Origin of the sequence: Microcoleus sp. bin48.metabat.b7b8b9.023 (genome assembly GCF_013299185.1) — a bacterium.
Taxonomy (GTDB): domain Bacteria; phylum Cyanobacteriota; class Cyanobacteriia; order Cyanobacteriales; family Microcoleaceae; genus Microcoleus.
Map to the genome: position 1 here is coordinate 1 of NZ_JAAFKG010000043.1, position 57671 is coordinate 57671.

Annotated in this window: 50 protein-coding genes and 3 pseudogenes; 23 read left to right on the forward strand and 30 right to left on the reverse strand. The window is 44.5% G+C overall.

From position 1 onward, the window contains the following. Window positions 1–170 precede the first annotated feature (170 nt). From QZW82_RS21925 to QZW82_RS21940, 4 genes and pseudogenes are all read right to left on the reverse strand, one after another. A complete protein-coding gene (locus QZW82_RS21925; protein ID WP_366665072.1) occupies window positions 171–656 on the reverse strand; it encodes an IS1634 family transposase in 486 nt (161 codons plus the stop codon). After that, a pseudogene (locus QZW82_RS21930) lies at window positions 607–711 on the reverse strand (IS630 family transposase); the annotation flags it as partial. The pseudogene QZW82_RS21930 and the gene QZW82_RS21925, both read right to left, overlap by 50 nt. Before the next feature lie 117 nt (window positions 712–828). Next, a complete protein-coding gene (locus tag QZW82_RS21935) occupies window positions 829–1266 on the reverse strand; it encodes a transposase (RefSeq protein WP_293152789.1) in 438 nt (145 codons plus the stop codon). Window positions 1267–1269: 3 nt separating this feature from the next. Then, complete coding sequence (locus QZW82_RS21940) at window positions 1270–1698, reverse strand: IS630 transposase-related protein (RefSeq protein WP_293152792.1); 429 nt, start codon at window positions 1696–1698, stop codon at window positions 1270–1272. A gap of 523 nt (window positions 1699–2221) precedes the next feature. On the opposite strand from QZW82_RS21940, the gene QZW82_RS21945 reads away from it, so the two are divergent. From QZW82_RS21945 to QZW82_RS21955, 3 genes are all read left to right on the forward strand, one after another. Then, the gene (locus tag QZW82_RS21945) at window positions 2222–2914 is read left to right on the forward strand and encodes a pentapeptide repeat-containing protein (RefSeq protein WP_293152795.1); all 693 of its coding nucleotides are present in this window, start codon (window positions 2222–2224) and stop codon (window positions 2912–2914) included. Window positions 2915–2966: 52 nt separating this feature from the next. After that, the gene (locus tag QZW82_RS21950; RefSeq protein WP_293152798.1) at window positions 2967–4040 is read left to right on the forward strand and encodes a pentapeptide repeat-containing protein; all 1074 of its coding nucleotides are present in this window, start codon (window positions 2967–2969) and stop codon (window positions 4038–4040) included. Window positions 4041–4123: 83 nt separating this feature from the next. Further along, window positions 4124–5050 (forward strand): pentapeptide repeat-containing protein, encoded by a 927-nt coding sequence (locus tag QZW82_RS21955; RefSeq protein ID WP_293152801.1) that lies wholly within the window; start codon window positions 4124–4126, stop codon window positions 5048–5050. A gap of 140 nt (window positions 5051–5190) precedes the next feature. Here the strand turns inward: QZW82_RS21955 and QZW82_RS21960 are convergent, their stop codons facing one another. The 4 genes from QZW82_RS21960 to QZW82_RS21975 all read right to left on the reverse strand — a co-directional run bounded on the left by QZW82_RS21960 (window position 5191) and on the right by QZW82_RS21975 (window position 12684). After that, the gene (locus QZW82_RS21960; RefSeq protein ID WP_293152804.1) at window positions 5191–10242 is read right to left on the reverse strand and encodes a DNA/RNA non-specific endonuclease; all 5052 of its coding nucleotides are present in this window, start codon (window positions 10240–10242) and stop codon (window positions 5191–5193) included. A 316-nt stretch (window positions 10243–10558) separates the two neighbouring features. Then, window positions 10559–10807: a hypothetical protein gene (locus QZW82_RS21965; RefSeq protein WP_293152807.1), complete on the reverse strand. Its 249-nt coding sequence runs from the start codon at window positions 10805–10807 to the stop codon at window positions 10559–10561. A 608-nt stretch (window positions 10808–11415) separates the two neighbouring features. Continuing rightward, window positions 11416–11589, reverse strand: coding sequence for a hypothetical protein (locus tag QZW82_RS21970; RefSeq protein WP_293152810.1), 174 nt, complete (start codon window positions 11587–11589; stop codon window positions 11416–11418). A gap of 195 nt (window positions 11590–11784) precedes the next feature. Beyond that, window positions 11785–12684 (reverse strand): hypothetical protein, encoded by a 900-nt coding sequence (locus QZW82_RS21975; RefSeq protein WP_293152813.1) that lies wholly within the window; start codon window positions 12682–12684, stop codon window positions 11785–11787. A 103-nt stretch (window positions 12685–12787) separates the two neighbouring features. Between QZW82_RS21975 and QZW82_RS21980 the strand changes: the two genes are divergently transcribed. Next, window positions 12788–13723, forward strand: a complete 936-nt coding sequence (locus QZW82_RS21980) for a metallophosphoesterase (protein ID WP_293152816.1) — start codon at window positions 12788–12790, stop codon at window positions 13721–13723. 100 nt (window positions 13724–13823) lie between these two features. Here QZW82_RS21980 and QZW82_RS21985 read toward each other — a convergent pair. The 6 genes and pseudogenes from QZW82_RS21985 to QZW82_RS22010 form a co-directional block, all read right to left on the reverse strand. Then, window positions 13824–14081, reverse strand: a pseudogene (locus QZW82_RS21985) (transposase); the annotation flags it as partial. 388 nt (window positions 14082–14469) lie between these two features. Beyond that, complete coding sequence (locus QZW82_RS21990) at window positions 14470–14766, reverse strand: (2Fe-2S) ferredoxin domain-containing protein (protein WP_293152819.1); 297 nt, start codon at window positions 14764–14766, stop codon at window positions 14470–14472. Window positions 14767–14872: 106 nt separating this feature from the next. Continuing rightward, window positions 14873–15178: a hypothetical protein gene (locus QZW82_RS21995; protein WP_293152822.1), complete on the reverse strand. Its 306-nt coding sequence runs from the start codon at window positions 15176–15178 to the stop codon at window positions 14873–14875. A gap of 118 nt (window positions 15179–15296) precedes the next feature. Beyond that, window positions 15297–16274: a cysteine synthase A gene (locus QZW82_RS22000; protein ID WP_293152825.1), complete on the reverse strand. Its 978-nt coding sequence runs from the start codon at window positions 16272–16274 to the stop codon at window positions 15297–15299. A gap of 63 nt (window positions 16275–16337) precedes the next feature. Continuing rightward, window positions 16338–16922, reverse strand: a complete 585-nt coding sequence (locus tag QZW82_RS22005) for a Uma2 family endonuclease (RefSeq protein ID WP_293152828.1) — start codon at window positions 16920–16922, stop codon at window positions 16338–16340. A 561-nt stretch (window positions 16923–17483) separates the two neighbouring features. Then, on the reverse strand, window positions 17484–18122 hold the full coding sequence (locus QZW82_RS22010) for a peroxiredoxin (protein ID WP_293152832.1): 639 nt from the start codon (window positions 18120–18122) through the stop codon (window positions 17484–17486). 165 nt (window positions 18123–18287) lie between these two features. On the opposite strand from QZW82_RS22010, the gene QZW82_RS22015 reads away from it, so the two are divergent. From QZW82_RS22015 to QZW82_RS22030, 4 genes are all read left to right on the forward strand, one after another. Then, window positions 18288–18563: a hypothetical protein gene (locus QZW82_RS22015; RefSeq protein WP_293152835.1), complete on the forward strand. Its 276-nt coding sequence runs from the start codon at window positions 18288–18290 to the stop codon at window positions 18561–18563. A 101-nt stretch (window positions 18564–18664) separates the two neighbouring features. Continuing rightward, window positions 18665–19027: a cupin domain-containing protein gene (locus QZW82_RS22020; RefSeq protein ID WP_293152838.1), complete on the forward strand. Its 363-nt coding sequence runs from the start codon at window positions 18665–18667 to the stop codon at window positions 19025–19027. 838 nt (window positions 19028–19865) lie between these two features. Beyond that, window positions 19866–20747 carry a ChaN family lipoprotein gene (locus QZW82_RS22025; protein ID WP_293152841.1) on the forward strand — a complete coding sequence of 294 codons (882 nt, stop codon included), beginning with the start codon at window positions 19866–19868 and terminating at the stop codon, window positions 20745–20747. 37 nt (window positions 20748–20784) lie between these two features. Beyond that, complete coding sequence (locus QZW82_RS22030; RefSeq protein ID WP_293152844.1) at window positions 20785–21366, forward strand: NAD(P)H-dependent oxidoreductase; 582 nt, start codon at window positions 20785–20787, stop codon at window positions 21364–21366. A gap of 144 nt (window positions 21367–21510) precedes the next feature. Here QZW82_RS22030 and QZW82_RS22035 read toward each other — a convergent pair whose 3' ends face one another. Then, complete coding sequence (locus QZW82_RS22035) at window positions 21511–23670, reverse strand: pentapeptide repeat-containing protein (protein WP_293152847.1); 2160 nt, start codon at window positions 23668–23670, stop codon at window positions 21511–21513. A gap of 349 nt (window positions 23671–24019) precedes the next feature. Between QZW82_RS22035 and QZW82_RS22040 the strand changes: the two genes are divergently transcribed. The 3 genes from QZW82_RS22040 (at window position 24020) to QZW82_RS22050 (ending at window position 27692) form a co-directional block, all read left to right on the forward strand. Further along, window positions 24020–24490, forward strand: a complete 471-nt coding sequence (locus QZW82_RS22040) for a helix-turn-helix domain-containing protein (RefSeq protein WP_293152850.1) — start codon at window positions 24020–24022, stop codon at window positions 24488–24490. A 3-nt stretch (window positions 24491–24493) separates the two neighbouring features. Beyond that, window positions 24494–25063: a PIN domain-containing protein gene (locus QZW82_RS22045; protein WP_293152853.1), complete on the forward strand. Its 570-nt coding sequence runs from the start codon at window positions 24494–24496 to the stop codon at window positions 25061–25063. Window positions 25064–26297: 1234 nt separating this feature from the next. Beyond that, entirely contained in the window at window positions 26298–27692 is a 1395-nt protein-coding gene (locus QZW82_RS22050; RefSeq protein WP_293152856.1) for a hypothetical protein, read from the forward strand. Between the two features lie 429 nt (window positions 27693–28121). On the opposite strand, the gene rimI is transcribed toward QZW82_RS22050, so the two are convergent. Next, window positions 28122–28778, reverse strand: coding sequence for a ribosomal protein S18-alanine N-acetyltransferase (gene rimI, locus QZW82_RS22055; RefSeq protein WP_293152859.1), 657 nt, complete (start codon window positions 28776–28778; stop codon window positions 28122–28124). A 111-nt stretch (window positions 28779–28889) separates the two neighbouring features. Here rimI and lysA point away from each other — a divergent pair, with 111 nt between their 5' ends. The 3 genes from lysA to QZW82_RS22070 all read left to right on the forward strand — a co-directional run bounded on the left by lysA (window position 28890) and on the right by QZW82_RS22070 (window position 32151). Beyond that, window positions 28890–30314 carry a diaminopimelate decarboxylase gene (gene lysA, locus QZW82_RS22060; RefSeq protein ID WP_293123163.1) on the forward strand — a complete coding sequence of 475 codons (1425 nt, stop codon included), beginning with the start codon at window positions 28890–28892 and terminating at the stop codon, window positions 30312–30314. A 176-nt stretch (window positions 30315–30490) separates the two neighbouring features. Continuing rightward, the gene (cdaA, locus tag QZW82_RS22065; RefSeq protein ID WP_293123166.1) at window positions 30491–31384 is read left to right on the forward strand and encodes a diadenylate cyclase CdaA; all 894 of its coding nucleotides are present in this window, start codon (window positions 30491–30493) and stop codon (window positions 31382–31384) included. A 20-nt stretch (window positions 31385–31404) separates the two neighbouring features. Beyond that, entirely contained in the window at window positions 31405–32151 is a 747-nt protein-coding gene (locus tag QZW82_RS22070) for an isoprenyl transferase (RefSeq protein ID WP_293123169.1), read from the forward strand. A gap of 204 nt (window positions 32152–32355) precedes the next feature. On the opposite strand, the gene QZW82_RS22075 is transcribed toward QZW82_RS22070, so the two are convergent. From QZW82_RS22075 to QZW82_RS22105, 7 genes are all read right to left on the reverse strand, one after another. Next, on the reverse strand, window positions 32356–32628 hold the full coding sequence (locus QZW82_RS22075; protein ID WP_293123172.1) for a DUF3143 domain-containing protein: 273 nt from the start codon (window positions 32626–32628) through the stop codon (window positions 32356–32358). A 72-nt stretch (window positions 32629–32700) separates the two neighbouring features. After that, window positions 32701–33180 carry a J domain-containing protein gene (locus QZW82_RS22080; protein ID WP_293229821.1) on the reverse strand — a complete coding sequence of 160 codons (480 nt, stop codon included), beginning with the start codon at window positions 33178–33180 and terminating at the stop codon, window positions 32701–32703. Between the two features lie 107 nt (window positions 33181–33287). Beyond that, entirely contained in the window at window positions 33288–33602 is a 315-nt protein-coding gene (locus tag QZW82_RS22085) for a hypothetical protein (RefSeq protein WP_293152861.1), read from the reverse strand. Window positions 33603–33636: 34 nt separating this feature from the next. Continuing rightward, window positions 33637–34260: an HAD family hydrolase gene (locus QZW82_RS22090; RefSeq protein ID WP_293152863.1), complete on the reverse strand. Its 624-nt coding sequence runs from the start codon at window positions 34258–34260 to the stop codon at window positions 33637–33639. Between the two features lie 58 nt (window positions 34261–34318). Next, window positions 34319–35215, reverse strand: coding sequence for an Rpn family recombination-promoting nuclease/putative transposase (locus QZW82_RS22095; protein WP_293152865.1), 897 nt, complete (start codon window positions 35213–35215; stop codon window positions 34319–34321). 62 nt (window positions 35216–35277) lie between these two features. Further along, complete coding sequence (locus QZW82_RS22100) at window positions 35278–36861, reverse strand: chloride channel protein (RefSeq protein WP_293152867.1); 1584 nt, start codon at window positions 36859–36861, stop codon at window positions 35278–35280. A 628-nt stretch (window positions 36862–37489) separates the two neighbouring features. Continuing rightward, window positions 37490–38926 (reverse strand): hypothetical protein, encoded by a 1437-nt coding sequence (locus QZW82_RS22105; protein WP_293152870.1) that lies wholly within the window; start codon window positions 38924–38926, stop codon window positions 37490–37492. Between the two features lie 86 nt (window positions 38927–39012). Here QZW82_RS22105 and QZW82_RS22110 point away from each other — a divergent pair, with 86 nt between their 5' ends. Next, a complete protein-coding gene (locus QZW82_RS22110) occupies window positions 39013–39615 on the forward strand; it encodes a pentapeptide repeat-containing protein (protein ID WP_293152873.1) in 603 nt (200 codons plus the stop codon). 245 nt (window positions 39616–39860) lie between these two features. Here QZW82_RS22110 and QZW82_RS22115 read toward each other — a convergent pair whose 3' ends face one another. Beyond that, window positions 39861–40649, reverse strand: a complete 789-nt coding sequence (locus tag QZW82_RS22115; RefSeq protein WP_293152876.1) for a thermonuclease family protein — start codon at window positions 40647–40649, stop codon at window positions 39861–39863. Between the two features lie 303 nt (window positions 40650–40952). Here QZW82_RS22115 and QZW82_RS22120 point away from each other — a divergent pair, with 303 nt between their 5' ends. Continuing rightward, a complete protein-coding gene (locus tag QZW82_RS22120; RefSeq protein ID WP_293152879.1) occupies window positions 40953–41075 on the forward strand; it encodes a hypothetical protein in 123 nt (40 codons plus the stop codon). A gap of 10 nt (window positions 41076–41085) precedes the next feature. Here QZW82_RS22120 and QZW82_RS22125 read toward each other — a convergent pair whose 3' ends face one another. From QZW82_RS22125 to QZW82_RS22135, 3 genes are all read right to left on the reverse strand, one after another. Next, entirely contained in the window at window positions 41086–42618 is a 1533-nt protein-coding gene (locus QZW82_RS22125) for a Dyp-type peroxidase (protein ID WP_293152882.1), read from the reverse strand. Next, entirely contained in the window at window positions 42618–43832 is a 1215-nt protein-coding gene (locus tag QZW82_RS22130; RefSeq protein WP_293152885.1) for a hypothetical protein, read from the reverse strand. Before QZW82_RS22130 ends, QZW82_RS22125 begins: the two co-directional genes overlap by 1 nt. A gap of 381 nt (window positions 43833–44213) precedes the next feature. After that, window positions 44214–45506: a glycoside hydrolase family protein gene (locus QZW82_RS22135; RefSeq protein WP_293152888.1), complete on the reverse strand. Its 1293-nt coding sequence runs from the start codon at window positions 45504–45506 to the stop codon at window positions 44214–44216. Between the two features lie 296 nt (window positions 45507–45802). Here QZW82_RS22135 and QZW82_RS22140 point away from each other — a divergent pair, with 296 nt between their 5' ends. Further along, entirely contained in the window at window positions 45803–47101 is a 1299-nt protein-coding gene (locus QZW82_RS22140) for an NB-ARC domain-containing protein (protein ID WP_293152891.1), read from the forward strand. A gap of 3 nt (window positions 47102–47104) precedes the next feature. Here the strand turns inward: QZW82_RS22140 and QZW82_RS22145 are convergent, their stop codons facing one another. Together QZW82_RS22145 and QZW82_RS22150 are read right to left on the reverse strand one after the other, a co-directional pair. After that, complete coding sequence (locus QZW82_RS22145; protein WP_293152894.1) at window positions 47105–47623, reverse strand: isoprenylcysteine carboxylmethyltransferase family protein; 519 nt, start codon at window positions 47621–47623, stop codon at window positions 47105–47107. A 252-nt stretch (window positions 47624–47875) separates the two neighbouring features. Beyond that, window positions 47876–48820, reverse strand: coding sequence for an aldo/keto reductase (locus QZW82_RS22150; protein ID WP_293152945.1), 945 nt, complete (start codon window positions 48818–48820; stop codon window positions 47876–47878). A 150-nt stretch (window positions 48821–48970) separates the two neighbouring features. On the opposite strand from QZW82_RS22150, the gene QZW82_RS22155 reads away from it, so the two are divergent. The 6 genes and pseudogenes from QZW82_RS22155 to QZW82_RS22180 all read left to right on the forward strand — a co-directional run bounded on the left by QZW82_RS22155 (window position 48971) and on the right by QZW82_RS22180 (window position 56123). Next, window positions 48971–50404 (forward strand): BCD family MFS transporter, encoded by a 1434-nt coding sequence (locus QZW82_RS22155; protein ID WP_293152897.1) that lies wholly within the window; start codon window positions 48971–48973, stop codon window positions 50402–50404. Between the two features lie 176 nt (window positions 50405–50580). Continuing rightward, entirely contained in the window at window positions 50581–51414 is an 834-nt protein-coding gene (locus QZW82_RS22160; RefSeq protein WP_293152900.1) for an inositol monophosphatase family protein, read from the forward strand. Window positions 51415–51695: 281 nt separating this feature from the next. Further along, window positions 51696–52306: pseudogene (locus QZW82_RS22165) on the forward strand (transposase family protein); the annotation flags it as partial. Between the two features lie 91 nt (window positions 52307–52397). Next, complete coding sequence (locus QZW82_RS22170; protein WP_293152903.1) at window positions 52398–53417, forward strand: IS4 family transposase; 1020 nt, start codon at window positions 52398–52400, stop codon at window positions 53415–53417. A 410-nt stretch (window positions 53418–53827) separates the two neighbouring features. Continuing rightward, window positions 53828–54355: a hypothetical protein gene (locus QZW82_RS22175; RefSeq protein WP_293152906.1), complete on the forward strand. Its 528-nt coding sequence runs from the start codon at window positions 53828–53830 to the stop codon at window positions 54353–54355. 49 nt (window positions 54356–54404) lie between these two features. Then, window positions 54405–56123 (forward strand): hypothetical protein, encoded by a 1719-nt coding sequence (locus QZW82_RS22180; protein ID WP_293152909.1) that lies wholly within the window; start codon window positions 54405–54407, stop codon window positions 56121–56123. 169 nt (window positions 56124–56292) lie between these two features. Here QZW82_RS22180 and QZW82_RS22185 read toward each other — a convergent pair whose 3' ends face one another. Then, complete coding sequence (locus QZW82_RS22185) at window positions 56293–57600, reverse strand: mechanosensitive ion channel family protein (protein ID WP_293152912.1); 1308 nt, start codon at window positions 57598–57600, stop codon at window positions 56293–56295. Window positions 57601–57671 lie beyond the last annotated feature (71 nt).

Consider the following 57671-nt stretch of genomic DNA (forward strand, 5'->3'; position numbering starts at 1 on the left):
GGCTCAAATGATTGGCAAAAGCTATGTTTTGCCATCACAAGATTGAGAAAACTTATATTGCCGAGGCATTCTCAAATTCACTCATCTTTCTAAATGCTGTTTTCTGACTTTTTCAGCAAGCCCTAATTAATGACAATTATTGACAACTATCTACACCTCGAACTCAATCGTTATTCACTTGAAAACATTAAATAGTATTGACAACAATACTCTCCTAAATGTCGCAAGATATCTTGAAGTTCTTTGGTTAAATTACTGACCTGCTTCGCTCCATTTATTGTCACTAAATGCACCGCCTGAAACATCTGAAATATCCAGCGCATTGTCGGCTTATTGGTCAATTTCTTTACCTGATTTTTCACTTGCTTGTTGGTAGCTGATAATTGTTGTCTCAATTTCCTTTGTGCCAGGTTATATACTAACAAACACAGTCCCATTATCATTCCAATTGCTTCAACTCGCTCCGGCTTTTTCACGAATACACTCGAAGTAAAAAATAAAGGATCTTTGATAAATCTAAATCCTCTCTCATTACTTTGCTGCGCTTTGTATTCCGATAATACCTCTGAATTACTCACTGCTTCAGTATCTAAGATATAGCCTTTCTCAGAAAGATGAGGTACAATAACAGCAGTGTGTAAACCAGTTAAAAATATTTGATGATGTAACTTGACCCAACGCCAACTCTATGGCTTTGGTTAATTCTTGATAATTATAGCAATCCTAAATCATTTGTGTAATTCTTGTAGGGGCAATCCGACCCCTACTCCCCGTGGTTGCCCAATCTCAGAGGGCGGGCACTCTTGGCACCGCCCCTACATATCTGTATTAATCATTTAGGATTGCTATAGGTGTCTCGATCGAACGGAGAATATTTTTAAGCTTTGACCACAGATTTTCAATTGGTGAAAAATCTGGTGAATAAGGAGATAACAATATTAATTTTGCCCCTTTTTTTTCGATAGCTTTTTTCACTTCGTCTCCCAAGTGAATGGGACAATTATCCATGACTACACAAGCCCCTTTCCATAGTTTTGGCACAAGTTTTTTGATAATAAAAGCTTCAAATGTAATTGCATCAGTTCCGCCTATTAGATTAACCGATGTCAAAATTTCAGACACTGATATTGCTCCAATTATTGAGACATTTTGACCACGTTTAGTTGGCTTTGCCCCCTTGGCTCTCTGACCTTTCAAAGCTCTAGCATATAATCTAACCATTGCCAAATTAACTCCAGATTTATCAATGAATATTAAGTCTTTCAAACCTTACTTTTTAATTTTTTCCCAGAACTCACATCGCAGTATTTGCACTCGCTCTGTGCCTTTGCCTGAAGGGAATAGAGTCTTTTTTTTGACTGTAATATCTAAGAGTTTTATCATTCTTGCTATTGTCGATATACTAACAGAAAATCCAATTTTTCCATAAAGTAAATAACGAAGTTCTTCAAGAGTGGCATCATTATTTTCTTCAATCAATTTCCCCAATATGAGTAGTTGCTCTGCATTCAGTTTGCCTTTGACTCCACATCGGTCAGTTCGGGGAGTAATATTTTTTGTTTCACGATATTGTTTAAGCAATTTTTGTACAAAGCTGAGGGCTACAGAAAAACGCTTAGCTATTGCTTTTTGTGAAATCGGTTCAGTATGATAAGTATCAAGAATTTTTTGCCGAAAATCAATCGAATACGTTTTCATTTTTCACAATGTATGAAGAGGAGTACAAGTAAACGTGTTGTGAGTCAACTTCTTCGTGCTGTCAGAACAATGCTATTATGTGTTATATCGCTTCCGCTGGGCTTTACTGAACCATATAATTATAGTTCATTCGATCGTGTCTTATCTGTTTGATCCTCATGAGTAAGTGTCAGTAACATCATACCTCATCTTTCTGAGAAAGGCTATAGACTTCTCCTCAAACATGAGTTCGACGGTGAATCCGACGGGAATTGCGATTTCAACCAAGTCTATTTCAGCCAGAATGTGAGCTATTGTGGAAGAACCTTCTGCACTTTCTTGAGCCTTTCCTTAATAGCAAGCAGAATTGGGATGTTAGAAAGAAAATCGTATAGACTGTCTGTCGATGTTCGCTTCTGCAAATCTGTGATGCCACGAGTTGATAAACATTTGCTCCCGAAGTAAGTATTTGCTGTTTTTCAAAGATAGAGTTATTTTAGTAGTATCAACATTTTTATTCTCAACAGATTCTAGAAATAAAGTCATGAACGAAGAAGAAAAAGAAGCAGAATATATCAGAATATACAACAGTAGAAAACATTTGTGGTTGGAAGAAGTGCTGAGGCGCTATGAGGCTGGGGAGAGAGACTTTTCTTTGATTAAAGTGAAATTGAGCAACGAGCAGTCTAAGGAGCGCTACTTAAGTGGAGTGAACTTGAGTGGAGCTAACTTCAAGGAAAGTGACTTACGATCCCTGGTTTTTTACGGAGAAGGAATCAATTTTAGTGGCTCAGATTTGAGCGACCTCGACTTGGCCTACGCACATTTTGAAGATGCGGATTTGAGTGGGGCTAACCTGAGCGAAGCTTGTCTGTGGCGAGCTAACTTTGACAGAGCGGATTTGACTGGGGCGAATTTGACTCAGACCGATTTGCAGGAGACTGGTTTTCACATGACTAATTTGAGTAGATGCAAATTTAGTGGAGCCGAAATGATTGACACCGGGTTTGGTTTTTGTGACTTAATTGATAGTGATTTTAGGGATGCTAAGTTTCAAAAGGGGGTGGGTTTTTATAAGTGTGACTTGACGAGAGCTAACTTCTTTGGCACTGACTTTAAAATAAGTGAAGTTAACAATTACCAACCTGGAACTGTTGTTTTCACAGACGTTTACTTTAAAGATACTATCATGCCCGATGGCGCTATTTGGAATAGTATAATCCCGGGAGTAGAATAGCTTTTTTAAAAGTAGTCTTATTAAGAGTGTAAATAGATAGAGGTCGAAAGTTATGGATGCTGAAGAACTGCTCAGACGCTATGCCGATGGCGAGAGAGATTTCTCGGGAATTAGCTTAGTCGATGCCAATTTAGCAAACATGGACTTGAGCGGCATCGAGCTCAGTGGCGCTGATTTGAGAGGTGCTAATTTCAGAGAAACCAATCTCAGCGGAGCGCATCTAGCTTCTTGTAACCTGAGCACTGCTAATCTCAGTCGCGCTAACTTAAGTAATGCTTGCTTAGAAGAAGCTGACCTCAGTGATGCTGACTTACAAAGGGTTGACTTGGAAGGTGCTAATCTCAGTCGCGCTAATTTGTGGGGAGCTGATTTGACGGATGTTTATTTGATTGATGCTAATTGTACCTCGGCAAATTTTAGCATGACATACTTGGTTGACGCGAATACTAAAGGTGCTAACTTTCAGGGAGCACAGATAGATACCGCTATTTTCCAAAGGCAAGAGATGCTGTTTAGAGACATTATCAGTCGATATGCGACTGGGGAGAGAAATTTCAGCGGTGTCATGGTGGAGTGTTATGATTTTCTTGAAGGCAAGTCTTGGGAAATCGAAGAATTCAAAGGGTTGGATTTGAGCGGTATTATTTTGCGTAATAGTAATATCCAACGGCTCGCGCCCTACATGAATGGAGTGATTTTGCGGGGGGCTGACTTGACTAGGATTGATTTCGATCACAGCAATTTTGAAGGAGCAGATTTGAGCAATGCTATTTTGCGGGAAACAGGTTTCTTTCAATCAGTTTTTGACCATGCCAATTTGAGCGGAGCTGACTTGACGGGAGCTGGGTTCTCGGAGGATAGTTTTTTCTGTGCTGATTTCAGTAGAGCCAAATTTAATAAGGCAGGAATAAGCAGCCTTGGTTTTATCTGCAATAATTTCACTGAGGCAACCTTCAAGGGAGCTATGTTACATAGTGTTCATTTTGATGAAGCCAAGTTGACCAGAACTGACTTCCGGGAAGCCGACTTCGGGGTGAAAGATGATCGTGTTTTCGGGGGCGACTTCCGAGATTGCCATTTTGAAGAAACCCTCATGCCCGATGGCAGCGTGCGGAACAATAGCTAAAGTAAATAAATAGACTTCCCTGATGGGAGGTTGTTGACTTATCACTCAATAGGAAGTTGAGTAGGTCATTTAAGAGGAGAGTTATGAAACCAAAAGAGTTAATTGAATTGTACAACGCAGGAGAGCGAAACTTCGTCGGTATTGATTTAAAAAATGCCTATCTGAACTGGCCTTGTTTGATAGGTATCAATTTCATAAATGCTGATATGAGGGATGCAAAATTGGGGACACAAACTCGCTTAATTGAGGCGAATTTTAGCAATGCCAATATGGAAAATATTTTTCTACAATACGCCTTCCTAATTAATGCCAACTTGAGTGAGGCGAATCTAAAACAAGCCCACTTAGCTGGTGCTGATTTAACGGGTGCTGATTTAACAGGTGCTAATTTAATGGGTGCTGATTTGACAGGTGCAATTTTGATAGGGACTAATCTTACTGACACTAATCTCATTGATATTAAAACGACAAAAGATACTATTTTTTGTCAAACTATCATGCCAGATGGTCAGATTCAAACTGACCCAGACAGAGTGACTGACGCTCAAGAATTGCTCGGACGTTATGCTGAAGGAGAAAGAGAGTTTCGAGATATAATTTTACATCAGGTTGATTTAAGTGGTGTTAATCTATGTGGGGTTAGCTTCTTATGGGAGACACGATTGAGCCAGGTCAATCTGTCCGGTGCTAATTTAACTAATTGTAATTTTAATGGGATTAAACGAATAGTTTTTAGTGATTTTAAAAACGCTAAGTTAATCAACTGTGAATGGCGCAATCCAGAAATAATTTACTGCGATCTTAGAGGTGCATATTTGGAATTATTTGATATGTATGCTCCTGATTTTACCGGAAGCAACTTTGAGGGTATTCAAGATTTCTTGAGTATTGAAGAAGATATGTATTTCTGTAACACAACTTGGGTAACTGGAGAGTTTATTCCTGGCCCGATCAACTCGAGTGAATGTTGGCGGGAACGCCCGCGAGGGGAAATTATTGATGAATTTTGAAGAAGTTGTCGTGTGGGATACATCTATTTTAAAAAAAGCAGGACTTACGCAGCATTGAGGGAACTATAATGATTTGAACATTGAGATATCTCCCCAATCTATTTCATAATAATTCTGCGTAAATCCAAATCGAGCCGGACTTAGGGAGGGGGAAACTGGAAATCGCTCTGTTTTTTAATTCGCTTCCGAACATTTTCAGGAATATTTGACAAAAAGTTAAAAATTTTGTCAGAACCCTGAGTATTCAAAAGATTTTCAAGCTGATTAATAGAAATCTTCCATGTATTTGGTCTTCGCCATTGTTCGGCACTTGTTATAGGATCGCGATTTTCACCTAACAGTTGATTAAGTGGATTTTGGACTGCTACTTTCCCGCTCCAGTCCGTGTAAGGTTCTGGTACGTTAGGCGTAATGTACGTGTAACTGCCAAGAATATCTTGTACCCCAAGACTTGATTTGTTGGAAACTAAGATTGTTTTCCATGTCCACCCAGGAATGCGAATTCCGTTAGATTCTAAATTTGTAGGATTTGTATTTCCCTGATTTGGCGCTTCCGTAAGTGCTTCTGGTGCTCGAGTTTTTGGCTGGATAGACCAATTCTGTTGTTTAGTATCAAAAACACCAGCAGTAATATAGAGTTGTTTGTCGTAATCAAAGATTAGCTGTTCAACTAATTTTGATTCAATTCTAGACCAGGCAGGCGAAATGTCTGGATCCAATCTACCTCCATTATTGCGATTGCGGAAAAGTCGGTTATTGTCTATTGCTTGCGGGATTAAGTTTGTACTCATGTAGGTAGAAAGAGCATCTTTCTCATTTCTGTTTCTATCTTTGTCAGGGATAAGATGGCCTTTATCTAGACCTGTACCCCGATAAATTTCCCCGTCAATTCGAGGCCAGCTTGGGAAGTTAGGACTACCAGGTAAGTTGGGGTCAACTATAAACTGATCTCCCGTACGACCTTTAAATTGCTGATTCCAAGTTTTGTCAACTTTCCAACTTACCCAGTTAGGTAATTTGGTGACAGCATTATAAGATGAGGCATATTGTGGCTTCTCAAGTAGCAAGTTAGTTTGATAGGGATTTTCATTAGGTTTGTTGAAGTCCCATCTGGCTTCAGTTGGATTGCCCCACTTCAGATAATCGCTCTTAAAGAAAACATTGTCCAGGTAAACGGATTTACCCCCTGCTAGCTCAAACTTGACAATAGCTGGTTGCCCTCGATACTGTTTTGTCAGATCGTTTCTAATTTGCAAGTTAAGTTGGAAAGTTTCAAAACCTTCTTCACCAAACTTGACTCTATTCTGATTATTTAAGTACGCCATCGTAAGCTGAGAACTATCGGTCATATCAGTGGGTATTTTAATAGCTGTTGCTAGATCTATTTGTTCTTCAATTTTAATTTTTCCATCAAGGCTTTGAAATGTTACATTTAGTAATCCACTACGGTTTGGAGCGTGTATATCGAACCGTAAATTTCCCCAATCAGGTGCAATAAAGCGATTGTGTGTGATGTTTTCACCAGCTTTTAATTCAAGTGCGTAGTTAGGTTGAGCTGGACTATAACCTACCTGCGTCCTGTAATTGCTAAGACTAGGAATCGTACTCCAATCTACCAACCTATCTGTAGGAGAAGGGATATTTGAACCACCACCATGAAAAGACCAACCAGGAATCGCAGTAGACAAAGGAGTTCGAGTCACTCCCTTTGGATCGAAAACAGCATCAAAATTCCCATTAAACAAAGTAGGAACCGCCGCGTCTCCCCGCATCCTGGCATCATAAGTGTTGTCAAAATCAACCGGGATACGCTCTACATTTGTTTTGGGGCGCGAACTGTAACCGCCACCCAGAGCCGAATAAAACCAGCCCGTACCAATCCCTTCCCAAGGAGCAGCATCTGCACCGTGTTGGAATTTGCTTTCCGGCGTATACCAAGGGCTAACCCGAGCCGGGCCTGTCACAACACTATTGTTAAATGAAAAGTCTTTATCGAACAACCGTTCCCGATATCCATCACCTCGCCGACGAAATACAGGATTAACTTCTAAGTTTTGATCGGACGGAAAGTTAGTTGGAAACAAGTCGGATGTTCCTCCGTACCAACTCACAACACGTCCGTGTACATCTCCCGGTATAGGATCTGTCGTAAACCCAGCACGGCTGTTATTGTAACCTGGGTTATTTTTATTAGTTCCCAAGAAAACCGACAAATCCGGTTCTCCTAACAGCTTACCATTAGGATTGGGATTGTCTGACCTCCAACCTTCTCGCGGAAACTTAAGTCCTGGGGCTGTTCCGTTCTCAGTAGACGGTAGATTTGGAATATTGCGACCTGCCGGCGTAAGTGTACCGCTCAATAAATTCGGGACTGTCTGATAGTAATTGTCCGCAAAAGTAACATTTTTCCATACCTGAACTTTGGGTTCGCGGAAATCACCGAAATTTTTGGTCACAACATTTAGCGACGGTTGGTTGAAATCATGGGGGTCTAAAGTTGTCATCTGAAGGTCGCGAGTACCAGAGTTGGGTTTGCCGCCAGCATCAGGAAAATGAGTACCCAAACGCTGAATAATTTCGCTGTTAACAACTGTACCCCGACTGAAACCAACAAAGTGCAGCGGTGAATTGAAAACTGCACCTTGTTTGGTAGGGCTGGTTTTATTCTTCAGCACTCCATCCAATTGCACGAGGGAAGTAAAGAAAGCATCTGCTGCTGCTTCTGTGAAGCAGGAATCAGGAACTGCCGACTCATTATTTTCTGACCAGTTATTCAGCAGGACTAACGGTTGTTTTTGGGCAAGGTATGGAGCTATATAAGTTCCCAGCTTTGTGAGATAGTTTGGGTCAGTTTTGGGATTCAAGCCTGCTTGGAAGTCTGGGGCTACTGCACCAAATTTGTTGACAGGAACCCAGTAACCGGTAGGCAGGTCGTACTTCATCATTAAACCGCCGCCGTCGATACCTGCATTGGCAATGCTATTACCCATTTGGTAAAACTCTGAAGGAATTCCCGGCTTATCCAAAAATGGAGGTTTAAAGCCGTGAGTCAGCACGGTGACGCTGCTGAAGGTATTGTCACCGTTGAGGGCTGGCGGTAGCGGCGTCCAGAAATTACCAAACTCCTCGTTGCGTTTTCCTTCTTTATTCCAAGCTTCAACTGCCCAATTATACTTCTGGCCGGCAGTCAGTTTGAGACTGGGAGGAAGTGTAAAGCTGGTATTGCTTCCCTGAGTAAATGTTTTGCCGCCATCGAAAGTCCACTTGCCGATATTGGTGCTATCTTTCTGCCAAGTCGCAGTTAAAATGCGGTTGGGGTTGAAATCGTTTTCTTTGCGGTAAGATGATGTATTCCAAGGTTTTGTCAGTAAATCTAACTGCTGCGGTTTGCTCAATCCTTGGTCGAAGAGAAATTTGTTACCGTTAGGGTCGGGTAAATCAACTACTTTATCCCAAGGCAACAAGCCCTCACCTTCGTCAAACACGCTGACGAAGAGATTAACTTCTGTAATGTCCTGATTCGGTGGACTGTCAAAACTCCATTGGAACTTTGGGTTAAGGGGATTTTCTGAACTCTTGCTAGTACCTATCGGCTCTTTCAAATCCAGCCAATCTAGCGGTGTCGCCGCCAAACCGCGAGGGTTAGTCACAGAAACGGGAGCTTTCTTACTTCCCGGCGGCACGCCGTAAGTATATTGATTGTTCGCGTCGGTCAGAATCTGAAAATCAGCAGCAATACTAACCGCTGGATTAATATTATCAATTGGAATCGCCGCCAAGTCAGCAACCGTAGCATTTCGTGCTGTAGCGCTGTTGAACAAAGGCAGCCCGACACCCCGACCTTTAGCATCAATTTGAAATTGACCGGGGTTGGTCACAGTTCTAATGAATTCCTGAGTGTCAAAGACATACACTTTGCCGTTCGCACCGCTCAAATTCGGATAGGAAGCATAGAGGTACTTGCTGTCACTAGAAAGCACTAAATCAGTAGCAAACCCGTTGGGGATTGGTCGAGTTGCTGCTACTAATTGCGGATTCGTCAGTGGGTCTTTGATAATGCCGATATTGCTCCCGGCCCGCGGGTCTCCATCTATGCTGGGTATTTCCTGACCGAAAAATTTTGTATCCGCATTCCGACCCACAACAAACGCATAACTAGCATCCGGTAAAACTGTTACCGAAACTCCCTCATTCACATCGAAGTAATCAAAGGTTGAACCCAGCCCTAAACTTGCATAGCGAGTAGTAGCAGCAAAACTTACGGGGTCGTTATTGGTAATATCCAGTACCCCAAATCCTTTGCTATCTTTGCCGCTGTTTGTAAATGTCATTTTCAACGGATTGACCGTAGCAGCTAATCCTTCTAATCCTTCATCGGCTGTTATATTTGCGATTAATTGATTCCACTTTTTAGGGTTCTGACTGGGGTCGCTGGGTCGGTCTTTGGGGTCGATGTTAACAGCGTAAATTTTGCTGTTTGCGCCGTTTGGTGCGGTAACAAATAGCTTTTTGCCGTCGCTGCTAATTGCCATCTGTCGCAAACCGCTAGGCGCTGCACCAACTGTAATAGTTTGGGTAACTTGGTGATATTTGGATGAGAACGGGTTGATATCGAGAACGTAGATGGAATTGCCGCCAGCTTTGCCGTCAGCGATGTAGGCGTATTCGTCGCGGGGGTCTATGACTATCGATCGACCTTCTGCACCGCTGGGCAAATTTATCGGATTGATACCAGCGGTATTCGGCTGAGTATCTATCTGTTGCCGCGTCATCGGATCGACTACAGCAACGCGCCCAGAACGATCCATTACTACGTAAGCGCGGCTGCCGTCACTGGTTACAGTTAGTTCTCGCGGGCGATCGAGTATATCATCCGTGCCTACAGAAACGCTGGCAACCGACAAGTCGCTGCTATTAGTAGCTGCGACGACTGATTTGGGATTTGCACCGTTAATAATTGCAACTTTATCTGCTGTCCACTGCGCGGCAAAGATGTATGCTGTATTGTTTTCTATTCGGTAAGGACTGCTATCGTATTTAACTTCTTTTGCTGCTTCTGAAGGCTTCGGGCTGACTTTTTCGTTTTGCTTGCGGCTGATGACGATGCGGGATTCACCTAACGGTACGGTGTTGGGAACTTGAACTGCGATTTCAAATTGATTGTTTGCCAATTTGCGACTTTTGTCTGTCAAAACTGTTGCTTCGTAAGACTGTTTACCGACTAAAAATTTTACGGTTAAGTCGCTGAATCGACTGCCTGCGGGGTCGCCAAAATTGTCAACTAATACATTGGTAACCGTGATGAAGAGAACGGGTTGATTGTTGGGAAAAGGTTGATTGTTGCTGTCTGTAAACTTAAGTTCGGCGTTTTGGATGATGGGAGGTTTTTTAGGATTTGAAGCTGTTGGTGCGAGTAGGGATGCGCGTCTTTCGCCGATTAAAATATCTTTGTCTGAGTAGTCGAGATCCCTTTCGCCTATAAATTCTCCAGTCAGAGCATCCAGTGCGCTATTTTTTTCGGGGGGTAAAATCTGTGTTGGGGAAGCTCTGAGTCAAACTAAGGGAGTTAGAACAACTGGCGATGTCTTCAGCGCTATTGTTCTCATTGGCTGGAAGTAAAGCGAGTGTTTGTTCTGGGATGGTGTTGGCGAGCGATCGATTATTGAGTAAGTTTTTGGTATCAATCTCAAATTCTGAGGCGAGCAAATTCTGAAACGGATCTTGAGTGTTAAAAGGTGAAGCTTGAAAAGGTTTCATGTTTGATTTGCGTAGATGCGAGTGAGCTGTTGAATTTTGGTAGTTTCAAACTAACTAATTGATGCGCTTCAGACTTCGTTCAAGAGGAATGTGTGGATTCCGATTTGAGCGAGTTTTTAGTGCTTTATTGTTATTTATTTTCCAAAATTTTATTGAAAATAATGTTCCCGTATTTTCGGAACCCAGTCAATCACGGAAATTACTGAGATTTTCAGTCTGGCACTGAAAAACTGGCAGTGTCGGCAACAACTTAATACCAGCCCATATGTGAAACTTGCTGCGCTTGTTAGTTTGTTTTACTGATAAATTGTGATTCAATTGTTAAAAGTTTACAGATTCTTTATGAAAGTAATGTACGTTACTCAGTAATAATACTTAAATTGTTCTAGGATTTCATTTCAAGCCTACTCAAATTTACTGCCTTGAAATTACGGAACAATGTTGTTCCTTTCTTCATAATAAGGAACGAAAATTTAATAATTTAAACAGCTCCTACAGTCCTCTGTCCTATAAGCTGGTTCGTCAAAGGAGGCAGAGTGTCGCCTATCTGCGTCACCAGGTAGAGCGAAAATAACAAGCAAATTGCTTAAGTGATTTAATTGCTATTTCTAAATGAAAGAATTCGCTGACACGTAAACATCAGAACGCCCTTGAAAGTAAAGGTTTGCAGCTTCTACAGCATAAGTCATGTAATCGCGCGTGATGTCGCTTTCGGCCATCGGCTCTCCGTCACTGCTCGGATATTGAATTTCTACTTGTTCGACTTGAGTTAAAATTGTCATTGTTCAATTTCCCTCAAAGTTAATTAATTTAATCTCTGCTAAATCAGCTTTTTAAGGTTCGATCGTTCGGACTTCAGTCCTCATCAAATGAGAGAGGGCTGAAGCCCAACAACGTACCTCACCTATCTGAGAAAGGCTATATATCGTGGCTCCTGGACTTTCCGACTTATCAGACCGTTTGCAGATACAGAGGATTTAAACTTTATTAATACCTCTTTCTAAAATAATCATTTCCGAACCAACAACCGGACTTCTAGCTATTAACTTACCTTCCAGATTTGCAATTTGTAACTTGCTGAAATCCAGTGAGTTAGCTTCTTTCCACATTTGACTGGCGAGCTGATTTTGCTCTACATCGCTGAGTTTGTACCAATCTTCAGCGACTTGGACAGTCAAAAGACCGATCGAGAAATCAGCATCAACAGACTTAACTAAACCGCCGCCCAGGCGATTTGTAATCTCAGCAACTTGAGTTTGAATCGCAGCAATCAGAGACTGTTCCGGCGTCAGCGGTGGCGGAATAATTTCTACAGGCTCTGGTTTTTTCGGGGCCGCTAAATCGGGCAATTTGCTTTTAAATTTAGCGGGTGTAGGCTCAGAATTTGCGATCGCCTCTGGGGATTTCGCTGTTGGCGGCGCCACAAAATCGTCAAAGGTGGGGGATAGCTGTGCTGCTGGGATAGGCGCTTTTGCTACTTTCTGGGGCGGTTTTGCCGAAAAACTGTTTACAGTTAAACCGATCGCAACGATCAGAATTGCAGCTAAGGAGGCGTTTAAAATTGGATCGGACAGCTTGGCGTTCGCAGATGCAGGTAGGAGCGATCGCACTAGCCCTACAATACTTTGCCACAGTACGCCGACTTTTGCTAAAAAACTACCGCCTGCGGGTTTAGAAACAGGCTTTTTATCGAATTTTACCGCAGCTTTTTGCGGGGGTACGCTGTTAACTTCCGCGATTTTCTCATTTGTGGGAACAGCGCTGCTCGCATTTTTAGCTGTACTGGGAGTCGCCGCCGACTTTGCTGGCGAGTCTACCTCCGGTGTCGGAGATTCAGACGGTTCTGGAGTTGGTTGATTTAGTGGTTCTTCTGACATTTTCTCTGCCTTGGAGCGTTACAAATATATCTAAACAGGATAAATTTTAGGTGAGCCATCTCATCCCTAATTTATCATTTAATTAGTTCTACCCAAATTTCTCATGAGCATCAAACGCCGTCACTTTCTAATTTTAGGCAGTCTGGGCGCCCTAGGTTGGGCAGGAGTCTCGAAAATGCTTCAGCTTCGGACTTCCTGGGGTAAAGACGCCAATGCTGCTGTGCCTTCTAACCTTGAGGCCCAAAGGGCGATCGTCCCATTGCCGGCCTCACCGCCTATTTTACGCTTTATTTCGCTGGCCGACACCGGCACCGGCGCTGAAGGTCAGTATGCTGTGGCTGAGGCGATGGCGCAATATCACCGGGAAAATCCTTTTAATCTGGCTGTTCTCGCCGGCGACAATATCTACAATAACGGCGAAATTGAAAAAATTAATGCTGTTTTTGAGAAGCCTTATCAGCCGTTATTGCAGCAAGGCGTAAAATTTTATGCTTGTTTGGGAAATCACGACATTCGCACTGCTAACGGCGACCCGCAAGTTAAATATCCGGGTTTTAATATGCAAGGTCGCTACTATACTTTTCGGCGCGATCCGGTACAGTTTTTTGCGTTAGATACTAATGATAATGCGGATTGGAAAAATCAGCTTGCTTGGCTGGAGAAAGAGTTGAGTCAAAGCACTGCACCGTGGAAAGTTGTGTTCGGCCACCACCAGATTTATTCCTCTGGCGTGTATGGATTGAATCAACCTTTTATTAAGACTTTGACGCCTTTGTTTAAAAAATACGGCGTGCAGCTTTATATCAACGGACACGAACACAGTTACGAACGCACCCGTTCGATTGACGGTACGACTTATTTAATTTGCGGTGCTGGCGGAGGCACTCGTCCGGTGGGGCGTTCTGAGTGGACGGAGTTTTCTGCTAGCCGCCTGAGTTTTGCGACGTTTGATGTCTATGAAGACCGGATGTTTGTCAGTGCGATCGGTACTGACAAGCGGGTTTTTGACCGGGGAGTGCTAAAAGTGCGATCGGCTTAATTCAAATTATATTCAGGAGCAAACAAAATGAATAGGGGTTGTAGAGCCAATAAAACGGGTTTTGTTTTAGAAGCAACTGTAGAAGGTACGTTGAGAGGTCAACGGCATCCCCTAAGTCTATCAAAACCGCATAAAATAGCCAACTAGCCCAGATTTGGATCTGGATTCCGTTGAGCGAACCTGTCCATAAATAACTTAAATTTAAAACTCTCTTTACTGTACAAAAAATCTCTTCAATTCGCCAGCGTCTTTGATACAAATCTGCCACTACATAGGGGGGTAATATTTTAGGTTTTCGGACACTTGTTAGATAAGAACGCCAGGATTTATTTGAGCGAACTTGTACTAATCTTATAGTCCAATACGGTTTACTTAAGGCAGATCCCCCCTAACCCCCCCTTAAAAAGCTACGGTGTACACACAAGTCGAGTTGGAAATCAGATGACGGAAAAAAACGGAAATTTATTTTTTTAATCCTTGATTTCCCGTCAACCATTATCAATAAGCTAAAACTCTCGATCAAAAGTTCGCTACTCTCAAAACCTTGCCTACGTCAGGTTGTGTCAGACATAGCCAGGTTTCTAGGAGTTGTGTGTACACCGTAGCCCTTAAAAAGGGGGGGGACAAGAAAGCTCTTAAGTCCCCCTACAACCAGGGGGATGCGAGGGGGATCTCCGGGGCATAAAAAGTGTTAAGTAAACCGTATTGCAATATAATTAATTAGTGGAATACAGGCGATCGGCTATTTAGCACTTCACATGAAATTTGCGGTAAAGCATCGCCTCTACTGGCTTTCCTCCCCGCAAATGTTGCTCAGTTATTGCCGCAACTTCTTCAGCAGAAATACCGCTATACCAAACCTCTTCTGGTAGTACCAACACCATCGGCCCGTTACCGCACTGTCCCAAACAACCGCTAGCAACAACTTCAACTTCAGAAGGTGACAATTGTTTAAAAGCTGCCAGTACCTTTGCTGTACTTTGCTTGCGACAAGTGCGGTTTTGGCAAACAAGAACTTGCCTCGAAGATTCTTTGATTTTCATGTTTTTTTACTTGACACTCGGCTGAATATATGCTATTTTTTTATCATGGAAATAGGTGTGGCCATATATACTCTAATTATAAAGTGAGCAAGGCGCACGTGGGGGATTATTCAGGTACACCACAGGCACCCGATATTAATCTGATGATAAACCTTTTGATGCCAACCATTGGCGATCGAGCTACATAAATCTGGGATGAATCCGCTAACCGCAGATACTTTTGAAACAAACACTGATAGACACAGATAATTTCCCAATGATTGGTGAGTTGGACTGCGCCAGACCAATCTCGATACACGTGTGCAACGTGCCTACTCATCTGATGATAAACCTTTTGATGCCAACCATTGGCGATCGAGCTACATAAATCTGGGATGAATCCGCTAACCGCAGATACTTTTGAAACAAACACTGATAGACGCAGATAATTTCCCAATGATTGGTGAGTTTGACAATCTTATCTGCGCTACAAGCGTTTTCGGGATTTTTGGACTGCGCCAGACCAATCTCGATACACGTGTGCAACGTGCCTACTCATCTGATGATAAACCTTTTGATGCCAACCATTGGCGATCGAACAAACGCGACTGATACCGAGCTCCACCGTCGCAAAGTACCGTCACAATCCTATGTCCCGGCCCCATTTGCTTAGCCAAAGCCACGGCCGCCCCCACATTAATCCCAACAGAACCGCCCATAAATAAGCCTTCTTTCCTCAGCAATTGGTAAACCACGCGGACAGCTTCAGTATCATCAATTTGGATAGCATCATCTACCGGGGCATTCTCCATATTTGCAGTAACGCGGCTGGTACCAATTCCCTCAGTAATCGAACTACCTTCAGTCTTAATTTCCCCAGTTTTGAAATAACTGTAAAGCCCGCTGCCCATCGGGTCTGCCAAGACACTTTTAATCGCGGAATTTTTGGATTTCAAAAACATTGATACACCCGCGAAAGTTCCACCCGTACCCGTTGCAGCCACCCAGGCATCAACTTTCCCATCGGTTTGTTCCCAGATTTCCGGGCCAGTTGTCTCAAAATGAGCTTGGCGATTGGCTAAATTGTCAAACTGATTTGCCCAGACGGCATTCTCCATTTCCGCAGCCAATCTTCCCGACATTTTGACATAATTATTCGGGTCTTTGTAAGGAACAGCAGGAACAGTCCGAACTTCGGCGCCCAAGGTTTTCAAAGCATCAATTTTTTCTTGTGATTGGGTATCAGGAATCACAATCAAACACTTGTAACCTTTAGCGTTGCAAATGTGTGCTAAACCGATGCCAGTATTGCCGGCAGTGCCTTCAACAACAGTTCCCCCCGGTTTCAGCAAGCCTTTTTCTTCAGCGTCTTTGATGATGTACAAAGCAGCCCGGTCTTTGACGGAACCGCCGGGATTGAGAAACTCTGCTTTGCCGAGAATTTCGCAGCCGGTTTCATCGCTGAAGCTGTTTAAGCGGATGAGGGGAGTATTGCCGATAGTGCCTACAAAGCCGTTTTTGATATCCATATTTTTTGATTGTTTCTATACTATATAATTCTGACAATAACTTTGATATTTCGTGCTAGCAGTTTACCAAATCTTGCTCATATTCAACACAAATCCCGGCAAAACTGGGTCGCCACTGACTGTCACCGGATTCTCCAAGCATTCCTCGGTCAAACCGGGGCGGTAGATGTAGACTCTGCGATTTTTGCGGTCTATCAGCCAGCCCAGCCGCACTCCTGGTTCTCTCATATATTCTTGCATCTTTTCTTGTAGCGGCTCTAAGTCCTCAAAATCTGGTCTGAGTTCAACTACAAAGTCAGGGCAAATTGGGGCAAATTTTTCTTGCTGTGCTTTTGATAAAGCATTCCACCTTTCTAGTTTAATCCAGGAAGCGTCAGGCGATCGCACGGAGCCGATCGATAAAGTAAATCCCGTACAAGAAGCAAAGCCAACGCCAGTTCCGTCTTCCTCTGTCCAAATGCCCAGTTCTCCAGTTAAAATAGCATTGCGGTTGCTGCTGATTCCGCCAACAAGAGTCAACAATAGTATTTCTCCTCGCTGGTTGCGTTCAATTCGCAAATTGCGATTGATTTGACAGAAGTCGAAAAACTCGTCCTCTGTCATTTGCAATTCTGGTAGCATTCGCAATACGATCGGAGATGACAGCATTTGGCATTTCCTCAAATCTAAATTGTTCTGACAAGATAGCAAAACTTATTGGTTGGTAGTGAGGACTTCAACCCTCAAAAATCTGGAAGGACTAAAGTCCTCACTACTAACCTGGAAGGACTAAAGTCCTCACTACTAACCTGGAAGGACTAAAGTCCTCACTACTAACCTGGAAGGACTAAAGTCCTCACTACTAACCTGGAAGGACTAAAGTCCTCACTACTAACCTGGAAGGACTAAAGTCCTCACTACTAGCCTGGAAGGACTAAAGTCCTCACTACTAACCTGGAAGGACTAAAGTCCTCACTACTAACCTGGAAGGACTAAAGTCCTCACTACGAACCTGGAAGGACTAAAGTCCTCACTACGAACCTGGAAGGACTAAAGTCCTCACTACTAACCTGGAAGGACTAAAGTCCTCACTACTAACCTGGAAGGACTAAAGTCCTCACTACGAACCTGAAGGACTAAAGTCCTCACTACGAACCTGGAAGGACTAAAGTCCTCACTACGAACCTGAAGGACTAAAGTCCTCACTACGAACCAGTCGGTAAATTTAACTTATTTATTCGGTTGAGGAGTCATCCGCAAATAAGGCTTAACTGGCGTGTAGCCTTTAGGAAATTTCTCTGCCAACTCTTTCGGGTCGGTAATCGAAGGTACGATGACGCAATCGTCGCCGTCTTTCCAGTCAACTGGAGTCGCAACGCTGTATTTGTCAGTAAGTTGCAGAGAATCAATTACCCGCAAAATTTCGCCAAAATTCCGACCAGTGCTAGCTGGATAAGTAATGCTCAAACGCAATTTCTTCTCCGGGTCAATCACGAATACTGTGCGAATTGTTAAGTTGTTCAGCGAGTTAGGATGAATCATGTCGTAAATGTCGGAGACTTTACGATCGCCATCTGCTAGAATTGGATAGTTGAGAGTAACTTTTTGAGTTTCCTCAATATCTTTAATCCAGCCCATGTGAGAATCCACATCATCCACACTCAGGGCGATGGTTTTCACGCCCCGCTTATCAAATTCAGATTTGAGACGGGCGACTGCGCCGAGTTCGGTGGTACAGACTGGAGTATAGTCCTTCGGGTGGGAAAACAACACGACCCAGCTATCGCCGGCCCAGTCGTAGAAATTGATTTCGCCTTCAGACGAGGCTTGGGTAAAGTTGGGAACTGTATCGCCTAATCGCAGTGACATAACTGGTTTCCTCTAATTTTATTTAACGACGGTTCTCTATCATCCCATAATTGCCCGGTTTCTCGATCGCACTGTAAATGATTTTAAACTTTTTGGTCGATCGCCGAGCAATTCCACTACTGTAATCTATATGCGACTTTGTTCCTACCGCTAAATTTTGTTGCTATGCTTTACTTTTTGCTGAAGACAATACAGCCTGTTTTAGTTCCCGTGTGTTTTGTCTGTGCCTGGGGTTTAGTTTTGTTGCTGTGCTCTAGTATCGCGCGTGCTGTCGGCGACTCAATGCACAGAGCTCAGCGGATGCACCAAATTCCTTGTGCTAACTGCGTGTTTTTCACTGGCGACTACCACCTCAAGTGTCCCGTTCAACCTAGAATAGCTCTATCTGAAGATGCGATCGACTGTTGTGATTATCGATCGCATTCGGGAATTTACGGTTAAAAAATCCGGCCGAGGCTTGACATATTTCTTAACATTTCTCGCTGTTTCGATTAAACTTAAACTTAAGTTGCGATCGAGAAAATTTCAGGAGTGTACAAAGAATGCTAGTTCAAAAGCTAAACGGCTGCGACGAGTTTATAGCGGGTGACGGTACTCAACTGCGAGAATTGCTGCATCCAGACAAACAAGCTGTCGAGTTGCGTTACAGTTTAGCCCACGCCACCTTGCCACCGGGAGAAACTTCCGCGCTGCACTCCCTGACCACTTCTGAAGTTTACTACATCATTAGTGGGGTTGGGGAGATGCACATCGACGATGAGGTTCAATTAGTGCAAGTCTCAGATGCAGTTTACATTCCGCCAAATGCCAAGCAGTTTATTTACAACTGCGGAACAGAACCGCTAATATTTATTTGTATCGTCGATCCGGCGTGGCGAAAGGAAGACGAGACAATTTTTCAGTAATTTTGCTGTTTCTAGTTACCAGGCTGTGCCTGGTAATGACTGTCTAGAAGCTTTGTCTCCACCTCCCAAAACACCGTCAACAGCCATAAATTACTGTTAACAACAACAGCACCCAGCCATATGTACCGAGTGATTTCCTCTTTTTTCAACTTCGATGCGGAGTTGCAATAAATCCTCAGATTCGATTGCATTGCTCCCCTCTTATTAGTTGGGGAAGTATCAGTTTTGTTGGTGGGTGCTGCTATTGATTTTTGATGGGACAGATGTGAGATTAAACAGCGTTTTTACTCCTTAAATTGTATTTTGAATTTCGCTGCGGTATCTAGAATTGGTATCTGTCAGAGAAGCTTTTTGTTTGCTTCATATTATTAATGTACCACCTTCTTTTGGAAGCGCAAGTACCTGCAACTAAACTTTACAAAGGTGGGAAGTTCGGCGGCGGATTGTGTAGCGGATGTAACGGATGTCGGGAAGAAGGAAGACAATCCTCTATTGGTAGAGATATTGGCGATGAATGATTAAGGAATGGCAATTTAATAACTTAAGCAATCTCGAACTTTCAATCCTTGCCTGCAAAGCTAGCGGGCGTAAAGATGCTGAAATTATTGAATTTTCATTCCTAAGTTAAATTAAGGAGCGAGCTTTCTGGATGCTCAGTAAAAATATTAGAGTTTGGCAGAGGGAAGAGGGAAGACGGAAGAAGGAAGACAATCCTTTATGGTAGAGATATTGGCGATGAATTATGAAGTTAAATTAAGGAGCGAGCTTTCTGGATGCTCAGTAAAAATAGTAGAGTTCGGCAGTGGCTGCTGCTGCGAGAAACACCGATAATAATTTTATGAAAAAAACCAAACTCATCAAACTGTGCGCCTTATCGCTGAGCATTTTCCTGCTGTGTAGCAGTATCGTAACAGCGGAACCGATTGCGAATTCTCAACCGCAGCAGACTTATACTAACCAACAGATTCTGCAAGAATTACTAAAGGCGAAAGTCGTGTATCTAGGAGAAACCCACGATAGCACGGCAGACCACCAAGCTCAACTAAAGATTATCCGAGAAATGCAGCGGCAAAATCGTAAAATTGCGATCGCGATGGAGATGTTTCAGCGTCCGTTCCAAAGTGCGATCGACAACTACTTAGCTGGTAAACTGACAGAAGAGCAATTAGTCGAGCAAACAGAGTACGATCGCAGATGGCGATTTCCCTGGGAATATTACGCCCCATTTTTGCGGTTTGCCAAAGAAAACAAATTGCCAGTCCTCGCTTTAAATACACCATCGGAAGTAACGAGAAAAGTTGCCTCTCAAGGCTTAGAAAGCCTCACAGCAGAGGACAAAAAATATATTCCGCCAATTTCCGAAATTCGCACCGACAACGCCGAATACCGACAAATGCTGCTCGAAGTTTTCCAACAGCACCAAAAGGCAGCACAGGGAAATAGTACGGCCTTTGAAAGATTTTTGCAAGCTCAAGTTTTGTGGGATGAAACTATGGCCCAAAAAATCGCTGAATTTGTCAAAGCTAACCCGGATTATCAAGTTGTGGTGTTGGCGGGGAAAGGACATATTATGTTCGGTTACGGAATTCCCAGCCGCGTCGAGAGGCGTTTGGGAGTCGGAAATGTAAAAATGCGATCGGTTTTATTCAGTTCAGCTACAGATAGTCCTTTGTCTGCAAGCAAACCCATGGCTGACTTTGTTTGGAAGCACTCGGAATAGTACAATTTTAGTCGCAAGCAATAATCGGGAAAAGTCAATGACAAACACACCAAAAATACTTGCATTTGCCGGAAGTACCCGGGAAGCATCCTACAACAAACTGCTGGTAAAAGTTGCGGCTGCTGGGGCTAGGGCGGCGGGCGCAGAAGTTACTTATGTAGATTTGCGGGATTTGCCGATGCCACTATTTGATGAAGATTTGGAAGCAAAGGAAGGAATGCCAGAAAATGCCCGGAAGTTGAAGGAATTGATGATAGCGCATCAGGGATTTTTGATTGCTTCCCCCGAGTATAACAGTTCAGTTACGCCTGTTTTGAAAAATGCGATCGACTGGGTATCGCGCCCAGCCCCGGGCGAACCGGGATTGGTGGCATTTACTGACAAAGTTGCGGTAATTATGAGCGCTTCCCCTGGCGGATTTGGCGGTATGCGGGGATTGGTGCATTTGCGATCGATCCTGGGTAATATTAACGTGTTGGTACTCCCGGATCAGAAAGCCATTCCCCAAGCTTTTCAAGCATTTAATGCTGACGGTACAATGAAAGATCCCAAACAGCAGGAGTCTGTGGAGAATCTCGGCGCTAAGTTGTCTAATGTGCTGTCGAAATTAATCGCGTGAGGCAATAAATTCATTTTGCCGTAGGGACACAATATAGTTGTGTCCCTAATCTAGTTATACATATACGTAAGTCATGTTGAAAGTCAAATTGTACAGACAAGCATCCTAGGGCGTGTTTTCCAACTACTCAACTCTACGCAATTCCTACTCTGGATTCTGCCATCCTTGATAAGCTGCCACCAAAATATTCACGTATTTATTATCCATCAATTCCTTGAGCGCTTCGATGCCTCCCGATTTCAACACGCCGACGACTCGTTCTTTAAGTTGCGGATCTTTATCAATTTCCTTCACAGCTACGTCGATAATTTCTTGTGTCTTTAGTGGGATATCGCGGGGATAGGAGCGATCGAGAATTTGCAGCAGTTGGATTTCGACGGCTGATTCGGCGAGGGTTTTGGGTTGGGTTTCGTGCAACACTCCAGCTACTTTTGCACCGTCTTGGATTTCCCCCCCGCTCATGTGTCCGATGCCAAAATTGCCACTTTGATTGTAGATATCTCCTTGGCGGTTATTGTCTGTTTTGTTGTTCATAGTTTGATTCTCTGCCATAAAGTTATATGTTTGAGTGATTTGGGTGCCGGAGGATGGATTCCCCATTAACTTAATCATAGCAAGCTTTTTCATGTCTTCATTGCAACGCTTTTCGGCTTCCAGTTCTCCACGAATTCTAGCAGTTTCCAGTTTCGCTTCATAAACTTCTTGAAGCAGGCGTTCGATTTGGCCTTTGTCTGCGGTTTTGGGAACCTGAAGCGTCATCAGCATATCATTGTCTTTGCGTTCCATGCCTTTAATCGAATCAAATGTGATGTCGGGGTACTCCTCCATCAGTTTTTGAAAGGCTTCTATGAATGCCTCTTTATCGATACCATTCCGAAACAGAATCTGCACCACATTCATCATCTTTTTGTAAAGCTTTTCAAAATCTCCCGGCTGGAAAACCCGATCGGGGTCGTGGGGACGGCGTTCACGGTTGCCTTTGCTATTTTCTTTTTCCATAAAAAACACGTACTGACAATCGACACCCGCTAGTTGTGGGTTGCTGTCGATATTCCATGCTTCCAGGCACGCACCTGTCAGGTAGGCGGCGGTAAAATCCGTACCGATGGCGAGGGTTTCAGTGAGGTTGGCATTTTTTAGGTTGGCTCCGTGTAATGTTGCTTGGCTTAAGTCGGCGCGTTTGAGGTTCGCGCCTTCTAGGTTGGCTCCCGTTAAGTTTGCACCGTTGAGGTTTGCTCCTTCGTAGGATTTCTGGTAGCCATTACTGGTGACGAGGAGTTCGCGCACCGCAGATTGTGCCAGGAGGGTGTTGCCGTGACGAGCGCGATCAAGTTTTTTAGTATGTTTCCAGCAAGTGCGGGTGAGAGTGGCATCGCGGAAGTTACAGTTTTTGAGTGTAGCAGCGGTGAAGTTAGCATCAGTGAGGGTAGCGGAGTAGAAGCAAGTGCCGCCGAGGGAACCAAAGGCGATGGCAAACAGGCCCACAATGGCAAATTTTTCGTCCCCTTTCATGGCTCGCGATGCCACGTAGAGGCTGAGAAGGATCACGGCTGCGGCGATGACGATGACGAGGGCTCCTCCTCCATCGACGAAGACGACGACGGCGATGACAACGACGACGGCTCCGCCTCCGACGACGGCGACGGCAACGGTGACGGCGATGGCGACGGCGACGACGACGGCTGCGGCGATGGCGACGGTGATGGATGCGACGATGGCTCCGACGAAGACTCCGATGACGACTCCGGTGAAGACTTCGGCGACGGCTCCGACGAAGACTCCGGTGACGGCTCCGGCGACGAGGGTTATGACTCCAGCGACGAAGACGGCGACGGCGATGACGAATGCGACAGCAACGGCGACGGAGATAGAAATAACTGCCTGAATGGTAAATCCCTGACGGACAATCGCAACAAATATAGTAATTAGGAATATCGCTAGAACAATTTCTACTACCAGTTTTTGTGGCAGGCTCTGAACAGACTCGATCGTAGCCGCTGCCAACAACCCTGGAAAGAACGCCAGTATTCCTGACAAACCCAACATCAGCAATGCTAGCAGCCACTGTAGCGCCACCCAGCGCCGTTGTAGTCCCGCCGTAGCTCCCGCGAAGTTCGTCCCCGTCAGAGTGGCGTGGCTGAAGTTCGCTCCACGGATATCTGCCTGGCTGAAGTCCGCTCCCGACAAATCTTGCTGGACAAACGACTGTCCCCGCAGGCTCACGCGCTTAAAATCTCGCCTGCCTTCTTTGTATTTTTGTAAAATTTGACTCGCTTTCATCGGTGTGCTGTTGTGATTTCCCATGCCCTCTCGATATTGCGACGCCCCCGATGTATTCCATTTTTCTATATCCGATTTTACCTCCGATCCGAAAAATAGAGTTTTTTAAGGGTTTTTGATGTTTTCTATCTTTGCGTATCTCTAACTGTATTTCCGCTCCTCACAAATCGAACAACTCATGTGGTTCATTTCCGATATATTGTGCTGTCGAAATTAATCGCGTGAGGCAATAAATTCATTTTCCAGTAGGGACGCAACAATGTTGTGTCCCAATCTCAGTATCTGTGATTTTGCTGGCTGCATCAAGTGCGATCGCATTCTCAAATTGCTACAATCATAGTTGATTGCCTGTTATCCTCACCCCTAAATTAACATGACATTCACCGGAGATCCAGAATCAGCACCTGTTTTGCCGACAGCCGAAGAAGCAGCGGTTGCCAAAACCAGCAGCCGCGCCTTAGAATCGCACTTAGAAAATCATCCGTCTGGCGAATCCCTCAAATTGATATTAGATGAAAAAGAGGGAAAAACAATTGACATACCGGCCGCCGCGTTGCCGCTGTTATTGGCAATTTTGCAACAAACAAGCAGCGGCAATACTGTTAAGCTGATTTCACTTACTAAAGAACTTCATATTTATCAAGCAGCGGACATTCTGGGAGTTTCCGATAAATATATGCGGGAGTTGCTGGATGCTGGAAAAATCCCTTACAAGACAGTCAGGAACAGTCGCCGGATACGTTACGAAGATTTAATGGACTATAAAAAACAAAGTTACGAAGAAAGCAGTAAAATTATGGATATGCTTGTAGCTGAATCAGAAGCACTCGGTTTGTACCATTAAAACATGGCAACTTTAACTGTTATTTACGATGCCAATGTTTTGTATTCGGCATCTCTTCGTGATTTGTTTGTAGAGTTGGCAACTACCGACATAATTGAGGCACGTTGGACTGAAGAAATTCACGAGGAGTGGATGAGAAATGTACTTATAAACCGTCCCGATCTAAAGTTTGAACAAGTTTCCCGAACCAAAAAGTTGATGAATGCAAATGTTGAAAATTGCTTGGTACAAGACTATGAGGGAATTATACCAGAATTAGAACTTCCGTATCCGGGCGATCGCCATGTCCTGGCTGCGGCAATTCACTCTCGTTCTAAGTTTATTATTACTTTCAATATCCGAGATTTTTCTGAAGAAGTTCTTGCACCTTACGATATTTTAGCGCAGCATCCAGATGATTTTATTTTACACTTGCTTGACCTCAACTGGCAAACAGTATGCAAAGCGGCAGAAAAGCAAAGAATCAGGCTCAAGAATCCGCCAAAAACGCCGGATGAGTATTTGGAAACGCTGGTAGAATTGGGACTGCCGCTGTCAGCAACTCGGATGCGAGAATTGTGTTATGCTGATTAGCCCGATCGCCTAGTAAAAATTTATTTCATAGAGATAATAGCTACTTAAAGCGCTACCACCAATTGTACCAGTATCGCATCACCCGATCGACCTAAAAGAAAACCACCCGATCGCACATTGGCACACATAGGCTAGAACAAGCATAATTTAACCATCGGTCATCGGTCGGTTATACTTGTCACAAACAGTATGGCAGGCGTGGGAGACTCCTCCGTCACACCTGCCATGCAGTTTTATTTAATATTAGACCTATTGCAAAATAATTTTATGCTATAATGAAGGGTTTGGCTTAAGTGGAGCAGATTGCAGGTTAGATCGGCACTTTAAAATTATGAGTTAGCTCTGGGGTCTAACACTCAAAACCTTTAATTGTAACTCGTGATTTTTTTTTCAACAGGTCTAATATGTTCCAGGATAGCGGTCAGTCCATATTTTATGTTCATTAAGATATTCCTGATTTGAAAGGCTTCTCCCGCAACAGTGAGTTTTTTTTCGTTTGTAGCAGCAATTAACGAAAACAACATCTTGAGATACAAATTAAAGCTTGCTCGCGGTCTTGTAAACCCGTAAATTTACTAGATTTCTTTGCCAAAATAACTCAATATTTTAAAAGTCTAAGTAATTCTATTTACGCCCCGCTTAAAGTTAGGTTGGTAAAGGTTATTATTTGTTTCCCTTTCTCGACTTTCTCCACAAGTGGACTGCTCCCAATCCCAAAAAGGCCAAAAATGAGGCGAAGGGGGAGGAGTTCTCCGGTACGGGAGTAGGAGGAGATTCGTTAATTTCTAAGGTCACAAGCCCCTCTCCTGAAATAGTTCCATTTCGGGCTTCGGTTATATTGTCAGTTGGGCGAGCATCGGGTATACTGGGCGGGGGTTGCAGGGGCGAAAAAGCAACTAGATCTGATTCTATCAATCGCTCCGACGATCTATCAATACTCCGGACAGTTTTTTGAGCAGCGATCCAAAGCCTCATTCTACCGTTAATATTTCATACAGCCCGGAACCCATAAACCGCATTATACCGTTGGTGATTGAAAACTGTCCGGACTATTGATCTATGAAACGTCGAAATATAGAGCCTGTATTTTTGGCGATCGCCAAAATTAGTTGACGTGCCATCAGATCGGATGCCTTTTAATATTGTATCTTCATTTTATGCAACTTCATGTAAAATTGGTATTATGGACGATGTATTTTCAGTTTAATGAACCAATACCAGAGGTAAAATCAACATGGTTGAATCTGTCAAATTGAGCAAAAATCAAACCACCACAGCCGACTGGCGATTAACTCCGGGCTACTTGCATGAAGGTAGGTTAGATTTTGAATCAGCACATATTTTGTTAGGGTATTTCTTGGCAGATAGAAATTCTCTAAATCCACCGGGAGAAAAAGAACTATTTGCTGAAGATGGTATTTTTGAATGGGGACACGCCCAGCCGCTAGAAAAAGTCATAAATTCACGGGAAGATGTGGAGTTTCTGCTCAAAAATCCTAATTTGTTACGCAACTGTATAACCATTATCGAACCCTGGGAACACGTAGGCGTTAACACTCTCGGAGAAGATGTTCGGGCTTCCAAAAACGTTGCCTACATTGCTCAAAAAGTTGCCGACATCGACTCAGTATTATTGCCAGTTTGGTCAACGGGAATCATCGATCCAGAAATAATTGTTCCGGCAATTAGCTGCGGTTATGCCGTAGTAGTAGAAGGAGGCGATCCATCGACATACGATGAATCGACTTGGACAAGTCCAGTCTGTCCGCGAGAGGATATGTTTGCATTAGTGGAAAAATTGCTGATTTCGCGATCGCCCACGAGTGCCCCGGCAATATTCATCTGTGTAGGCCACCAACTGGCTGCTGAAGGTAACATAGGACTGATTCGTCGTGCAGTCAAAGAAGTCCTGGGGATGACATCTTTGAATGGCGATCGCTCAGGTATTGCTCTGAGATCGTTGCAAGAGGTTGCAGGGCGCATCGAAGCAATGGGTAAGACTCTTCAAGTTAAAAAACGTGATGGGCGGGTTGTTGCCCAGGGCTGGAACGATCGGCATTTTGCGGTGACGCGCAATGAATCCAAGGAAGTTGGCGATCGCGTGTTGTTGCCCTATCAGTCTCCAGACGGCGATGCCTTAGATATTCCCTGGGAACTCATCCATGCCCACTCTGTAACAGCAGATGCACATGAAGGTGTCATTGACACGACGATTCAATACGAGCATGAAGTATCAATTTCGATGTTTCACTCAGATGAAGTCAACGAAGAAGCTGTACTGTTTGCTAACTGGGCTTACCGAAGTATTCATGACGCCCTTATTCCTTATCGGCATTTGATAGCTGGAAGTCCCCTGTCATGGCTGATACAACTGCCTGATTCTGTGGAAATTCTTTGTTCGACAGCAGCTAATGGCGAAATAGTTACAGAATGTTCGGCTACGTGCATTAACTACAAAGACTTTGAAACCAAAAAAATTCGACGTTCTTTTACTTGCCAGTTCCATCCAGAATTGCTGTCAGATTTGCGTGCGATCGGTAACAGCGAAGCTCCATCATATGCAACTTTGAAGAATGATGATGGCGTCCGCTTATTTGTACGACTACTGTATGCAGGTATGCAAGAGTAATGCTGTTAGCTTGCTGTCTTTTGGGAGATGAAGATGACAATTGAACTGAAACTATAGCCTTTCAAGCGAAAGATGAGGTATGCTGAGTTATGCTACAACCCTTACACCACCAACCTTTTCAGGTCAAGATTCGTCCGCGAATCAATGTGAGAAAGGCTATATCACAGCAACAGATCATCTTTTGAGCGTTCAATCACTTATTTTGAATTGAGCGCTCATCGGATACACTAGGGCGTCGGTACAGTAGAATATTTTGACAAAAAGAACGAAATATGTATTATGTAGGGCGATCGCATGAGGGCGACAGTAGATCGCGATCGCCAACCATTTTTTTGCCCTCATGCAACGCCGGGCCAAGGTCTACATCAACATACATACTATGCCACTTGTGTCAATTTCTTTTACTGAACCGACGCTCTAGATGTTCGCTCAAAACTCCAAAGTATCGATCGACCCCTGCCAGTTTTTCTGCTGGAGCCGATCGCAAATTTTCACTTTTTCATTCGCCAAATATTGCTGAAATTCGGGTTTTTCAATGCCGTTGCGCCAGAAGATCGCAGCATCTTCTCCCGTGTCTGCATAGTATCGCTTTCGCCGTCCTGCTTCCTTAAAGCCAAATTTGTGGTAGAGAGACAGTGCGACTAAATTAGAGGCTCGCACTTCTAAAGTTGCCCTTTCTAACTGTCTGCGGTTTGCCGATTTTAGCAAAGCCCAAAGCAGAGCTTGTCCCAAACCCTGACCTTGAAAGCGCGGATCGATCGCCAAAATGGTAATGTGAGCTTCTTCTAAAATTGCCCACAGACAACCCAAACCGATGAGAATTTGGGGCATTTTTAGGGGTTCTCCCCCCGTACTCACCGGGTTTTGGGAGGTGAAAATATCAACAGACTCAAGTTCGCTGTCCAATTTTGCCGATCGGCAGTCCCCGGTTGCGGATGCCCACAAACCCAGTAAATCGCTATTAGGACTATCTAACTCGCGCCTGTAGCCTTCGATCGTCCAAAGTCCGCCAAAACAGAGGCGATCGAGCTCTACTGCACTGTTGAGGTGTTCGGCGGCGAGATGTTTGATTCCGAGAAAAGGCACAGGGGATTTTAGATTTAATAATTACTCAAAAGCATCAATCTGGGCGCTGATGACCCAATTGCTTGCCGTCAATTGTACACTGGAGAACACAGTAAGGATAGTTATTGCGCGATGGTATTAACTCAATCTATCGAAAAAGTGGAATCTGGACTTCAGTATCTGTCTAAGTCTCAAGAACCCAGGGAAAGTCGATCGCCCAATCAAGAGCTTTTACCGCTGACAGCCAGCGTCAACAGTAAGAATCATTTGGAAATAGGAGGCTGCGACGTAACAGACTTGGTAGAGAAATTTGGCTCGCCACTGTACATCTTAGACGAAGAAACGCTGCGGGCGACCAGCCGCCAGTACCGAGAGGCTTTTAAGCGGTACTATCCGGGCGAATCTCAAGCGATCTATGCTTCTAAGGCTTGGAGTTGTTTGGCTGTTTGCGCGATCGTCGCGGACGAAGGTTTAGGTATAGATGTAGTATCTGCCGGAGAAATTAAGACAGCACTAAAAGCTGGCGTGAATCCCGACAAAATCTATTTTCACGGGAATAACAAATCCCGCGAGGAAATCAAACTAGCTGTCACCAGTGGCTGCACGATCATCGCAGATAATTGGTGGGATTTAGAGAATCTAGCAGAGTTGGCAAAATTGGGTGTCAGTCACAAAGCTGGTGAGCGGATACGAGTTATGGTCAGGTTTACGCCTGGAATTGAGTGTCACACTCACGACTACATTAAAACTGGTCAAATCGACAGTAAATTTGGATTCGATCCCAACTCCCTCAAGGATGTTTTCATTTACCTCAACAAGCAGCCGTCTTTATCCTGCGTCGGATTACACGCTCACATTGGCTCTCAGATTTTTGAAGTGAAACCCCACCACGATTTAGCAGATGTGATCGTTAAGGCTTTCAAAGCAGCAATTGGGCAAGGGTTGAAGCCGACAGAAATTAATATTGGCGGTGGGTTGGGTATTCGCTATACTGAATCCGACGATCCTCCAAGCATAGATGATTGGGCTAAGACAGTCTGCGACGCAATGGTAGCAGCTTGCAACAATAATGAGAAGTTGCCATTACCGAAATTGCTTTGCGAACCGGGTAGATCGCTCGTGGGTTCAGCCTGCGTCACCGCTTATACGGTGGGCGCTAAAAAAGTCATTCCAGGAATCCGGACGTATTTATCGGTGGATGGCGGTATGTCGGACAATCCCCGTCCAATTACCTACCAATCAGTTTATCGAGTCCTCGCAGCCAACAAAATGTCTGCTGAGTTAACGGAAACAGTGACAGTTGCTGGCAAACACTGCGAATCAGGCGATATTCTGATAAAAGATGCTAAGTTGCCAGAGTGTCAGTCGGGAGATATTCTCGTCGTTACGGCTACAGGGGCATACAATTACAGCATGGCTTCTAACTACAACCGAGTCCCCAGACCGGCAGCGGTTTTGGTGAAAGATGGGAAAGTTGACACGATCGTAGAGCGGGAAACTGACGAGGATTTGCTGAGGTTCGATCGCCTTCCTGAAAGACTCGGAACTAAAAAGTAAGAAGTAAAACATAAAAAGTAAAAAGTAAGATGATTCATTGGGATTTCTTGATGATTGTTTTTAAACTTTTTACTTTTGGCTTGTTCAGTCACGCGATTGGAATAACAACTGTTCATGGTTCACGGGTTCGAGTGCATCATAGTTCGCGGTTCACAGGCGGTAAGGTTCGATGAACCATGAACAATCAACAATCTGGCTATGACTTTGGCCTCATTCAGTCCTTATTGATTCAGGCGATCGATATTGGACTGGTATTTGCCCTTGCGTATTTGGTGCTCGTCATTGTCGGGGAGCGCCGGACGCTTTGGATGGTACGGGGATTTATTATTTTGATGCTGGCGGCGGCGGTGAGTAACTGGGCTGGATTGAGGCTGTTGCACGTGGCGCTCAACAGCTTGGTAACGGGTTCTGCTGTGGCAATGGCGGTAATATTACAGTCGGAGTTTCGCCGATTTCTGGAACAATTGGGTCGGGGGGAAATTATACAACTGTTTGGACGCGATCGCCGACCAACTCCAGAACCAGACAGCGTAATAGATGAAATTGTGGACGCAGTAAAAGAACTTTCGCAAAACCGCACGGGCGCTTTATTAATTGTAGAAACAGATTCTCCGATCGACGATCGGGATTTTTCAGTTCCGGGAGTGAAGCTAAATGCGGAAGTCTCTAAGGAATTGTTGCAAACTATCTTTCAGCCGCAAACTTTGCTGCACGATGGGGCTGTTTTGATTCGGGCTTCGCGGATCGTGTCGGCTGGGGTAATTTTGCCTTTGTCGGATCGCAGCGCCTCGCGGCAGTTGGGAACCCGCCACCGGGCAGCGATGGGGATTACGGAACGGGTGCAAGCTTGCGTGTGCGTCGTGGTGTCGGAGGAAACGGGTTCGATTTCTCTGGCGCAGATGGGAACTTTAAATCGACCTTTGACTAGCAGCAAACTTAAGGAATTGCTGGAAGCAAAGCTGTTTCCGTCGGATGGAGAAAGAGTGGTGACTCCAATTCCCATCGGCAGTCTCGGACGGCAGATAGGATTGAAGGGAGTGACACTGTTAAAACGGATACTGCGCCGTTAGTCTGGTAATCGGGAGAAACCATGAGTCAAGGAATTTGCTTGGAAAAGTTGCCTGCTGATCTAAAACTAGAATTACTGCCTAAGCACATAGCAGTGATTATGGACGGGAACGGGCGCTGGGCTAAGAATAAGGGGTTGCCGCGGATTGCGGGACACCGCCGAGGGGCTAGCGCTCTCAAAGAACTGCTGCGCTGCTGCAAAGATTGGGGGATTCCAGCTTTAACGGCCTATGCTTTTTCGACGGAGAATTGGGGGCGGCCGGCTGGGGAGGTGGACTTTTTGATGAGTTTGTTTGAGGGCAAGCTGCGGCAAGAATTGCGGGAGATGGTGGACGAGGACGTGCAAATTCAATTTATGGGGGATTTGCTGGCTTTGCCGAAGTCTTTGCAGGCGGAAATCGAGCGTTCTGTTACCGCAACTCAGCACAATCAGGGGATTCTGTTTCGGGTGGCGACGAATTACGGTGGCCGCCAGGAGATTGTACAAGCTTGTCGGGCGATCGCCACTCAAGTACAAGAGGGCAAGTTGCAGCCAGAGGAGATTGATGAGGTTTTATTTAAACGCTATTTGTATACTGCTGATGTTTGCGATCCGGATTTGCTGATTCGGACGAGCGGGGAAATGCGGCTGAGCAATTTTCTGCTGTGGCAAATGGCTTATTCGGAAATTTACATTACTGAGACGCTGTGGCCGGATTTCGATCGATCGGAATTTCACCGCGCTTTGTCTGATTATCAGCAGCGCAGCCGCCGATTTGGCAAAGTCTAACGATTTTGGATTTTGGATTTTAGATTAATTTTTCAGTTTGCAATTAGGTATTGATTCTGAAGTATATTCATCAATCTAAAATCTAAAAACGATTTTGGAATTTTGGATTTTGGATTTTAGATTAATTTTTCAGTTTGCAATTAGGTATTGATTCTGAAGTATATTCATCAATCTAAAATCTAAAATCGCAAATCTAAAATCTAATTAGGGGCCTGAGAAAACGGCATCTTCAATGTCGTGACGCGAGAGGGAGTATTTGAAGGCTCGCTGAATGTCTTGGCCGTCGGCTCCGGCGTCAATATAGCGGACAGTGAGTTGGTCGATATCGAGGGAGAGTTCTGCTTTCCAGGTAGGTCGATCGATCTGCCAGCAGTGGAGTTCTCGCCGATCTTGCTGGCAGCCGCGGCTTTTTAGCCACTGCTCGATTTCTGGCAGTGGATGGCTATACAAAGGAGTGTCAGCGGAAGGAAGAGTCATAGGATTTTAGATTTTAGATTTTAGATTTTAGATGGGGGGATTCGGGGATTTGGGAATTGGGGATTTGAGGGTTTAATTGCCGCGAATTAAGCCGATCGCGATCGCCAGTACCAAGCATCCGACTAAAGTAGCCCCCATGATAAATAGAGCGAATATTTCGCCGGGGGACAGAGGGCGATCCGTGGGATCTAGGTAAGCCGAGTTAGAAGTTTTTTTACTCGATCCCGAAACCGGAGTGTTGAAGCCCGGGGGCGACTGAATCACGTTCAGGCGAGAATAACCTATTTTGAGATCGTAGGCGAGGCGGCGTTCTGGGTTGCTGAGGGTAGCGTAGGCGTTATTGAGCTGTTGAAATTTGGCGGTGGCGACTGCGGGTGGCAAGTCGGTAGTATCGGGATGGTAGAGTTTGCTCAGTTCCCGGTACGATCGCCGAATTTCGATCGCGGAGGCTGAAGGATGCAGCCCTAACAAGCCGTAATGACTGGAACCCAAGGGGGTTTTTCCTGGTGTTTTCTGACTTTTGTTTTTCGCAGTTGCCTCGTTTCCTGCCACCGAAGCCCCTCTCTGCCGATTGTTGATAATATTTGATTATTTTACCCCAGAGTTGAGTGTAGTGCCACTGTCTGCCAGATCGAGGGGTTGAGTGCGGGCGATCGGCTCTACTTCCTATCGATAGGTCGTTTTAAGCGTTTATTGTTTAAAGCCTCTCCTCTTTTCAATGCAAAAGATTTAAGTAGTGCCGAGAGCAAAAAGATACAGGCGAAGAATGCTACTAACTGAAACCCAAGCAACAAAGCTGTTTTAGGGTGCAAATGATATTTTTGACTTGTGAGTTGGTCGTAAATCAGGACTAATGGCGAGCCTACTACCCCAAATAGCCCCAGATAGTATCCATAGTCACCTATACGCCAAAGCAATCCCAAGAACCAACTTTGCTTGCGTAGTTTTTCATATTCAGGATAATCCAGTGACATAAAAAATCGATTTTTCCTACCTCATTACTTTAAACTAGGAATCGCTTTCTCGCAAATTCCGTACATCTTCAACAGTCAGCCCTGTAGTTTGGCTGATGGTTTCATCATCTAGGCGTGAAAGCCGATTTCGCCATAACCTTTTCTCAACACTGCGGATATTTTCTGCATATCTCAGTTGCTCCAAGTAAAGCAGCAAATACTTCAACTCATCATCAGTCTCATCCCCTTCAAAAGGGTTTACTCGTACTAGATTACCATAGCTGCGCTCCCACTTTTGAGGCGTATCATCCACTGCAACGATCGACTCTAGACGATACCCTTTGCGCTTGACTTTTTTAATATTTTTGCGATTGTAATATTCAAACCACTCAAGATCGTAGGCAATTGTGCAGCGATCGCTTGCCCACACAAACGATAAACTTTGGGGATCTTCAAAGATGGCTGAGACAATTGCGCTCGCATAAGACGGCGTTGAAGATGTCCAGACTGCAACCTCAAACCAGTCTAGGCAATTTTTCAAAAAGACATCAAGAAACGGTCGTTTGTAAATGTAATATGGCTCCACTAAAAAGTCAGCTTGCCGAGGGAGAGATGCTTCGGTAGCATAAATTAAAGTTTCATCAAGATCCAGAATCAATAATTTTTTGCTAAAATCCACAATCAAAAATCCTTCATCACTAAATCTAGCTCGACTCCCTGTGCCCAATTACTTTAAACTATGAATCTCCCCGCAAATTTTGCACTTCCTCAACGCTAAGCCCAGTAACTTGGGCGATTGCGCCATTATCTAGCTGTGAGAGTAATTGTTGGGCGATCGCCAGCTTTTCTTCTCGCTTTCCTTGTTCTATGCCTTGTTCTATGCCTTGTTCTATGCCTTGTTTTATGCCTTGTTTTATGCCTTCGTTAAGCGACTTAATAATCGCTCCCTGTTGGTCATAAATAAACTGTTCTCTTTTGTCTAAATCTGCCACTTCTTCTCTGCTCAAACTCGCTTGACTCGCAATATTAAAAGCTTCATGTATTTCTGGTATACTATCCATTGTTTCTGGAACCGATGTCAAAGTTCTGGCATTTTTCATGAAATAAATCCATTTGTCTGCTAAAGTTTCAAGTTCCTCCTCTCCTTTGATAAATTTCGGCAATTCTACAAATACTAAATCTAGCTCATTTTCGGGATATGTAAAGTTTTTATTGACTTCTTTTAACACAAATCTCGAAATAAATTCTGCATTCTCAGGAAACATCTCAAAGTCAGTAATTGTCAAAGCAATTACTGGCTTCAATAGTCGATAGCCTTGGGCTGCTTCCAATTGAAAAGCATAGGTTTTAGCTGCATTGTAAAAAACCCGCTTGCCAAAAGACTGGACGTTGAGCACTTGCATTTCAATAATTACTAAAGTGCCGTCGATCAGTTTGGCTTTCACATCGAGATAACTATCTTTTAAGCCTTCTAGTTTGGGAGGCAGATTCGGGTTAATAATTTCTAAGTCTTCGATAGTGGAATTGCCTTCATAAATTAAGGCGTTGAGAAAGCTAATTAGAATCTCTTTGCTTTGTGAGGAGCCGAAGATTTTTTTGAAGGCGTAATCGGTTTTCGGGTTGATAAATATCATAGTAGTCAGATTTAGTTTTAAGGTTATCGGTTTGGTGGCGAAGCAACAGGATTTGAGAGCGGTCAAACGGCAGATTTTGTTTCAGGTAATGGCTTGACATTTTCTGGCAAATGTGAGTTGCCGATCGCCAGCACGGGCTCATCGTCCCTGTGTTCGTTATCGATCGGCAGTTGGCAAGAAATCAATTCTGTGACGATCCGATCGCCCAAAACATCTTCCCAATCCTGCAACTGTTCCCTGGCTTTGATCGGCTCGTTGACAGCTACATCTACGCCCATTTGTTGGAGGTTGAGGCTGTGGGCTGTCGATCGACGATTGACAAACTCCACCAGCCAAACGCTCAATCCGACTGCGGCCATCAAAGGCAACACAATCCGGTAATCGCGGGTTAATTCAAACATCAATAGAATGGCTGTCAGCGGTGCTCTAGCGCTACCTGCGAGGACGGCGGCCATACCCACCATTGCGTAGGCGGCAGGGCCTGCGACTCGATCGCTCAATGCCGGGATCATTTCCAAAAAGATGCCGTAAGCCGAACCCAAGGAAGCTCCCAAAAACATCGCCGGGGCGAAGATACCACCCACTAAACCGCTACCAAGGCTGATAGCTGTCACCGCCAGTTTGACGAATAGCAGCAACAGCAGCAAAGACAAGGAAAATTTGACATCTTGGAGCATTGCTTGGACTGTTTCGTAGCCCACACCCAAAATTTGAGGCAATTGCAGGGCGACTAAACCGACGATCGCACCGCCGATGACGGGATGAAGCGGCCGGGGCAGTCGTCCGAGCCAAGTAAATCCTCGGGTTTTTCCTTGAAAACAGCGATCGGCCAATTGAATTGCTTCTGTATAAGCTAGGGAAACTCCGCTCGCCAAAAGTCCCAATCCTATGTACAGCGGCAGTTCTAGCGGGCTGCGGACATCATAGACAGGCAAAGCAAAGGCAGGCTGAGCGCCCAAACAAATTTGAGCTATCAGCGCCGAAACTACGGCGGAGAGCAAGACAACGCTGACTGAGGAAGTGGCAAAAGTGCTGCCGAGCACGACTTCTAAGGCAAAAAAGACTCCGGCGATGGGAGAGTTAAACCCCGCGGATAAACCTGCTGCTGCTCCCGCGCCGAGGAGCAAGCGCTGCCGTTCTGGGGAAAGCTGCAAGATTTGAGCTAGCAACATTCCGAAGTTGGCGCCGATTTCCACGCTGGGGGCTTCCGGGCCGAGGGAGGCGCCGGTGCCCAGGGATACTGAGGCGGCCACCATTTTGGTGATGGGTTTGAGCGGGGAGAGTTCTTGCAGCCCCCGCGTCGCGGCAATTAAGGATGACATATTCGGGCCAAAATCGCGAAACCGCCACCGCATCAGCCCGATGATGACTCCGCCGAGGGTGGGAATGCACGCTAGAGTCCAAGATCCCGAAGAGGCGATCGCCCCCATAAAGTCTTCCAGCATCAGGCTGTGGATCAAGTGGATCAGGTAGTGAAATGTGACGACGCCTGCGCCAGTAACTCCCCCGATCACTAGGGAGAGGACGAGCAGGAGGGTTTCTGGGTTCGGATGCAGGCGGCTGAACAGCGGGCTGAGGCGGGAGGAATGGGGAGTTTCTGCGGTTGGGCCGGGCGGCAGCAGCTCCACAGGATGGGTGGCTTTCATTTAGCGGTTCATTCTTCTGTGAGAAGTTAGATAAATATTACATTTTATTTCTTATTTTCATTTTGAGTGATTTCATGGGAATTGACAAGTTAATTAAGGCGTATTTTATGGCAGATTTTTGGGGCTGGCGGCTGGGATGGAATGACCGCTTCTGAGGGTGAGTGAATTTTAGCTGATAATTGTATGCTCAGTTACATTGAAACTTAGATAAACTGAGTGATAATCCTAACTAACTATATCTATAGTCTTATAGTTTCGGGCGAAAGTTTGTAGTGAGGACTTCAGCCCTCGGGGAATAGGACTAAAGTCCTCACTACAAACCTAATTTGAGATTTGAGATTAAACAAAAAATCTCAAATCGAAAGTTTGTAGTGAGGACTTCAGTCCTCAGGGAATAGGACTAAAGTCCTCACTACAAACCTGTTTGATGGTGGCTGTTCGATCGCAACTATAGCAATTGCCACAACGGTGAGGACATAAATAACCTCATGAATAGAACCGATATCCGTCAAGGATAAATGGTTTAATTGCCGTACTGTGCAACTTTCAACTATCAACTCTATAGGGCCCGCACTCTTGGCAGGGCCCCTACAACTGTCAACTGTCAACTGTCAACTGTCAACTGCTATCATATCGGTTGTTGCGCGGCCGGGATTCTGGGTTTGGGTTTGGCGATCGACATTAGCGGATCGCCGATGGTGGCGACTTTCCAGGGCGGGGATTCTAGCTGGCGGGCTGCGATCAAAAAGGGTGCCCCTCGTTTTAGGCGATCGACCATTATTTTAGGTGGAATAAATGCAGATAACAAAGGTTCGTTGACGCTGCCGACATAGGCGTAAGCACCATTTTGCAACCACCTGCCAGCAACGGTATTTGCATCATCTGGATCTGCTGCTGACCAACTGTGAATCATGTGGATTGCTGCGGGAAATTTCAGTTTTGGTATATCCTCAACCACGGCGTCACCGTTACCGACTTGGAATGATTTGGGATAGCCTTTGGAATTAATTAATATTAAGTCAAATGTCCACGGTTTGGATGCTACTAAACTCCGCCACAATTGAAGGGTAGACTCGGGTTTTTGCACTAATTCGACATTCAAACCTATGCTTTTTAGTCCGCTAGCTGCTGACTCCATTTCATATTTTCCCCAATTTCCTTCTTTTGGGTAACTGTCATACAGCATAGCTGTTTCGCTGTCGAGAAATATGGCGCACATGGCTTGATAGATCGATCGCACTTGGGAACCGTAAATCCAGCCAGTGGCGGCCCAACGTTCGCCATTGGGATGCCGTCCCAAACCGTCGGTAACAGCTAATTGTTCGTCTTGCTTTTGCGGAGATTGATATTTTACTGCTAGTTGGCGTACAATCGCGATCGAGTCGATCGCATCTCCGAGTTGAGAGTAAAAATATCCGGTAGATTCGACAGCTTTAGTAACTGCTGTTTGCAGAGTTTTCCACTGTGCAGTATTAAGGTTATCATTGGGTTTTCCGAAGTTGCCTTCGAGAAATACTAAAGGTTGGCCGCGGGCCGCTGCTAAGGCAACTGCGGCTAAACGTGCTGAGTCATTTTCTGATGTGATTACTACTCCTGGCGGTTCCCAGCCGAGTTCCGTCCATTTTGCTTTTAAGGTTTCACGATCCGTGGCATTCCAGGCTGCTGCCGTTGCCTTCAGCATTAATTGTTGGAGTTTTTGACCTTTTGGCATCTCCTGTTTGATGCTTGGTAAACGGAGGATTTCGGCGGGTTGGAAGCGCTGCAAAAACATCGGCGCATATTTCTTATCTTCCATCAGAATTGGCCAGCGTCCCTTGAGATTCCACTTTTGGATTGCGGCTAAGAATGTGGCTTCGTCGGGGACTAAAACTATGCGGTTGACTGTTGGGATGTTCTCGCGGATCAGGCCGACTCGCAGGCCTATTTGCACTGGCCAGGGTTCTTGTTTGGCTGAGGCGGGGAGTTGAAAAGGTTTTTTGAGAAGGCGATCGCACCCGATGCCGATTGTTGCTAGGATGGAAATAAGGGCGATCGCTAGCAATTGAAGTTTTAACTGTTTTTTCATGAGGGAAGGGAAGAGCAGTAAAAAACTCTATCGCCAACACTATAATTTATAAGTATATTTTTATACTAATACCGGATTTTCGAGGCATGACACAAAGAAAGATTGTAAGTGCGATCGGGATGGCGACTGTTTGGGCGATCGGCTTAGCAACTACAGGTTTAATAATTTTCGCAGCCAATGGTTCGTCAGTCAAGCATCAAATCCGACAATTGCTTGTAGCGAGGGAATGCCGGGGGTGCAATCTTTCCGGGGCCAATTTGAGTGCAGTTTTTCTCGAAGGCGTCAATTTAGAAAAAGCCAACCTAAAAGATGCCAATTTATGGAGTTCCCATTTAGTAAATGCTAACTTGAAACAAGCAAATTTGGCTGGTGTTTACCTGATAAGCAGCAATTTGGTAGGGGCTAATCTGGAAGCAACCAATCTGGAAAGTGCTTGGTTGGAGGATGCTTATTTGGGAGGTGGTAAGTTAAAAAATGCTAATTTTAAAGGTGCTTTTATGAAAGGTATTTTTCTAGTTAATGCTGACTTGGAAGGAGCGAATTTGGAGGGGGCAAATCTGTGGATGGCGAATCTGGAAGGTGCTAATTTGCAGGGTGCTAATTTGAGAAATGCTTTGCTGTTGGAGACAAATTTGACCGGGGCGAATTTAAAGGGCGCGGTGATGCCTGACGGCACGCCGCACGAATGAAAGTCTGTTGTAGGGTGCCTCGCCACCAACCGTTCCAAAGAGCGATCGACCATCTATGAGCGACGCACCAGAGTGGTAAAGTTGTAGGGTGCGTCGCCGCCAACCATTCCCAAGAGCGATCGACCATCTATGAGCGACGCACCAGAAAGTCGATCGATTGAGAGGCGATAATTGACACTTGTCAGTTACCAATTACAATCTAATATTGCATTCTTTACCTTTACTTCCCTTTTTTGATAAAGGCATCACGGACGGAATAGCATATCTTCTGGTTTGTACTTGAGTTTGAGTTTGTCTCCACTTACTTCTATAGCTGTAGAGAACTTAATGTATCTGCGATCGGGAATTGTGAACAGGCGATCGCTACCTCCTGCTAGAGATTTAACAAATTCTTGCACAGTTTGATTTTTATTAGATGGGCGGCGGTAGAATGTTTCCAGCCGCCGCCACAGTTTCGGAAAAATTGGCGGTAATTCGGCAAGATTCACGGGCGGTTTGATGGTAACTCCTTTGTTAGAAACATCGTTTGACCAAATTCCTTTATCTGCTTTTCTAGCAGCCTTCACAGCTTCAGTCATGACATCCCGCAGTTCTTGATAGAGGGTTTCATAGAACATGGGATAAACCCATCCTTCTGCAAGGAGTTGGTAATTGATACTTTGCTGGAGTAAATCGGACTCCAAGAAAATAGGCGTACCATCTGCTTCAGGAGAATCGCCCGCAAACGCAAAACAAACAGGCCTGCCATTTTTGTCAGCCTGGCCGGACAAGATATATCCCGGCAATCCGTTTTTATTGCCACCCAATAGTTCAATATTGCGGGCGGTAGCATCCGATGAAAAAGGTTTTTTTGCTGCTTTTTCCAGGGCGTCAACTGCTTCATATCGAAGTTGGACTTCTCCTCCTGGTTTAATATCCACTCGTCCTTCGAGTTGGTCAAATAGGGTATCATCATCTGCGAGAAATCTTACAGAGTCACCATCTGGGAAACCGCTGGTAGGATTGAAGACACCTTTAATAGTGATAAATGACACGATTCAAACCTCCCGATCGCTACTTGTATTGCAGGGACTTTACTATGATACACCAGAGGCAGCTTCGATTAATGCACGTTCGATCGCGATCGCTCCGAAATTCGGGTTAAATATTTATTCGTTCGATCGGCGATCGAAATCGCTTTGTAATCCGCCTTAACTCAAAGAATACACCACCCCGATCGCCCTGCCGGTGAGAAAAAGTGACATGGTTTTGTAAAGGTTTGTAAAGGTGTCAATTGTTGAATTAGGGGAAAGGGCGATCGCACTTGCAACCTTGAATACAGATCCGATCGATTTGGAATGCGAATAAACTTAATCGAGCTGATGTCGGAAATAGACTTGAACTCAAAATCAGATATCTCGGCTGTTCGCTCCAACGCAGTGTTCGATCGCTTGTTAGGCGATGCTTCTTGTTTAGGGTAGCTTGTGAAAGTTAAAGGACATTTGAAAAAAAACGGATTCCTGGAGCAAACATATACTCGCCCCCCCTTGCCACTACCCACCCACCTGGATTTGGCAGGTCAAATTTGTTAGTGCCATTTACCAAAGGAATTTTAGTATTACGTGCAGCACTGAGGATCGGATCTACGCCTCCATTAGCATGGGGCTTATTTGCCTCATTTACCCAGTCATTCATTAAAAACTCGAACTGGTTAACAATTGATGTTTGGAACGCCACGAACAAAAGACCTCTCTCATCTTGAGGTTTATCTCCTATTTCTTGACCAAAGGTAATACCGCGTCGAAGGAGTAACTTCTGAAAAGTTCGCTCCTTTATACCAAGATCTCTTACATCATCATCCCTCGGATTTACCTTGCGAATGTGTGCTGCGAAAGGACAGATTAGTCCACTTGGATCGGGTAGGTTGAGCGGATATGGATCGTTCGGTAGCGATACAGTCGTTGCTTCAGTAAAGGTGAAATAGTTCTCACCTAATTCTTGTTCTCCACGGTCAACATTGGGATCGCGCATTATCGGCCATCCAGATGCCCATCGACCGACAAGCAACGCACCAAGTCGCTCTGGAGAAAGGTCTGGATCGAAACCATTTTGACGTAGAGTTTCAGATGCTTCAGCAAGGAATGTATGAAACCCCTGCACGTTCTGAGATAATCTCCGATAGACTAAGAACGAGCCATTTACTGCCCAAGCAGGTCCAGGAGGATCAGAATTTGGACGACTCGATTCTGGTTTATCTTTAAGCTGTCTCAAGTAGCCAAACAAAAAATGACCTGGCCATACTAGAGGACGACCAGGTGCAGCAAATCTACTACGGTAGATATCGAATGCTGAATCTTCTGGCCATGTTCGTGGTTCGATAAAATCATCTGGTGCAATGGATTTGCGCCCTCTAATTGCTGGATGCGAAATGCCATCCTTGAAACCGAAGTGTTCATGCCCAGCCAGTGCACCAGGTCGAACTCGACCTCGATCGACATGAATTCGCTGTAGTCCCTGCTGTTGTGCTGAAGTGATGAGTTCCTCTTCAGCTCTCACCGCCCAATCAAGATTATCAGTTGCGATAATAAGAAGTACATCTGGACGACGAGAACCAGCCCCAAACATCCAAGTTTCTGGTGCTCCTGGTTTACCACTGCCCCGAGGCGGGTCGCCAATGGAGGCTGCTCTCTCTTCAAGTCCTAGTTTAAAAGCTTTATCGTCGAAATCCTCAATATCTGGTACGCCGAGTTTCGCAAGTCCTTGTGCTGAAATTGCACAGTTGAGAAACAAGAAGTCAAGATTGTCGGGTTCGTACCCTAACTTCAAGCGCATCGCCTTCCACATACTGTGAGCAGCAAGAACCTCTCTGGCAGTCCACAGTCGTGGAGCGAGTGACTTGAGCCACAGTCGTGCTGGCTCTGGATCGACAATTTGAAGGAACAAGAAGTGTTGGCTATCCTTCTTGAAGCCTGGCAGGACATTGCCTTGGATGTCATCAAGATCTAAGACTGGCTCTTCCAACATTACATCTCTCCTCGTGTTCTATTTGTGGTCATGCGGCTAGACATACTACTAAGCGCAGTTACTACACTTGAAGGAGTTACAGCCACAGGAGTTGGTAATGGAAATGGGCGTATACCAGTGCAACCGATCGCTCGGGGCAACGGAATTGGTTGGGGGTCACTTACCAAAACTCCGACACGCACATTGATACGAGCTGCAATCTGGGCACCAAATTCGATTTGCTCGCCACCAATCTTGATATCTGAAACTGTGTAGCCCTTGCTCTCAGGTACTGAGTACACAGCACGAACTATATAGGATTTATTTGGATCGGCATCCTGTGAACCTCGTAACACTTTCCAGAATGCATCGGCTGGAGTTGCATCAGGAGTTTCCCAACCGCTCCAATCAACATCACTCATATACAATCCAACTGGATTCTCAATGGTAATGAAGCGGTTTTCCCCCGAAAACTGATTGATGGCATCTCCAATACTCGGATCGCTCTGACGTGCTTCATCACCGTACCGGGCACATTTAATCAGTCCTTGTGCATCTGTAATGGGATTACCAAGACCATTAATTCGCAAAATACAAGACCGCGACACAATGTTCACCTGGGCACCAAGCGTGTTGTTCGGTTGCTGCATATGTACAGCAAATTCGTTGTTGTAACGGTTGTACCAGTCGTATTTACCACGGCTGTCAACTAAATCATCAATCGAGATTGATTGAATTCCAGTAATCTCCCGATAGACATCTACTAATAGATCGCGTGATTCCTCTGAAGTATAGAACATGAAATTGTAATATTCTGGAGGCTCACTCGTGAAGATAACTTCTGTAATCTTGTTGTCGCTGTTACGTTTGACACCCCATTCGCAATATTCATCTTGAATTCGGGTAATAACGGATGAACCATCCTGGAGATTCAAACGTTGCCGTCGATCTAGATAGGTAAATTTCTCATTTGTGTTGTTGAATTGCTCATCAAAGCTTGTCGGGAGTGCTGACCAAATAACATTCTTCAGTTCCGAAGAGGACAGGATAGGCATTGATGCTGGATTATATACGCGTAAATCACTGTCGGAACGCCCCCATCCTTGCAATTCTTCTAGCGCATCACCATAGAGATTGCTTTCATACTGCTCATTGATAAAGGCACTCCATAAGTCTTTTAGTCCAGAAACACGCTCAAAATCAGTCAATTTTGCGGTTGGCTCAAATACCCACATTTTCAATGCTCCTTTAGATACCTTAAACAAGACAAATTACACTTTTTACTCTGCCTTAACTCAAAGAATAAACCAGCTCGATCGCCCTGTCGGTGAGAAAAAGTGACAACCTTTTGTAAACTTGCGTAAATTCCCCGATCGCCCTGCCGGTGAGAAAAAGTGACCATTGTAAAATTCTGTAAATGGGTAAATTGTTGAATTAGGGAAAGGGCGATCGCACTCTTCACCTTCATTTCCCGTTATTTGATGAGGAGATGAAGGAGTGACGAAGTGCGATCGGCTTACTATTCAAACACTTTTAAAACTTTAGACAACCCCTAAGATATCTTGTAGAACAGGATTTCCAGATCGCCCTAGATAGTTTTAACAGGTGGTGTCTACTTACAGCAGACCCCAGTCTACAAAAAGGTCGCGAGGATCGTAAAGACGCAAAAGTCTGACCAATTCTTTCAAATCCTCCATTGTGGTTGGGCAAACACATCCAGCACTACCTGGTGAATGTCTTTCGTTCCAATCAACATGAAAGCCGAAGGCATCGCGATCGTCAATCTGGGTGAAATGTTTAATTAGAGGAACAAAGACTGGGCCAATCCCATCATTTTGATGAAAGTGAGCAACATCGTAATTGTCCTTGCCACTCGCCCAATCAATATCCCCGATGACGTAGCGTCCTTGAGGAATTGGCTCTAAACTGCCTGCATCACTATCTTCAGGAAGATTAAAATTCTGTTGTGTGTCACTAATACCTGAAACAACAGAAAGCGAGTTAAGAATGTTTCCCTGAGAACTGATAAAGTCTAGTGACAACCACTCCAGCCCGTCGGAATTTACGTCATTGGTGCGAGTCAGACGGCAATAAACCCGTTCTAACATTGGTTCAGGCAAACGTTTGCGTGACTTAGCAAGTGCAGCAGCAAGTGTTGCTTTTGTTTTGGGACCGAAAATCCCGTCAAGCTTGAGATTATTCTCACCTTGGAACCGTGCAACAACTTCTTTAGTGACAGCAGTATAGCTATTCGGCTGACTGTCAAGTTTGAGAAAACCGCGTTCTGCTAATGCACAATTAAGGATGTAGCAATCTTCGCCGGCAAATCCTTCCTTTAGGGTACGGGTAATCTTCAGGGGAAGTTCTGGTGGCTGATAGGGTTTTTGCAGAGGGGTAACAGCATTATCGGACGGAGTAATTTCGATATCATCACCTGGCCATCCATCCCGTCGGAATAAGGCTTCTTCTTTATTGCGACGAATTACCAATCCTGGTAGCACTTTCCCAGCGCCATGAATCCAGCGATCGAATTCACGGGCGGCTCCCTCGTAGTCTTTCCCGTTGAGCTTACGCAGAAGTGTTGATTTTTTTAAGGCTCCCGATCCGAAATTAAACGTGAACGAAACGAGTGCATCAAACATACCTTGTTTGAGAGAAACTTTGCACAGGTCATTCACTGCTGCTGCCTTCTGTTCCACTTCCAAATTTAACCAGCGTGAAGCGTCAGCCTCAGTAATGACATCACCTTGTTTTACAGCCCTATTTTTATCAATGTGATGAATTGATCCATAACCAATTGTCCATACCCCGACTGGATCAATATAAGCTCCAATTCTTCCATCAGCCAGTTTGCGATGTAGACCTTCTGACTCTTTGATGAGGTTTAAGCAGTCTTGACTTGGTTGCATATTTATAATTATTTCTCCTTTTTATCTTTCCCAATCAAAACCCAAACCATATCGCCCTGCCGGTGAGAAAAAGTGACAACCTTTTGTAAACTTACGTAAATTTCCTTAAAGACTGCTAGCAGTCAATCGATTTTAGATGTTAAATTTTAGATAATGGAATTAGCCTCACCGCCCGTACCGGGGGCTTGTAACCCTATTGCTTTCGGTCAATTGTGTAAATTTGTTTAGATTTCCTGAAAAGCAACTCGCACTTATGAAACATCAGTAATTTACTGAATAGGTCAAAATGGCAAGCTATGAAAGGACAAGAGGCGATCGCCCTAATCGATAATCTGTTACAATCTCTTAACAAAAAGCAAAAACTCACTGACATTCAATCCCGCGTCTTTCTGGAAACTTGGGAAGGAGATTCTTATCAAGAAATAGCCGATCGCCACAAATACGAACACGACTATATCAAACAAGTCGGTTCGCATTTGTGGCGCAATCTCTCTCAAATTCTTGGCGAAAAAGTCTCAAAGCAAAATCTGCAAGCAGTCTTGCGCCACTACCAGGATTGCAGTGCGGGCATCCAAGATTGGGGAGAAGCGATCGATGTTTCCTATTTTTACAACCGCTTGCAGGAATTAGAAACATTAGAAACTTGGATTAGCAGCAATTCTACTCGTGCGATCGGTATTTTTGGACTTGGCGGCATTGGCAAAACTTCTCTGTCTGTCAAACTCGCCCAGCAAATTCAATCTCAATTTGAATTTGTTATCTGGCGGAGTTTGCAGCAAGCACCGACATTAGATGTTATCGTCAGCAATATTTTACCAATTTTAACTAATTCATCAGCAACAAATAATTCTATTCTCGCTCTCATGGAACAGTTGCGCCACAAACGCTGCTTGTTAATTTTCGACAATCTGGAGTCGATTTTGCAAGCAGGAAATCGCAGCGGACAATACCAACAAGGTTATGAAGATTACCGACAGTTATTTGCACGCATTGCTGACGAATCTCACCAAAGTTGTCTGATTTTAACCGGACGAGAACAACCGAGCGGGTTTGCTGTGCGATCGGGCGAAAATTCACCCGTGCGATCGCTCAAACTCTTCGGACTTTCACCGCCTGTATGCCAGAAAATCCTCGCGGACAAAGGATTAAAAGCAACGCTATTGCAGTGTCAAGCTCTTGTCAACTACTTTGGCGGCAATCCCCTTGCTCTCAAACTTGCTGCAACGACTATTCAAACACTTTTTGGCGGTGATATTCAGGCATTTTTAGTGCAAGGAAATACTGTTTTTAGCGATTTGTGGGATTTGCTCGATCGCCAATTCGATCGCTTGTCTCCCCTGCAACAACAAATCATGTACTGGATCGCCATTAATCAAGAAGGAGCGACCCCTGCGAAGTTAAAATCGGAAATTTTGCCCCAAGTTTCGGGACGGCAACTGATGGAAGCGTTAGAGGCGCTGGCTGAACGATCGCTAATTTTCGATGAGCGATCGCTTAATTATACCGCATCCAGCAGTTTAATGCTACAACCTGCGATCGCCGAGTATGTCAGAGAACGATTGCTCGAACGAAACTGTCGATCGAGCAATATCTAACTTTTAATAAATCCCCGGAATTAGTTTTTTTACTCGCTGGCGGTATTCTGAATAGTCGGGATATTTATCGCTCAACCAAGTTTCTTCGCGTCTGGATTTGATGTCAAAAAATATGACTAAAATGGCAGTGGCAATTAAATGAGATAAACTGAATTGAAAGATTGTCCACGCGAAGGCTGCGAAGATGCCACCGCTGTACAAGGGATGTCGAACTATTCCGTAAATGCCTGTTTGGACTAATTCTCCGTCTTCTCTGGGATAGGGTAAAGGTGTGAGGTTTTTTCCCAAATCTATCAGTCCTTTGATGATGAAAGTTAATCCGATAGAGCTGAGAATACTTGCTAAAAACCAGGTAAGATAAAGTAATTGAGTTGATTGAATTTTGAATCCCGGCAGTTGATAAACAGGTAAGATGGCAAATCCTGCGAGCAAGGCTCCTTGAAGCAATACTAAATATTCGCCGCGGCTGTTGTTGTGCCAGCCTTCGCGCGTGAAACCCCAGTCAGTTAATAGTTGTTTCATAGGAAGAGGAAAGTTCGGCTAGGGATTGTGGAACTGACATTTTTGGGCGCATCTGGTAGATTGTTTGTAGTTGCGCGATCGCGTTTAAAGAGCGCTAAAGCGCAACTACGTACCTCGGATAGAGCGCTAAAGCGCAACTACGTACCTCGGATAAAGCGCTAAAGCGCAACTACGTACCTCGGATAGAGCGCTAAAGCGCAACTACATACCTAAGATAAAGCGCTAAAGCGCAACTACATACCTATTAGAGATTTATTCTCGCCAAGGACGTGTCATTAGTTCTAGTTGGTTGACTTCATCTTGGCTTAAAGTCCAGCCTAGGGCGCCTGCGTTTTCTTCGGCTTGTTTTGCGGTTTTGGCGCCGGGAATTGGGATAACTCCGTTTTGGGCTATTAGCCAGTTTAGGGCAACTTGGGCGGGCGTTCGATCGCGCTTTCTCCCCATTTTCCGCAAGGTAGACATGACTAATTCGATTTTTTCAAGGCCCACTTTGCTGAATCGGGAGTCCATTTTGCGGGCTCCTGTAGGTGGTTCTTGGGCTGTGTATTTGTCGGTGAGCAATCCTTGGGCTAGGGGACTGTAAGCTAAAATTGTGACTCCCAATTCCCGGGCTGCACGCACAATTCCTTGTTTTTCTACTTGCCGCGATAGCAATGAGTAACGGACTTGATTTGTTGCTAGGGGAACGCCTCTGGCTGCTAGTATTTTGTGAGCTTCGCGCATCTGTTCTTCGGAATAGTTGCTGACTCCTACTGCTTGAATTCTGCCTTGTTTTACTTCGTCTGCTAAGGCATTCATCAAGGTTTCTTGACTCAGTAAAAAACTAAAGGGCCAGTGTACTTGGTAAAGGGTTATTTGTTCTACTTGCAACCGTTTTAAGCTGGCACTCAAGGCTTCGGAAACAGATTTTCCGGTGACGCGCCACGGTACAGGGCCGAATTTGGTGGCTATTTGCACGGGTTGGCTAGTTTTTTTGATAAACTGTCCCAGCAATTCTTCTGACAAGCCGTTGCCGTAGACTTCGGCTGTGTCGAAAAAGTTGATTCCGGCATCTAGGGATGTGTTGAATGCTGCTTCTACTTCGGCGGCGCCGTAGTTGCTGCCGTAGTTCCAAAATAGTTTGTCGCCCCAAGCCCAAGTTCCGACGCACAGGGGAATGACGGCTGGGCCGTTTTGTCCTAGGGTGATAGTTGTCACGGTTGGTAAATCCACAGTTATTGATTCTCTTTATTTTTATACGAATTTATACGAATAATCCCGATCGAGCTTCTAGCTGTGGGTATAATGGCGGCCGATTGCAATATCTCAGTTACTATAAATTCAAATGTTGTGTTTATTTGAATAGTTATGCCGATCGACGATTTGCCAGATTCTACATTAACAGATTCCACGACTGCTGCTATGAAAAGAGTCAACCTGCTGACTATGTTCCGCCTGGGCTTGTTTCAGATGGGGCTGGGCATGATGTCGATTTTAACTCTCGGCGTGCTCAACCGCGTGATGATTAAGGAGTTGGCGATTCCGGCTACTGTGGTGGCTGGTACCCTGGCGATGCACCAGTTTGTGGCGCCAGCGAGGGTATGGTTCGGGCAAATGTCGGATGCTAAGCCTTTGTTTGGCCATCACCGCACGGGTTACGTGTGGATGGGAAGCGTTTTGTTTGTAATTTCGGCTTTTTTGGCGGTGCAGGTGATGTGGCGCTTGGGCGCTAGTTTAGATGCTGTGGGGTGGACGACTCCGACTTACGGCTGGGTGGGTTTGCTGGGTTTGATTTTTGCACTTTACGGTATCGCGATTTGTTCGAGCTCGACTCCTTTTGCTGCTTTGTTAGTGGATGTTTCGGATGAGGAGGATCGATCGAAGTTGGTGGGTGTGGTGTGGTCGATGCTGATGGTTGGTATTATTATCGGGGCGATTGTCAGCAGCGGTTTGTTGAAGCAGATTGATGGGGATGTGCCGCGGGAAGTGTTGCAGGCTTCGATTAACGGTTTGTTTGTGAAAGTGCCGGCGGTGGTTTTGCTGTTGGTGGGGATTGCGACTTTTGGGGTTGAGAAGAAGTATTCTCGTTACGGGGCGCGATCGATCGCAGTTAATCGAGAAGATAAGATTACTTTGGGAAGTGCCCTGCGGATTTTGACTGCTAGCCGCCAAACTGGTTTGTTTTTTACTTTCCTGCTGGTGATGACGATTTGTTTGTTTATGCAGGATGCGGTTTTGGAACCCTACGGCGGGGAAATTTTTAAGATGCCGATTTCTGAAAGTACGCGGTTGAATGCTATCTACGGTACTGGTGTTCTCATCGGTTTGAGCGCAACTGGTTTTTTAATTGTGCCGCGGATTGGCAAGCAAAATACGATTAGATTGGGTTGTTTGTCAGTGGCGGCTTGTTTTGGCTTGATTATTTTATCGGGATTTACTGGTAATCCCATTGTGTTTAAGTCGGCTTTGATGTGTTTCGGGTTAGCTTCGGGAATTACGACGACGGGGGCGCTGAGTTTGATGTTGGATTTGACGGCTGCGGAAACTGCGGGGACTTTTATTGGCGCTTGGGGTTTGTCGCAGGCGATGGCGCGGGGTTTTGCTACGGTTAGCGGCGGTGCTATTTTGGATTTTGGCAGGACTTTGTTTGGAGTGCCGATGTTGGCTTACGGGTTAGTTTTTACTGTGCCCGCGGTGGGTATGATTTTCGCTGTGTATCTGTTGAGTCGGGTGGATGTTGCGGAATTTCAGGATAATGCTAAAAGTGCGATCGCAACTATCCTTGAAAATGAATTAGACTGAGAATACCGGGCGGTTGAAACCGCGTCTATACAGACCAAACCCGCCTCCGCGGGTTGAAGAAAGTTCTCTTCAGTCCGCGGAGGCGGACTTCGTTTTTGTAGACGCGGTTTCAACCGCCGTCTTCGTTTTTATCAGCGCGGTTTCAACCGCCGTCTTCTCCTACAAACCAATAACTAATGAATGATTTTTGGAAGTCTATTTTAACTTTTTCTCAGACAACTGTCAAGACAATCGGACAGCAGTTTTTGAAAGATTTTGGTTCTGCACAAGCGGATGAGAAAGATGATGGCAGTTTAGTAACGAAGTCTGACAATTGGGCGGATGCGGAGATTAGAAATGCGATCGCACTTGCGTTTCCCAGTCACGGGATTTTGAGCGAGGAAGGAGAACACGTTTTACCCGATACTGAATGGTGTTGGGTTGTCGATCCTCTCGATGCTACCACTAATTTTGCTCGGGGCATTCCGATTTGGGGAATTTCTTTGGGTTTATTGTATCGCGGAACTCCCGTTTTTGGCTGCGTGTATTTGCCACCTCTGAATCAAACTTTCCACGGTTTTTATGCAGAGAATTTGGCCGACGATCCTGTATTGACAAATATGCCTCAAGGTGCGTTTTTAAACGATCGCCCGATTCGCCCGAGTGATGATAAACTGAGTGGAAATCATATTTTTAATTTGTGTTCGCGGAGTGTGGGAATTGGGCCTCATCTTCCGAGTAAAATTCGGATGTTGGGGATGGCTAGTTACAATTTTGTGATGGTGGCTTCCGGTGTGGCGATGGGAGGAGTAGAAGCGACTCCCAAAATTTGGGATATTGCTGGGAGTTGGGTAATTGTCAAGGCTGCGGGTGCGGTTTGGCTGCCGCTGGAGTCTCAGGCAATTTTTCCGCTGGAAGTCGGGAAGAATTATGGGAGGGTTTCTTTTCCAACTTTGGTGATGAGTCGCCAGGAATTGGTGTCGGTGTTTTTGCCGTTTGTTGAAGCTTGGAAGAAGAAAAAAATGGGCTAATCTTAAAGTCGCCTCGAACCCAATAGGTTCGTAGTGAGGACTTTAGTCCTTCTTTGTTGCGGACTAAAGTCCTCACTACGAACCTGTTTTATTTTAATGGAGCGATCGCACAAATCCCACAAATCGTACAATAGACCTCTTGCAAAAGAGTTTTATGATATAATTAAAGATTTTGCTGAGAGTTGATTGAATCCATACTCTTAACTTATTTTCACTTTGGTCTTGTTATAAATAGGATAAAATGCTATAAAGTTCTGTTGTCGTTACAAAACGAGTAAATCATGAAAAATCAATCTTATCTAAATTTAAAACCTTCTCAATTTCAACGTAGATTTGGTATCAAAATTCAAACTCTCAAAGCAATGGTTAATGCCCTCGAAAACTTCCGGCTAGAAAATCATAAATACAGGACGCCGCACCATCTTAACTCTCGAAGAACAGGTCTTAGTCGCCTTGGAATATTGGAGAGAATATCGAACATATTTTCATATTGGGACAAATTGGGGAGTATCTGAATCAACAATTTGCCGAATTGTCACTGATATTGAATCAACTTTAATGAAAACAGGAAAGTTCCGTATTCCGGGGAAAAAAGCATTACTCAAAGACTCTGATTATCCAGAATTCGTGGTGATGGATGTCACAGAAACAACTATTGAACGACCCCCAAAAAAACATAAAAGATATTACTCAGGTAAGAAAAGTGTCATACTCTAAAAACTCAATTGGTAATCAATCAAGAGACAAAAGAAATTATTTGCACTGCTTTTGAACCAGGGCATTGCCACGACTTTAACTTGTTTAAAAAAGTGAAATTTATTTTTATCCGGAAACAAATAGCTTACAAGATAGTGGCTATCAAGGGATAAAAGACTATCACACTAATAGTTATATCCAGAAGTGTTGAATGATAGGAAAAGATTGCTAAAATTGACAGACAAATGTATAATAGGAGAGTTATAAATTATCAATAATCAACTAAAATGTTATTTTCTAACTTCCCCAAAATTGTCAAACGGTATCTCGCCCATTTACCCAAAGATGATTATCCTGTTTTAGATAGCTTCACATTTGTTTCCTGCTGGCTAGGGTTTAGTTTTGACCAAAGTCTCGATACTATGCGTTCCCTATTTTCCCGTTTAAACAGTCGAGATATTTCCCTAGATATATCAACTTTTTTCAAAGCTAGTAAGCATAGAAATATTGATGTTTTTGTAAAAATTTTTGAAAGATTCCAAGCCGATATAAAACGTCAATCAATCAACAAAGATTGTCTCAGCTTATTCCCTTTAGATTCAACGATAGTTACCTTGACAAGTAAATTACTATGGCAACAGGAATACCATCAAGTAAAGTTATTTGCTGGAACAGACAATGAACGGGGAATAATTGATGGAGTACACATTCATTTTGGTCAAGGTCATGACAGTGAGCATGGAGATGAAACCATATCAGCGACACCTCAAAATGGAGTCGCTGTAATGGATAGAGGTTTTTCTAGTTCTGAACGTGTTCAAGCATTGCTAAAAAGAGAAAATCAATATTTTGTACTACGAATTAAGAATAATTCTACTATCAACATGAAGGAAGATGGAACTTATGAAGTGTGGAGTGACAAACGAAAAGTTCAAGTAAGATTAGTGACTTTTTCAGATTTAGAAACACGGACTGAATTTAGGTTTGTTACTAATTTACCTGAATCAGGAAAATTAGCATACACTAAGGTCGAAATTGGAGAAATTTATCGAAGACGATGGCAGATTGAATTGCTGTGGAAATTCTTAAAAATGTATTTAAAATTAGCTCGTCTAATCACTAAAAATACTAATGGAATTAAGATACAAATCTATGCTTGTTTGATTTGTTATTTGTTGCTTCAGTTAGTTGAAGTTCCTAATGAAATTGGAAATAAATTATTAGACAAGTTGCGATATTTACAGGCTTTTATGTGTGTGAAAATCAGCTATATTCACTGGTTTAAGGAACTTGTTTTCAATTGCTGAAATCAGCAGTTGATAGGATTCGTATGTCTATTTTCAGAATCCTATTAATAAGCATTCAACACTTCTGGGGATTGGGTGGAGTTCACCTGTGGAGAAAGTCGAGAAAAGGAAACAATTAATCATCTTTAGCAACCTAACTCGAAGCTGGATCTAGAGAAAATTACCTACATTTAAAAAATATTTCATGATTTTAGCAAAAAACTCTAGTAAATTTACGGATTTACAATACCGATAAGAAGCTTTAATTTGTATCTCAAGATGTTGTTTTCGTTAATTGCTGCTACAGACGAAAACAAACTCACGGTTGTGGGTGAAGCCTTTCAAATCAGGAATATCCAATGAACATAAAATATGGACTGACCGCTATCCTTGGGACATATTTAATATCCACATTTGGAGGAGCGACCGCTATGGCAGCCACAATAGGAGGCACAATCAGGGTTGATATAACTAGGGGCGACTTTGCAGGTATCTATACAGGTGACTTTGCCTACGACGATACCCATCTGACCAAAGTCGGCGAGGAGTTCCTGGTCATGAATGATGGTGACTATCAAGCTCGACCAGGACTGCTATCTCTGAACTTTAGATTTCTGGACTTTGCTACAGGTTTAACTCCTGTTACCTATACGGCTAGTGATGTGGACGGATTTCCAGACGCTCCTGTTTTGGCTTTCTTGAACGGAATTCCAATTCAATTTGGCTTACAAATTTTTTCTGCATCTGGAAAAGACGGACTTATGTTCGGAGATCCCAGGTCATTTAATTTCGCCTTGCGAAATGGAACTATTGGAGGTGATGGGAGTGTGAGCTTAGAAATTACTGAACCTACTACTGAATCTACTTCTGTACCGGAGAACTCCTCCCCCGTCGCCTCATTGTTGGCCTTTTTGGGCTTGGGTGGAGTTCACCTGTGGAGAAAGTCGAGAAAGGGTTAGTCAACAGAAACAAATAATCTTTAACAACCTAACTTGAGAGGAATTTCCCATGACAGTAATCGATACTCCGTTTTTGGTGACAGGTGGCGAAACTAAGAACCCACCTAGCAATGCTTTTAGTCCAAGTCAGCGCCAAATAAATATTCGCGCGCCCTTCGGCACTCCCTCTGCCGATCGATGGAGCGGTCAAAAAGTATGGCTGCTGCTTCCGGGTTTCACAAATCCCGCCGATTATTACGATCCAAATCTGGCGGCAGCCATCAGGGATGCCAACCCAAACGATACGGTTTTAGCCCTTGACTGGACTCAAGTGAGCGGCACCAAGTTCTTCAATATTGGGCCATTAGGGATCGCCGCAGGAGACCTTTACAGGTCTGGTTCGTGGATTACCCCTGTTGCAAATGCAGTCCGAGACAAACTTGTTGAGTGGGGAATGCCAGCCGCAGCACTCAATATTGTTGGTAATAGTCTGGGTGCTCACCTGGCCAGCGATCTTGCGGCCAGTTTCACTAGCAACGGAAGTCAAGTAAGTTCGGTTACAGCCCTTGACCCAGCATCAAATAAGGCGAAAGATGTCAGTCCATACGATAGAGTTAATGGCTACGATACTGACCTATCAAATGGATACGTAAGAAATGGAGGAACTCCAGACCCAATCAAACGCTTAGACCTTGGTGGTGCTGCGGTTTCAAGAAGTTTTAATGGCATCAGTAGTTTAGCAGGAAATGAAGCTCAAGCTGGAACTGCCAAGGAATCATTCCTGTTTGACTTCGGCACCGATCCGAATGATATCGGGAAACAAATTGCTCAACACAACGGTGTCGTCACCGCCTACACAAGTTTGGTTACAACTGATGCAGGTGGCAATTCTCGTTTAGCCACAAATATTCTGGGTCTGAGTGACACGCGGGCCGATCATCAATTTCGACCAAACTTTTATAAAGGGGATTTTAATGTCTCTGCTCAAGTGCATGAAGGAGTGATTCCCGTTGATGCTCAATATAATCCTTTGTTTCTGGTTGCTGCTAAGCTTGATGGCGAGATAAATGACCGAATTATCTATGGGACTAACAGAAACGACGTATTAACAGGGACTGGGATTTTTGGGAAATATTACAACAACAACGGCAACCATACTTATTATTTTGGGGATGGGGACGATATTGTCTCTGCTGGCACTGGCAATGATATCATCTTCGGCGGGAATGGAGTTGACGCCCTTGGTGGCGGAGATGGAAATAATCTGATCTTTGGTGAGGCGGGTGGTGATTTTATCACTGCTGGCACTGGGAATGACACCATCTCTGGCGGGGCTGGAAATGACAACATCAATGGCGGAAATGGCAGGAATACCATTCGCGGTGATGAGGGTAATGATTATCTCACTGGTGGAAACGGCATCAATATCTTGTTTGGTGGTTTGGGGAACGACACTCTCGCAGGTGGTACCGGTCAGAACATATTAAGAGGTTCAGAAAACAACAGTTTGTCTAGTGCTGAGGTAGATACTTTAATTGGCAACAGCGGTCAATCTCTTAACACATTTTATATTGGTGATGGTACAAGAAATTGGTACTCAGTCGCTGGTGGAAATGATTACGCCTATATTCAGAGGTTTAATCCAGACAGTGACATAATTTTAGGTGGCGTGAATATTGAGGCGCAAAACCTCATCACTCAAACCTTTCTCTGGTCTGGAAGTGAATTGATTGCAAAAATTGACGGTCTCTGGGCTTCGCAAATGCAGTTCCCTGTAAGGATATTTTAGGCTTGACTTCTCCGGGTTTTGCAGAGGCGGCTGTGATTCGTTATACTTTGCAGGGTCATAGACCGTGCTTTTTCACCAGCCCCAAGAATGGTAAAATTGTCACAACCCGAACAGAAAATTAGTCCCGAGCCCTTAATTGGTTACTCGATATCAATTTACTTCAAAATCCTCATAGGGAATCAACCTTAGCTCTTGACGAAACGTCTGCCTTTTGAGCCATACTTACGGCTTTGCTTCGCGATTCTATAATTTGACCTATCTCGCGCCCCAAGCTTGGTTGGCGTTCAATCATCGTATTTACAGCATCTGAGTAGATGACAAGAACTTGCAAATCGTCAACGGCGGCGATTGATACCGGACTCGGTTCCCCACTAAATAGTGCCATTTCCCCAAAAAACTCACCACGCAAGATAGTCATTACCTCCAACTCCATGCCAAACTGGTTCCTGACTGTGACCTTAGCCTGACCCGCAATGATAATGTACAAAGCATTACCAGGCTCGCCTTGCCGGATGACCTTCTCTCCCGCACCAAACTTCTGTAAAATAGTTCCCTTAGCTAAGTCATCCAAATTTTTGGGTTCTCTAGCTAAAGGCATAAATCCAGGAATTGAGTGCAGGCTTTGGGCTAACTTAGTTGAAGCGCTATCTGCCTTATCAGCAGCTTCCACAGGATATGAGTATCGGTAACGATATAACGTTAAGTTGTTTCGCTGTGCTGCGTACCAAATTCGTGTCATAAATCGATCGACTATCTGGTCTACATCCTCAAAGTTTTTGATAAAGAACTCCACCTCATACATAATTGCAGTCTCATCATAGGATTTGGTTTTGATATTTGGTTGGGGTTCGGCTAATACTCCTTGGGTAGCCAAGGCTGTACTTGTTAGTACCTGCTTCACGAGGTTAGGCGGGCTATCGTAGGAAAAACCAATATTGAAGCGTTGGTTATAAATGCGTTCTGGTTGGCTGTAATTATGGATGATTCCTTTTCCAATGAACTGATGAGGAACGATTATCATCTGGCGCTGGAGAGTGAGCAGGCGAACCGATCGCCAATTGATATCAACTACCTCACCTTCGATATCTCCAATCCGCAACCAATCACCAACACTAAAGGGACGTTCTAGAAGCAGCGCCATGCCAGACATGACGCTACCTAGTGTATCCTGAAGCGCCAAACCGATCACAATTGAGCTAACGCCCAATCCAGTAGCAAGACCGGCCAAATCAGCACCCCACACTGCCGCTAGCACGATCGCACTTCCTACAAGCACCAAAAAAAACTTAGAAAGATCGATCAGCAATTTGGGCATCCGTGCCCGCCATGTATTAGCCTCAGCTTCTTCAAACAAAATCACATTAAGCAGCGAGAGAGATGCGTAGATGGCAGATATCCAGAACAGTGTTGCTACGAGCTTGGGAAAATTCCCATTAACGTCAAGCTTCAGGACATTCCTGATTAAAATCATCACCATTAAGACCGGCAGGACAAGGTTTTTTATAACCAGCAGGGTAGTCGCCAGTGGTCTAGCGTGCCTTTGTAGGT

What these genes read in the sequence shown, in the direction of transcription:
- QZW82_RS22180 (WP_293152909.1), top strand. Translation starts at nt 54,405, where the DNA reads ATGACAGTAATCGATACTCCGTTTTTGGTGACAGGTGGCGAAACTAAG.
- QZW82_RS21940 (WP_293152792.1), bottom strand. Translation starts at nt 1,698, where the DNA reads ATGAAAACGTATTCGATTGATTTTCGGCAAAAAATTCTTGATACTTAT.
- QZW82_RS22040 (WP_293152850.1), top strand. Translation starts at nt 24,020, where the DNA reads ATGACATTCACCGGAGATCCAGAATCAGCACCTGTTTTGCCGACAGCC.
- QZW82_RS22175 (WP_293152906.1), top strand. Translation starts at nt 53,828, where the DNA reads ATGGCAGCCACAATAGGAGGCACAATCAGGGTTGATATAACTAGGGGC.
- cdaA (WP_293123166.1), top strand. Translation starts at nt 30,491, where the DNA reads ATGAACAATCAACAATCTGGCTATGACTTTGGCCTCATTCAGTCCTTA.
- QZW82_RS22015 (WP_293152835.1), top strand. Translation starts at nt 18,288, where the DNA reads ATGCTTTACTTTTTGCTGAAGACAATACAGCCTGTTTTAGTTCCCGTG.
- QZW82_RS21950 (WP_293152798.1), top strand. Translation starts at nt 2,967, where the DNA reads ATGGATGCTGAAGAACTGCTCAGACGCTATGCCGATGGCGAGAGAGAT.
- QZW82_RS22145 (WP_293152894.1), bottom strand. Translation starts at nt 47,623, where the DNA reads ATGAAACAACTATTAACTGACTGGGGTTTCACGCGCGAAGGCTGGCAC.
- QZW82_RS22085 (WP_293152861.1), bottom strand. Translation starts at nt 33,602, where the DNA reads ATGTCACTGGATTATCCTGAATATGAAAAACTACGCAAGCAAAGTTGG.
- QZW82_RS22070 (WP_293123169.1), top strand. Translation starts at nt 31,405, where the DNA reads ATGAGTCAAGGAATTTGCTTGGAAAAGTTGCCTGCTGATCTAAAACTA.
- QZW82_RS22160 (WP_293152900.1), top strand. Translation starts at nt 50,581, where the DNA reads ATGAATGATTTTTGGAAGTCTATTTTAACTTTTTCTCAGACAACTGTC.
- lysA (WP_293123163.1), top strand. Translation starts at nt 28,890, where the DNA reads ATGGTATTAACTCAATCTATCGAAAAAGTGGAATCTGGACTTCAGTAT.
- QZW82_RS22030 (WP_293152844.1), top strand. Translation starts at nt 20,785, where the DNA reads ATGACAAACACACCAAAAATACTTGCATTTGCCGGAAGTACCCGGGAA.
- QZW82_RS21945 (WP_293152795.1), top strand. Translation starts at nt 2,222, where the DNA reads ATGAACGAAGAAGAAAAAGAAGCAGAATATATCAGAATATACAACAGT.
- QZW82_RS22140 (WP_293152891.1), top strand. Translation starts at nt 45,803, where the DNA reads ATGAAAGGACAAGAGGCGATCGCCCTAATCGATAATCTGTTACAATCT.
- QZW82_RS22045 (WP_293152853.1), top strand. Translation starts at nt 24,494, where the DNA reads ATGGCAACTTTAACTGTTATTTACGATGCCAATGTTTTGTATTCGGCA.
- QZW82_RS22120 (WP_293152879.1), top strand. Translation starts at nt 40,953, where the DNA reads ATGCGAATAAACTTAATCGAGCTGATGTCGGAAATAGACTTGAACTCA.
- QZW82_RS22170 (WP_293152903.1), top strand. Translation starts at nt 52,398, where the DNA reads ATGTTATTTTCTAACTTCCCCAAAATTGTCAAACGGTATCTCGCCCAT.
- QZW82_RS22110 (WP_293152873.1), top strand. Translation starts at nt 39,013, where the DNA reads ATGACACAAAGAAAGATTGTAAGTGCGATCGGGATGGCGACTGTTTGG.
- QZW82_RS22005 (WP_293152828.1), bottom strand. Translation starts at nt 16,922, where the DNA reads ATGCTGTCATCTCCGATCGTATTGCGAATGCTACCAGAATTGCAAATG.
- QZW82_RS21965 (WP_293152807.1), bottom strand. Translation starts at nt 10,807, where the DNA reads ATGAAACCTTTTCAAGCTTCACCTTTTAACACTCAAGATCCGTTTCAG.
- QZW82_RS21990 (WP_293152819.1), bottom strand. Translation starts at nt 14,766, where the DNA reads ATGAAAATCAAAGAATCTTCGAGGCAAGTTCTTGTTTGCCAAAACCGC.
- QZW82_RS22000 (WP_293152825.1), bottom strand. Translation starts at nt 16,274, where the DNA reads ATGGATATCAAAAACGGCTTTGTAGGCACTATCGGCAATACTCCCCTC.
- QZW82_RS22135 (WP_293152888.1), bottom strand. Translation starts at nt 45,506, where the DNA reads ATGCAACCAAGTCAAGACTGCTTAAACCTCATCAAAGAGTCAGAAGGT.
- QZW82_RS21980 (WP_293152816.1), top strand. Translation starts at nt 12,788, where the DNA reads ATGAGCATCAAACGCCGTCACTTTCTAATTTTAGGCAGTCTGGGCGCC.
- QZW82_RS22010 (WP_293152832.1), bottom strand. Translation starts at nt 18,122, where the DNA reads ATGTCACTGCGATTAGGCGATACAGTTCCCAACTTTACCCAAGCCTCG.
- QZW82_RS21970 (WP_293152810.1), bottom strand. Translation starts at nt 11,589, where the DNA reads ATGACAATTTTAACTCAAGTCGAACAAGTAGAAATTCAATATCCGAGC.
- QZW82_RS22035 (WP_293152847.1), bottom strand. Translation starts at nt 23,670, where the DNA reads ATGGGAAATCACAACAGCACACCGATGAAAGCGAGTCAAATTTTACAA.
- QZW82_RS22050 (WP_293152856.1), top strand. Translation starts at nt 26,298, where the DNA reads ATGGTTGAATCTGTCAAATTGAGCAAAAATCAAACCACCACAGCCGAC.
- QZW82_RS22020 (WP_293152838.1), top strand. Translation starts at nt 18,665, where the DNA reads ATGCTAGTTCAAAAGCTAAACGGCTGCGACGAGTTTATAGCGGGTGAC.
- QZW82_RS22075 (WP_293123172.1), bottom strand. Translation starts at nt 32,628, where the DNA reads ATGACTCTTCCTTCCGCTGACACTCCTTTGTATAGCCATCCACTGCCA.
- QZW82_RS22125 (WP_293152882.1), bottom strand. Translation starts at nt 42,618, where the DNA reads ATGTTGGAAGAGCCAGTCTTAGATCTTGATGACATCCAAGGCAATGTC.
- QZW82_RS22185 (WP_293152912.1), bottom strand. Translation starts at nt 57,600, where the DNA reads ATGGTGATGATTTTAATCAGGAATGTCCTGAAGCTTGACGTTAATGGG.
- QZW82_RS21975 (WP_293152813.1), bottom strand. Translation starts at nt 12,684, where the DNA reads ATGTCAGAAGAACCACTAAATCAACCAACTCCAGAACCGTCTGAATCT.
- QZW82_RS21955 (WP_293152801.1), top strand. Translation starts at nt 4,124, where the DNA reads ATGAAACCAAAAGAGTTAATTGAATTGTACAACGCAGGAGAGCGAAAC.
- QZW82_RS22025 (WP_293152841.1), top strand. Translation starts at nt 19,866, where the DNA reads ATGAAAAAAACCAAACTCATCAAACTGTGCGCCTTATCGCTGAGCATT.
- QZW82_RS22100 (WP_293152867.1), bottom strand. Translation starts at nt 36,861, where the DNA reads ATGAAAGCCACCCATCCTGTGGAGCTGCTGCCGCCCGGCCCAACCGCA.
- QZW82_RS22155 (WP_293152897.1), top strand. Translation starts at nt 48,971, where the DNA reads ATGCCGATCGACGATTTGCCAGATTCTACATTAACAGATTCCACGACT.
- QZW82_RS22095 (WP_293152865.1), bottom strand. Translation starts at nt 35,215, where the DNA reads ATGATATTTATCAACCCGAAAACCGATTACGCCTTCAAAAAAATCTTC.
- QZW82_RS22105 (WP_293152870.1), bottom strand. Translation starts at nt 38,926, where the DNA reads ATGAAAAAACAGTTAAAACTTCAATTGCTAGCGATCGCCCTTATTTCC.
- QZW82_RS22130 (WP_293152885.1), bottom strand. Translation starts at nt 43,832, where the DNA reads ATGTGGGTATTTGAGCCAACCGCAAAATTGACTGATTTTGAGCGTGTT.